Below are 55,221 nucleotides of genomic sequence, written 5' to 3' on the forward strand. Positions count from 1 at the left end.
GACGGTGGCATCACAGGACAGTGTTTTCGCCAGGGTCTGCGAGATCGGGCCCAGCCACTGCAACGCCGCGGCATCCGGGGTGTCGGCCGGGACGGTCAGATTGAGGTGCGTTTTCGGGGCCGCCACCAGATCCGCGACACCCGAACTGGCGGCGTGGGCGGCCGCGTCCAGGATCATCTCCAACGCATCCGCGCGGCGCTGCCCGGCGCTGCGGGCATCCTCCGACCCGTCGGGTTCAGGGCGTTTCTGCGACAGGGATTCGATCGCCGACACCAGTTTCTCCCCGATCACGATGTCCAGGTTCGCCGAGACCTCCAACCGGCCGTCGTCGGTGGGCTTGGTAGTCCACTCGTTGATGGTGCGGTCCTCACCGGCCGGCACACCACCCTGCTCGTCGGCGATCTGGTTGCCGATGCTGCGGGCGGTGTCGAGCACCTGGCGTGGGGTGGCCCCGGCAAACGCCTGGGCGATCAGGGCGAGTTGGTGTTCGATGCGTGACACCTCGCTCAGCGGTTCCGGGGCCCGTTTCTCGATGTGCCCCATGCCGCGGACCAGGGCGTCGACGTGTTCCCCGGAGAACACCCCGTCCCCGCTGTAGGCGGCGACCCGTTCCAGGGTCGACAGCGCGGCGGCGATCCGCAGCCACCGATCCGCCACCGTGGGTGCGGCACCCATCTCGATCAGCAGGGCCCGGGTCTTGCCACCGGTCTGTCGGGCCACCCCCAACCGGTCCAGGGCGCCGGCGTGTACGGCGAGTTGGTGGTCGACCACGTTCCGCAGGCCCATCAGGAGCTTGGTGGTGTCGAACACCTCGCGGCCGGTGGCGTCGGAGGTGATGGTCAGGTCACGGACGGTGGGGAGCAGGGTGTCGATCGGCATGCCCCCATAGTAGTCGAACACCTGTTCGAACACAAGCTGGATTTCAATTTAACCTTCTGCGCCACAACATCTTTCAGCATTCGTGCATGAACGCAACCACTCATCCTATCGTGGGTGTACGACAGACCCACTGGGGCTCAATTACGTTGTGCTGCTGCACTTCCGACCCTTCGTGACGCTCGCAAGCTCGCTCCTCAGGGAACGGGCGACGCTCACACGCCCGCTCCACAGCGAACGGGCGACGCCCGCTCCACAGGGAACGGGCGACTTTCGCAAGCTCGCTCCTCAGGGATCGGGCGGCTCACACGCCCACCCGATCCCTGACCAGTCAGGTCGCCGTCGACGGCAGCGGGTGACGCCGACGGAGCATCAGGACACCGATGCCGATGATCGCGACACCCCGGGGCGCCTCGTAGATGAATCCGGAAAGTCCCTCGACCGCCGCAAGGGGCAGCATGAACCCGCCCATGCCGACGACGGTGAGCACTCCGATCCACCGCGGGACCGCCCGACTGCGGATCAGGCCCGCCCCGAGGAGCCCCATGCCCACGAGCATGACCAGTCCGCCGCCGGTGTTGAGCATGCGGAACGCGGTGGTGCCGAGCATCGAATCGTCGCCGGCGATGATCCATGCCTTGGCGGGATCGTGCGCGAACGGGTAGGCCACGAACAACTCGACGGTGAGATGTCCGGTCGCGGTCACCAGGTTGCCGACAAAATAGGTGACGGCACCGAGGAATCCGACGATCCCGATGCGCGGCGCCAGCCACGCGTGCATCCCGGGTAGTCCCAGCAGCAGCAACGTGGTGCCGACGGCGAGCAGGATCTGCGCCCAGGGGGCGCCGGCACCGTGAAGTGCCTGCACCGAGTGCGCCTTGCCCGCGACGATGGGATGCAGTGTCCCACCGGCGATACAGGCGGCGCCTCCGGCGACGAGTGCTCCGCCGCTGAGCTTGCGGAGGGTCGGCCAACTCGGTGATCGGAACGGGCCCGGTGTGTCGGACGCCATGTCGGACGCTTCGAGTTCTGTGGTCGTGTGGGGACGAGTTGTGTGTGTCATGTCGTCGAGACTCGGCGATACGGCTGGTGTTAGCCTTGTGCGACGCTGGTGCGGGTCACGACACCGGCAAAGGACCAGGTCAGGTGCAGGTGGGAGTACCCGATCCGCTCATCGGTGTCAGGGTTCTCGGCCCGTTGTCGGTGACCGCGGCCGACGGTTCCGCGATCGCGATGACCGCGCGCAAACACGCCGAACTGCTGACGATCCTGACCGTCGAGCGCAGCGCCTGCTCCCCCGATCGGATCGCCGACCTGCTGTGGCGCCATCACCCGCCGCCGTCGGCGGGCGGAACGCTGCAGGGATACGTCTCGCGGCTGCGCAAGCAGCTGGCACCGACCTCCTCGGTGCGTATCGACACCATGCCCGCGGGCTATGTTCTGCGTTGCGACGGTGCCGGAACCGATCTCGACCAACTCGACCGGCTCGGCCAGGAGGGTCTGCAGCTCATCCGGACCGACCCCGCCGCCGGCGCGGAACTCCTGTGCTCGGCGCTCGCCCTGTGGCGTGGCGATCCGCTGACCGAGATCGCCGACATCGACCACTACGCACCGGAACTCGCGAGACTCGACGAGATGCGGTCCGAACTCACCGAGGCCGCCGCGGAGGCGCTCCGGATCGTCGGGGAACCACGCCGCGCGTTGGCGATGCTGAACCCGCTGTGCCACCGTCATCCCTACCGAGAGGGGGCGGTACGGTCGCTGGCCCGGGCGCTGCGCGACGACGGGCGGGTGGCCGACGCACTGGACGTGATCCGTCGGCTGCGACGCACGTTGAGCGAGGATCTCGGGCTCGACCCGAGCACCGAGACGACCGCCCTCGAGGGCGAACTGCTCGATCCGGCCGCCACCGCGCCGCCTGCCCCGATCCCGGCACCGGTCGGGAGGTCGCTGCGGCTCGTCGGGCGGTCGGCGGAGCGGGCGGCACTCGACAGGGTGTGGACCGGCGGTGCCTCGGGGCCCGCCGGTGCCCTGCTCGTGGGCCCGTCCGGGATCGGGAAGACCGCTCTCACCGAGGATCTCGTCGCGCGACGGTCGGCGGTTGCGCGCCGGTTCGTCGGACGGCCGGGTGGCGGTGGCCCGCCGTTCGCCGGCGTCGAGGAACTCTTCGGCGACGTCCCCGGACCGAACGCAGCCGCGATCTCTCAGGCGGTGACCGCGATGCTGTGGACCGATGTCGCGGCGCACGGCCGCGCCGTGGTTCTCCTCGACGACCTGCAGTGGCTCGACATCGACTCCGCGCGGGTGCTCGCCCGGGTGCTGTCGAGGATGCCGCACACCCCGGTCACCGTGCTCGCCACCTGCCGCACCCCCGACGACGAGTCGGTGGACATCGTGCGCGGCGCGCTCGACCGGCATGGCACGCTGGTCGCGATCACCGTGCGCGAACTCTCCGACCGCGAGATCGGCGAGCTCATCCGACGTCGACTCACCGACCTCCGCGTCGACACCGCGGTCGACGCGGCCGACCTCGCTCGCCGCTGCCTCGGCAACCCGGTGATCGCGACCCAGCTGTGCGACGCGGTCGCGTGGGGGTCGGACCCGCGTCTCCGCGAACCCGCCCACGGTGTGATCGGCGACCGGCTCGACGAACTCCCCGACGTGGCACGCGAGTTCATGACGCTCCTCGCGGTGGCGGGCGGCCGCCTCCCCGCCGAGGTCGCCGCCGAACTCGGCGGATCCGAACATCAGCGGGTCATCGAGGCCGTGCTGCAGACCCGGCTGGTCCGCATCGCCGACGACGGCGCCCTCGTCGTGGTCCACGACTCCATCCGCGAGGCGGTCCTCGGCCGGACCTCGCGCCCACAGCGAGCCGCTGCGCACCGCGCACTTGCCGACATGTTCGTCGAGGTTCGTCCGCATGACCTGGAGGCCGTCGCCGTGCATCGCGCGGAGTCCGCCGACGACGCCGATCGCGCTCGGGCCGCCGCGTCCTGTCTGGCCGCCGCCCGGGCCGCGCTGGCCTCCGACGCCACAAACACGGCACTCGACCTCGCCCGGCGCGGCATCGCGCTGCACCCCGACGACGAACCCGCCGTGGCCCTGCATCGCATCGCCGGGACCGCCGCGACCCGCATCGGTGAGTTCGATCTCGCCGCAGAGTCTTTCGACGTCGCGGCCACGATCAGCCGCCGCCGCCGGGACTGGCCGGCGCTGGCCGAGACCGCGCTGCTGGCCGCGCCCCGCGGCGTCGCCGGCTACTGGTCCGGGTTCGGTGTCGTCGAGTCGGTCGATCCGGCGCTGGTGCGGGAATCGTTGGCGCACAGCACCGAACTCGATCCGGAGTCCGTGGCGCGCTTACACGCCGGTGAGGCGGCGCGACTGACCCTGCTGGGCCTGCCCGGCGCCGACGACCATCTCGGCGCGGCGCGACTCGCCGCCGGGAATGCGCCGGCGGTCGACTACGAGGTGGCACTCGCCAAGTTCCTCGTCCGCTGGGAACCGGGCCGGCTGTCGGACCGCAGCAAGATCGCCGACACCCTCGTGGAAATGTCGGAGGGCGATCCGGATCGTCGCGCCACCGCACTGCATCTGCAGCGGGTGTGTGCGCTCGAGGCGGGCGATCTGCGGCTGACACGGCGCCTGTCGACGGAATTCGTACGGCTCATCGGACGGCGCGCGGACGCCGACCTGACCACGATGCAGTTGTGGTGGCAGGTGATGCTCGCATTGCTGCGGGGCGACTACCCGGCGAGCCGGGCGCTGACCGAGCAGTTCGCGGACAGCGTCGGGGGTCTGTCGCAACGCGCCCGGCTCCTCGCCGAGGCGTCGGTCGCGACGAGCCGCTCGATCGAGGCATGGCATCACGGCGATCTCGTCTCGATGCTCCCGGCGTTCGACGAATTGATCGAACAGGTCGACGACGATTTCACCCTGGTCATCGCCCTCGGGTCCGCCGAGGCCGGTGAGCACGACCGCGCCCTCGGGCTCATCGCCGAACTCACCGCCGGCGCCGACCGATGGACGGGATCACGCATCGTCGCGCGGGTGCCGTTGCTGACCGAGGCGCTCTACGCGATCTCCCGCAACCCCGACCATCTCAGGTCGGCCCGCGAGATGTGCGCACGGCTCGGCCGATTCGTCACCGATTGGTCGACGGGACTCATCGTCCAGTGGCCGGGTCTGGTCTGTCTGGGACCAGCGGTGCTCTATCGAGGAACCGTCAAGGCGATTCTCGGCGACCCCGGCGCCCTCCACGATCTCGACACGGCGATCTCACTGGCCCGCGACACCGGGGCCCGGCCCTATCAGGAACGGGCGCGTCGACGTCGCGACGAAATCGCCGGGGCCGTGAGGTGAAGTTCAGGAATCCGTCCACACCGGTGCCCGCTTCTGCAAGAACGCAGTGATGCCCTCCTGCGCGTCGCAGGTCATCGCGTTGGTGGCCATGGTCTCGCCCATCAGCCGATATGCGTCGTCCTCGGTCTGCTCGATCTGCCGGTAGAAGGCCTCCTTGCCGATGGCCACCGTCGACGCGCTCGAGGAGGCGATCCGCAGAGCGAGCTCCCGCACCGCCGTGGTCAACTTGTCGTCGTCGACGACGTCGTTGACCAGGCCCCAGTCGGCGGCCGTGGCCGCATCGATGACGTCGCCGGTGAGCAGCATCTTCATCGCGCGCTTGCGGCCGATCGCGCGGGTGAGAGCGACCATCGGCGTGGAGCAGAACAGGCCGATCTTGACGCCCGGGGTGCTGAACCGTGCCGACGCCCCGGCCACGGCCAGATCGCAGGTCGCGACGAGCTGGCATCCCGCGGCGAACGCCATCCCGGCGACCTCGGCGATCACCGGCTGCCGCACGCTGTGGACCGCGGCCATCATCTCGGTGCACGCGGCGAACACGGCGCGCTCGTCGTCGAGGGTCCGGTCGACGAGTTCGGTCAGGTCATGACCGGCGGAGAACGCCGGGCCGAGTGCGCGGATGATCACCACCCGCACGTCGCGGTCGTCGGCCAGACGCCGCAACGCCGCGGTGATCGTGCGCATCGTCTCCGTGGACAGCGGGTTGCGGCGGTGCGGGGCGGTGAGCGTGATGACACCGAGCGGGGCGTCGACCTCGACCTCGACAGCGGTCGAGACGGTGGACGGAGCATCGGGACGGTCGGACATCGAGGTCTCCTCACAGGTGCGGATCTGCGTCGGCGGCGGCGGCCTCCCCCGCTGTCGTTCTTACACGGCACCTTCACTACTCTCATCACGGGATCGCCCGACCTCGAGGAGTGGCGCATGGACAAGACAGCGATCGTGACCGGCGGTGCCGGCGGGATGGGTCTCGCGACCGCCCGGATCCTCGGCGCTGATCACCACGTCGTGCTCACCGATGTCCGGCGCGACCGCCTCGACGCCGCGGTCGCCGAACTCGCATCCGCAGGGGTCAGCGCGCAGGCGGAACTCTGCGACATCACCGACCGGCCTGCCGTCGACACACTGTTCGCCACCGCGGTGGCCACCGGCCAGGTACGTGCCGTGGTGCACTCGGCCGGGGTGAGCCCGCAGATGGGCTCGGCGGAGACGATCGTCAAGATCAATGCGGTCGGCACCGTCAACGTGACCGAGGCGGCGCTCACCATGGCGCACGATGGTTCCGCGCTGGTGAACGTGGCGTCGATCGCCGGTCACATGCTGCCCGGGTTCCTGGTACCCAAACGCACCTACCGGCTCGCCTCGACCGACGTCGACAAGTTCACCCGCAAACTCGTGGCGACCGCCTCGCGGGGGCCGGAGAAGATGCGGCCAGGTTCGGCGTACTCACTGAGCAAGAACTTCGTCATCTGGTACTCCCAGGACCGGGCGGCCGCGTTCGGGGCCCGCGGCGCCCGCATCCTCTCGGTGTCGCCGGGCACCTTCGACACCGAGATGGGACGGCTCGAGGAGAAGAGCGGCTCCGCAAGACTCCTCGAGTACGCGGCCCTCAAACGCTTCGGCCGACCCGAGGAGATCGCGGAACTGCTCGCCTTCTGTGCGAGCGACAAACCGGGCTATCTCACCGGCACCGACATCCTCTGCGACGGTGGCACCAAGGCCGGCCTGGGCCTCAAGGACATGATCTCGATGGCCCGCCACTCCTAGCGGCCATTCCACCCATTTCGTCTGTGACCCACATCACAAAATTGGTGTGTTGTCCGTCACATATATGACGCCACCGTAAACGCCGCGCCGAGCCGCGACACGCCGGTGTGCGCAGGGGATTCACAGGAATCACACGGCTGTTATCACGGCGTGATCTGAACTGCGCAGGTCACCGACGTGGCGTGACCTTTTCGTTATCAGCTTGTACGGTCGCCTCCGAACCGAGATCAACCGCCCAGCTCCAATTCCGGGGCGGCGAATGGAGGAACACGACCATGAGCATCAAGAAGCTCGCTGTGCGCGCCGGACTGATCGGCGCACTGTCCCTGACCCCGCTGGCGGCCTTCGCCGGCACCGCGTCGGCCAACAACTGGGACGCAGTCGCCCAGTGCGAAAGCGGCGGCAACTGGGCGATCAACACCGGCAACGGCTACTACGGCGGCCTGCAGTTCTCGCAGAGCACCTGGGAGGCCAACGGTGGGTCCGGCAACCCGGCCTACGCTTCGCGTGAAGAGCAGATCCGCGTCGCCGAGAACGTCCTCGCGACCCAGGGTGCCGGCGCCTGGCCGCACTGCGGTGCCTACCTCTGATCGACCGCGGCACCTGCACGCGTGAGCCGGGCCGTATCTGTCATTCCGACAGGTCGGCTCGGCTCTGCCGTTTCGGAGGCCGGTCGGCACGCGTTCCGACGAACCGCGCCATCATCGGGAACACCAACACCGTCGTCGCTCCGGCGGCCACCAGGATCGACGCGAGTTCGTTCGACATCAGCTCGGCGCTGGTGGCGAACTGCGTGACCGCGACGATGATGGGCAGCCCGGTCGCCGCGTAGAGGGCCAGTTGGGCACGCTCGCGTGGCGAGGGCAGATTGGCCCCGTGCGGCACATACCGCTCGCTGAGCCACACCGGCAGTCCGCGGGCGATGGCGATCGAGACCACGAACAACAGCCAGACCCCGGGCTCCCCCACCACTGCTTCGACATCGATCCCCATTCCCGACGTGACGAAGAAGATGGGGATGAACACGCCGTAGCCGAGGACCTCGAGGGAGTGGCCCATCGTCGGATGATCCGGGCCGATCAGCCTGCGCAGGATCGCGCCGGCGGCGAACGCACCCAACACGACGTCGAGCCCGAACACCTCGGCGACCGTCATCAGCGTCAGCAGCAGCACCATGACCACACGCACCGGCAGCTGTGTGGTGCCACCGGCCATGTCGGCGAACACTCGACCGACGCCGGGCATCCCCGTCAGCATCCGCTGCGGCACGATCCAGATGATCACCGCGGCCACGCCGAACAGCGCCACCACGACCGCGGCGGCACCGACGTTTCGGCTGGTGAGCAGAAGTGACATGGCGAGGACCGGGCCGAGTTCGCCGACCGCCCCGTGCGCCATCACCGCCCGGCCGAGCGGTCTGTCGAGCAACCCGAGCTGTTTGATGATCGGCAGCAGCGTGCCCAACGCCGTGGAGGTCAGCGCGATCGCCACGGCGATCCGCGCGGTGAAATCGGCGGACGAGCGGGCCAACGAGATGGTCGCCAACGCCAGCCCCAGACTTGCCAGCCAGGTCAGACGCGCTACCCGGCCGGGACGCCCACTCAGCAGCTGCGGGTCCAACTCGTAGCCCGCGAGCAGGAACAGCATGCCCAGCCCGAGCTGGCTGATCGTCTCCAGATCGGCGGTGTCGGCCCAGTCCAGGGCGAACGGCCCGAGGATCATGCCGAGGACCAGGAGCACGACGACATCGGGGACGAAGCCGCGGAATGCGCGGGCGACGATCGGCGCCACCGCGACCGCGAGGACCGCCCAGAACAGCGACAGGATCTCCGAAGCGTCCGAGCCCGAGGATGCCTCGGCCAGCAACATCATGCGGTCATCGTGGCACACGGCTCTCTTCCGGCCCGCGATCGAGGGCCACGCGCACGACGATGGCGGGCCGTACGTCGGAAAAGTCACACACCCCGACCTGACCGACGGGTAGATGGGAGGCTGATCTCCACACCGCAACCGGCCCGGATTGGAGCGACACCATGGAGACCCCCGGCGACGTGACAGCCATCGATTCCACCCCCGGCGACGGGGCCGTCACGACCGACGACCCGTCCGATCGGATCAGCCTCTCGATGTCATTGCTGATGACCCCCGACATGGCCAACTTCACCGGCAATGTCCACGGCGGCACGCTGTTGAAGCTGCTCGACCAAGTCGCCTACGCGTGTGCGAGCCGCTATTCGCGCCGCTACGCGGTGACGCTCTCGGTGGACCGGGTGATTTTCCGCGAGCCCATCCGGGTCGGCGAGATCCTCACCCTGAGCGCCTCGGTCAACTACACCGGCCGCACCTCCATGGAGGTCGGCATCCGCGTCGACACCGAGAACGTCCGCACCGGCGAGCGCCGGCACACCAACAGCTGCTACTTCACGATGGTGGCCACCGACGACAACGGCCGCCCGCACCCGGTCCCCCAGCTCGTCCCGCGGACCGAGCTGCAGAAGCGGCGCCACCAGCGGGCACTGGATCGCCGGGCCGCGCTACGGTCGGCACAGTAGGTCCTGCTCATCGGACCTCACTCGTCGTCGGTGCGCTCTTCCTCGTCGAGCGCGCTCACCGCGATCCCGTAGGGCAGGAACCGCACCTTGCGCCGAGGGTCGGTATTGCGCTGGTTGGCCCGCAACGCCTCGATTTCGCTCGCATACACCTGCTCGACCCGCGCACCGCCATCATCGTCGACAACGAAAACCGCCCACACCCCGGCACCGGTTTCACCCGTTGTCTCGGGCTGCGGTCGCGAACGCGGTCCGCTCTCGGTGAACATCGACGACCATGCGCTGCGGCCGCCGGGGCTCGCCATGAACCGTCCAACCATGTCACGCAGTCCTTCGGTCGCCTCGCGCGCGAACCGGTCGAAATCCTCGGGGTCCATCCCCCACGGTCCGTTGTTGTCGGCCATGACTCCTCCAGGTGCGTCGTGACTCCGATTACCTCGTGACGGCCGTACGGCCGCGATGCATCCAGTCTCCACACGTTCGGCGCTCTGCGCCACACCCGTCGGCGAAGGTGGGCGAGATCAGGCCGAGGCCCACGCCAGCACGTCGTCGAGCGGCCAGGTGGTGACGATGCGATCGGCCTCGATCCCGAACTCCTCGGCCCGTCGTGCGCCGAGCCCCTTGAAGCCGAGTTGTCCGGGAGCGTGCGCATCCGAATCGATCGCGAACAGGCAGCCGAGGTCGCGGGCGAGTTCGATCAGGTCGTCGGGTGGATCGACCCGTTCGGGACGCGAGTTGATCTCGACCGCGGTGCCGTGCGCCGCGCAGGCCGCGAACACCTCGCGGGCATCGAACTCCGACGGGGGCCGACGGCGCCCGCCCAGCACCCGACGTCCGGTGCAGTGACCGAGCACGTTGACCCGTGGGTCGCTGACGGCGGCCACCATGCGGCGGGTCATCGACCCCGGATCCATGCGCAGTTTCGAATGCACCGACGCCGTGACGACGTCGAGCCGATCGAGCATCGCGTCGGTCTGGTCGAGAGTGCCGTCGTCGAGGATGTCCACCTCGATCCCGGCCAGGACCCGGAACCCGTCGTCGTCCGACCGGGCGTTGAGTGCCGCGATCTCGGTGATCTGACGGTCGAGGCGCTCGACGCTCAGTCCGTTGGCCACCGTCAACCGTGGCGAGTGGTCGGTGATCGCGAGCCATTCGTGGCCGAGCGCGGTTGCGGCGGCGGCCATCTCGTCGAGGGGCGCGCCGCCGTCGCTCCAGTCGGTGTGGGCGTGTAGGTCCCCCCGCAGCGCGGTGAACAGGCCGGAGTCGTCGGCGGGGACCGACGACGACTCCTCTTCCTGGAGATGGGCGAGGTAGCCGGGCAGGTCGCCGGCCACCGCCTCGGCGATCACTGCGGCGGTGCTCTTGCCGATCCGCTCGATTGCCGTCAGCGTCCCCATATCGGCGCAACGGCGCAGTTCGCCGGGATCGGTGTCGGCCACCGCCTGCGCCGCCCGTCGGAACGCCTCCACCCGGTATGTGCTCTGCCGGTCGTGTTCGAGCAGCCAGGCGATCCGTGTCAGTGCGTCAACGGGATCCACCGGCGCCACCAGCGGGACCAGCAGCCTCATGGCCGGTCGCCGGCGCCCTCGGTCCCGCGTGCCTGCGCATCCGCATACCGACGGTGCAGTTGTTCGCGCACGTCGTCGGCGCTGTAGGCGTTGCGCTGCCGCTGATCCCGGGCGACCAGCACCCCGCCCGCCGCCACGCCGACCACGCCGGCCAAACCCACCCATTTCCATACGCTGCGCATACGCCCGAGGATAGTTCCTGCTCTAGGCTGCTCTGGTGCGCTCAGGCAACGACACCGACGATTCCGCGGTCGCCCTCGACGCGGCGCTCGAGGCGACGCGGACCGGCGACATCTGGTTGTTCCGCGGCCGATCCGGACCGGATCGCGCGATCCGCACCCTGACCAACGCGCCCGTCAACCACGTCGCGATGACCGTGGCGATCGACGATCTGCCGCCGCTGTTGTGGCACGCGGAACTCGGCGACAAACTCACCGATGTATGGAGTGGCAGCAACCACCGTGGTGTCCAGTTGCACGACGCCCGGGAGGCGGTCGTGCAGTGGATGGACCGCTACGGGCAGGACTGCTGGTTGCGGCAACTGGATCCCGAAGTCAGCACGGCTTCCGAGGACCGGCTGCTGCAGGTGATCGCCCGGCTCGACGGCACGCCGTTCCCGGCGACCGCCCGGCTCGCGGGTCGCTGGTTCCGCGGGCGGCTTCCCACCACCCTCGACGTCGTGCGCGGTATCCCCTACGTCGACCGGTTCGTCCGGGAGCGGCGGGCGCGGCGACAAGAACAGGACGCGAGTCTTCAGGCCGCCTACTGCGCCGAGGTCGTGGCGATCACCTACACGCAGATGGGTCTGATCGACACCGGCAAGGGCTCGAACTGGTTCGATCCCGGCCGGTTCTGGAGCGGCGACGTGTTGCCGCTCGCACCCGGGTTCTCGCTGGGGCGCGAGATCGCGGTGAACCGCTGAACCGGTGATCCCCACGAACGGGCTCAGGGGGCACCGACGCTGAGCGCGTCTTCCACTGTGTCCTCCACCGCAGCCTCCACCGCAGCCTCCACCGCGGCCTCCACTGCGGCCCGGTCGAGGTCCGGGTCGGTGCCGAGGACGTAGGTGGGTTCGGTGTGCGCGACGGTGGTACCACCGGAGACCCGACGCTTCGCCGCCACCGACTCCGCCGGTTCCCCCATCGCCGCGTGCAGGCTGTTGAGCGTCGTCCACACCACGCTGCGCCGGGCACGACGTTCAATCGGGTTCGGTGGGTGATACATCACCAACTGCGCCGCCCATTCCGGCATCGTGTCCCGGATCGCCCAGTCCACCGCGGCCTGGGCCGGGTGGGTGAGGTTGGCACCGGTGGCCATGGCGTTGCCGTGGGTCAGAGCCAGTTTCGGCAGGTAGGCGGCGAGGCAGTCGAGGGTGTCCGCCTTCGTCGCCGGCAGGTCGGTGCCGCCGAGTGCATGACCCACGCGCACGAATTCGCCGTAGTACCTGTCGAGTTCGGCTCCCCGGAGCGGACGCGGGTGATAGATCTCGTGCGCGGTGGCCAGTCCCCAGACGACGGTGGCGAAATTCCAGCGCAGCCAGTCGGGATCGTCGGCGTCGTAGGACAGGCCGTCGGGCCGAACACCCTTGATGCTGTGGTGCATCGCGCGCACCGTCCGGGCGAGTCGTTCGGCGGTGTCGGTGGACCCGAATGCGGTGCCGAGGAAGAAGGCCACCGAATGCCCGAGGCGCACGGAGGCCCCCGTCGGGTCGATGCGCCCGGTCGGTGTCCCGTCCGCGGACTTCTCCACCAGACGCGAATGGTGCACACCCATCCAGAAGATGGAGGGGTCCAATCGCTCCAGATACGACGCGCACTGGAGGCCGAAGATCAGCGCGGGGGTGTGCGCATGGACATACCAGGTGGCGCTGCCGGGGCCAAACCATCCCGGATCGCCGACCGGGGCGTCGAACTGCATGCCGCGGAAGTACCTGGCGCGGATGTTCTCGTCGTACTTGCCGTTCAGCCACATTCCCGCCAGCTGATGCGGCAGCGGGAAGGGGAACGGAAGTGAACCCAGTGACAGCGACATCGTGGCACTCCTCCATGTTGGCTGAGACTTTTTGCTGATTTCGTCTCGATGTCCTCAGGCTACGTTCTCCCGCACCGTCGTGACCAGAGCTTCGCGACGCGAATCATCAGAAATCGCTGAGACACTTCGGGGTGAAATGTCAGGAAATCCCGATGTTCGTTCTTGAGTTCCTCTCATGACGGCCCGGCAAGGTGGTGTCGTGAACGAATCTCAGCCGACCGACCCCAGCACCGGTCCGGTCACCGACGCGGTGACCCATCAGCATGCCTATTTCCCACCGACACAACCGCAGTCGGTCTGGGAGCCCCACCCGGGAGCGGCCCCACCGGCCCTATCGGCGCCGGAGCGACCGCGCGGGCGCGGAGTGACCAAGCCCATCGTGGTAACCGCCCTGCTCGCCGGTCTGCTCGGCGGCGCGGTCGGCATGGGCGGCAGCATGCTCCTCAACCAGGACGCGTCGTCATCGGTGCCGGTGCTCAGCTCACAACCCGCGCCGGCCGCCACTGCCGCCGACGTGCAGCCCGGGTCGATCACCTACGCTGCGCAGGTCGCATCGAAGTCCACCGCCGACATCAAGGTCTCCATGAACCAGGGCACCGCGGTGGGCAGTGGTGTCGTGCTCTCCCCCGACGGCTATGTGCTGACCAACAACCACGTCGTCGCGGGCGCAGTGAACGGCGGGGACATCCAGGTCACCATCGCCGACGGCAAGACCTACCCCGCGACCGTCACGGGGACCTCGCCGTCCTACGACCTCGCGGTGATCAAGCTCAAGGGTGCGTCGGGTCTGACGCCCGCGACGTTGGGTGACTCCTCCGCGCTGCAGGTCGGCGAGCAGGTGGTCGCGGTCGGCAGCCCGGAGAACCTCTCCAACACCGTCACGTCGGGGATCATCAGCGCGCTGTCGCGCACGGTGACCGCCGCCGACGAGAGCGGGTCCGGCGTGACCGTCTACAACGGCCTACAGACCGACACCCCGATCAATCCGGGCAACTCCGGTGGGCCACTGGTGAATCTGCAGGGACAGGTCGTCGGCGTGAACTCGGCCGTCGACACCGGACAGGCCTCCAGCGGTGGTGTGCAATCCTTCGGTCTCGGTTTCGCCATCCCGATCGACACCGCCAAGCGGATCGCCAACGAGTTGCTCCAGGACGGCCAGGCGACGAAACCCGTTCTCGGCGTGTCCGGTTCACTCGCGTCGGCCGACCAGTCCGTCAGCGGTGCGCAGGTGTCGTCGGTGCAGCAGGGCGGTGCGGCCGCCGCGGCCGGCATCAAGGCCGGTGACGTCATCACCAAGGTGGGCGACGCCCCGGTCAGCAACTACGCCGACCTCATGGCCCAGATCCTGACCCACACACCCGGCGAGACCGTGCCCATCACCATCGGTTCCGGAGGCCAGGCCCGCACCGTGTCGGTGAAACTCGGCAGCGCGGTCGACAAGCAGCAGACGACGATTCCCGAGTCGTCCGGGGGCAACGGGTCGTCGGGCGGCAGCGGGTTCCCGTTCGGTGGCGGGTTCGGGTTGGTGCCCTGACCGTCGGGTAACCGAACACACAGAACTCCCATCGACACACGAGATCGCTTGTGTGGGTGGGAGTTCTCTGCACCCGGCTCCACGTGGACTGCACCCGCTCAGCTGATGCGGACCCCGTCGAGAACGACCCAGATTCCGTCTGAGCCCTCGCGGACGGGCTGACGCAGCTGCAGGACCACGATGCTGCCGTCCACACGGTTGGTGACCTCGACGGTGTGGGGATCCGCGGCCCGGGCGTCGACGTCGTTCCAGCCGAACCGGCCCGCGACGAACGCTTCCGCGACCAGCGTCGGCTCCAGCCGCCAGGGCTGACTACCCGCGTCGACGGCCCGCTGGAGCGCCTCGGCCTCATCGGCGGACAGATCCTCGCCGGGGAACGACGCCCCGGATTCGGTGGCGCCCTCCTCCGGCTCAGGGAGCTCCGGCACCGATGGCGGCGCGATGGACTCCGGTGTCGTGGTCTGCTCGGGGAGGGGTGCGGTGGCCGGGGTGCTCGTCGACGGCGGGTTCGTGGTCAGGCCCGGTGTCGTGTCGCCGTTGCCGCACCCCGTCGCGAGGGACAGCGAAAGCGCTCCCGCGGCAACAACTGTGATGATCCGCGTCCGCATGTGCTGCCCTCCGCTCCGGCCCGACGGTGCTCGTGCCCTGCACCGGCCGTTCGACTCACTGTCGCTTTGTGTGCGCATATCGGTCTGGGGTCCCGGGACCGATCCAACCGCGGCATACACCTCGTCGGCGGACGCCCCGCCGGGGCGCCATCGGGCCGGGTCGACAGTCAGCATCGGGCTCGCACTCATCACGCATCCTCCGCGACGCCGATGTCCTCATTCCACAGCAGCGGGTTCTCGGCGATGAAATCGGCCATCATCGCCACGCAGCGGTCGTCGTCGACGACGGTGATCGCGACCCCCGCCTCGCGCAGCCAGTCCTCGCCGCCGACGAAGTTGCGGTTCTCGCCGATGACGACGGAACCGATGCCGAACTGCCGGATCAGCCCGCTGCAGTACCAGCACGGCGACAGCGTGGTGACCATGATCGTCGACGAGTAGTCGCGCTGGCGTCCGGCCGCGCGGAACGCGTCGGTCTCGCCGTGCACCGACGGATCGTCATGCTGGACACGGCGATTTCGGCCCTCACCGAGCAGCACACCGTCGGCGGAGAACAGGGCGGCGCCGATCGGGATACCGCCCTCGTCGAGGCCGATGCGTGCCTGGCAATAGGCGGTGTCGAGAAGCACCGTCGGGTCAAGGCCGGCCGCGGTGCCGATGGGCATGGTCATGCTCCGAGTGTGCCGACCGGATGCACCGACGACAACCGACAGTTCGTCGCCTCGTCGCAGACAAGGAGCGGGCATACGTCGTCATCGGTGATTGATCGAGACGACTCCGTCGAAGCCGAAGGGTGTCATTCCGGGCTTGCAGCCCTGGAACGACGACGTCGGCATCGGACCCATGACACCGACCCGGTTCGACGACGAACCCTTGCGAACGGTGATCTGAACGGCGGCGGCGCCGCGCAGATCAGCGGGCAGCACGTCCGGCGTGGTCCCGGTGATCGGATAGATCAACGACGCCGTGTCACCGTTGGTGTACAGGCACGTGATCGGTCCCCGAACCTGGATCGGCGTCGGGTTCCTGCCGTCGAGCACCGTCGCGACGTAGCGCCCCGATGTGGTGCCGTTCGCCGTGCGCATACCCATCGCCTTGATGTTCAGCAGGTGCACACCCGGTGCGATCGCCATGTCCCCCGAAACATACAAGGATTGGGTGTTCGGTGGGGGCGTGGGCGACGCCGTCGCGGCGGGTGCCGCGGCGACCATCGCCCCGCCGGCCATCACCGCGGTCGCGGCGGCCACTGCTGTTCGAGCCTTCAGATGAGTCATCATGCCCTCCTTCAGGAGTTGTGAGACCCCGACGACGCCGAGGCTAGTCAGCGCCGACCACGTGGGCGATGGCCCGCACTCAGCACTCTTTCAGGTGTGCAGATCGCGGCGGCGACGCGCCGACGACACGGCTACCACCGGTAATCCAGGAATTTTCCGTCGAACGTCACGACCACCCGGTCACCCTCAGGGTCCGCGCGCCGAGAGAACTCGACCTTGAAATTGATGGCACTCATGATGCCGTCGCCGAACTCCTCGTGGATGAGTTCCTTGAGGGCGGGCCCGTAGACGGCGAGGGCCTCGTGGAATCGGTAGATGGTGGGGTCCGACGCCGCCGCCGCATCGGCGACGCGCGACGGCTGCCGCACCAGGCTCTCCAGAACACCGTCGCCAAGGTTGAGTAACTCGCAGACGGTCGTCGCCTTGTCGGCGGGCACCGGTTGCTGACCCAGCAGAGCCGACACCGTCCAGACGAGCGGAGCGTCGATCCGTTCGGCGATGTCGGACCACGACAGCCCCGAACGGATACGGGCGGCGATGATCAGTTCAGCGGCATCGGACTTCGGCATGATCGGAGCGTGCATCGGATCTCCTTGAGGGTGAGGGTGGACGGTCGGCGGGCACGACCCCTCCACCTTGACCACACTCAGCCGGGGTGTCCACCGGAACCGCTGCGCCGCAGCAATGTCCGTGCATTGGCCACCGCGGCGCCGCCGGCGTCGTTGTTGAAATAGATATAGACGTCCTCGCCGGTGTCGAAGCTGTCCCCGATCCTGCCGAGCCAGGCGTCCAGTGCCCGAATGCCGTAACTCGTTGCCGGCGTGCCGCGACCCTCGTGCAGGCGGACATATCCGAAACCGGCGGTCTTCCACAGTGGCGTCAGGACCCGGCTACGCCGGTCCGCCCAGCACAGCGCGGCGCCGCGTCTGCTCATCACGTCCCGCACCTCGTCGCACCACCACGAGTCGTGCCGCGGTTCGACGACAACCCGCGTCGCCGCCGGGAACTCGCGCAGCGTCGCATCGAGGGCGTCCGGCCGCGCCGGCAGGTTCGGCGGCAGCTGCAGCAGCACCGGGCCGAGGTGATCACCGAGCGCGGTGGCGCGATCCAGGAAACGGGCGACCGGTTCGGACGGATCGGACAACCGCCGGATATGGGTGAGGTAGCGGCTCATCTTCACCGCCATGGTGAACCCGGTGGGCACCACGTCCGCCCATCCGGCGAAGGTGGAACGCTGCGGCAGCCGATAGAAGGTGCTGTTGACCTCGACGGTGGTGAACGTCTCGGCATAGTGACCGAGCCATCGCCGCTGCGGGAGCGTCTCCGGATAGAACCGGCCCCGCCAATCCGCGTATTGCCAACCGGACGTCCCGACGTGCAGCATCACCTGCGATTCTACGGAGTCGATGCAGGACTTTGACCCGCGTTCGACGTAGCCTGTGGGTCGTGACGGCGACGACGACCTCGCGGCCCGAAGTCGGCATGGGAAGGCGGCTCAGCGCGGTGATCGCGCTCGCCGGTACCGGGGTGCTCGCCGTGGGGGTTGTGCTGTTCCTGTTCCACAGCGGAGTGCACGTGATCTCCGGTCTGGTGGGGATGAGCGTCGCCGTCGCGGGTGCGTGGTGGGCCATCACCGAGAGGGCGTTGCGGCGTGCGCTCGGGGCACTCGCGCTCGTCGCCGGACTCGTCATCCTCGCGCTCGCGTTCGCCGCCGCCGTCTCCGGTGTCGCGGGGATCTTCGTGCGCATCGTCGTGGCCGTCGCGATCCTCGCCGTGGTCACCGGTTGCGCACGGTACGCAATGGCGCGCGACCTCCACGCCCTCGATCGGGATCGCGAACCCCGGGTGCCGTCGAGGCCGGTGCTCATCTGCAATCCGAAATCCGGCGGCGGCAAGGTGGAACGCTTCGGGATCATCGACGCCGCACGTGACCTCGGCGTCGAAACGGTGATTCTCCGACCCGGAGACGACCTGGAACAAGTCGCCCACGACGCCGTGGCCCGGGGCGCCGACTGCCTGGGGATGGCCGGCGGTGACGGTTCGCAGGCCCTCGTCGCGTCGGTCGCCGTCGAACACGATCTTCCGTTCGTCTGTGTGAGCGCCGGGACGCGCAACCACTTCGCGCTCGACCTCGGGCTCGACCGCGTGAATCCGCGACGGACGCTGGACGCCTTCCGCGACGCGGTCGAGCGCCGCGTCGACTACGCCACCGTCAACGATCGACTCTTCGTCAACAACGTGTCCCTCGGCGTGTACGCGACGATCGTGCAGGAGGAGTCCTATCGGGCGGAGAAGGCACGGACCGCCGCCGAACTGCTGCCCGAACTTCTGGGCCCGACCTCCGAGAAATTCGACCTGCAGTTCACCGCTCCCGACGGACGCGAGGTGGACGGGCCGTTCGTGATCCTCGTGTCGAACAATCCGTACGCGGTCACCGCCTCGCTGGACGCGGCGACCCGCCACCGCATGGACACCGGCACTCTCGGCGTCATCGCCGTGTCGACGTCGACGGGCGCTGAGGCAGCGCGCCTGATGGCTCTCTCGGCCGTCGGGCTTCGGCGCTCGAGCCCGTTCTGGCACGAGTTCACCACCGCGGAGTTCGAGATCCGGTCCCGTAGCGGGCATGCGCTCGCCGGTGTCGACGGTGAGGCGCTCGACCTGCCGACACCGCTGCGTTTCCGGAGCCACCCGGGAGCTCTGCGTCTGCTCGTCCCGGCCGACAACGAGGCCGAGGCGACACGACGACAGGCCCGCGACGTGCACATCAGGGCGCTCGTCGACGTGGCGATGGGTCACGCCCCGCATATGTGAAGGCTCATCCGGCCTTCCCCCGAACGAAGGGATGCTTCGGCAAAAGTGACTCGCGCCTAGTCGGGAGGTCCTAGCATCGGCGCCGGGGACGGATTCCGACCCAGCCAGAGGCACACAGCGGGAGGCTTGCAATGAAGCGATATCTCACCAGGACGACCGGCGCCACGATCGCGGCCGCCGGCATCATCGTCGGATCGATGGCCGGAGCCGGGCAGGCGGCGGCCGCGAATGCGGGCCTCAAGCTCGATGGCGTGAACAACGCGAACTGCACGGCGACGATCAAGCTGACCAATTACACGAACAACAAGAACTTCGTCCCAGACTGGTGGTTCGACCAGGAGAATGACCCGGCGATGGTCACCGCGACGAGCATCCCGCCGAACCTGAAGGCGCCGTGGCGGGAGATCACTGGAGTGCCGTGGCCGATCGCACGATTCGTCGGGGACCCGGCACTGCGGTCGGGCGTGGCCGACGGAGTGTCGACAAGTGGGTACAAGAACGACGCTCAGCCCGACGGATTCGTCACCGAGAAGACCATCGAACTGAAGACGGCGTCCGACGCACCGAAACCGTCCCAGGACGGGACCTACACCATCCACTTCCGCGTGCGGCTCGGTCCGGAGAACGATGATTACGTGGCGCCGAAGTCCCTGGTCGTGACCGGTTGTAAGTCAGGCACCGGCTCACTCGACTTCGGGTCTCTCGACATGCTTCTGCCCAAGTGAGCGGCCGACCGGGCTCACCGCGCGACCACCCGCAATCGTTGCATCATCTCGTTGTCCTCGTGATCGGTCAGGTGGCAGTGCCATACGTAGCCCTGTAGCCGTTCGCCGTTGTGGCCGGCGAACACCGCGTCGGGGTCGAAACCGAGCTCTCGCGCCGTCGGCCACCGGACCAGGATGCGGGTGACCTGGTCCGGTGGGCAGCGGACGGTGTCCTTCCATCCCGTTTCGTAAGGCGACGGTGCGAACAGCGCACTCGTCAGGTAGTCGCGCGGTGACGGCGTCCACCTGGTTCCGAAGGGTGGCGGCGGATTATCGGCGAGGTAGCGCACCTTGTCGAAATCCCAGCGCCCGACCACGCGGAACTGGACGAGGTGCAGGTGGATGGCATGCGGCTGCATCGTCACGTCGGCGTTGACCAGATCCCAGCACTCGAGGCTGCCCTGCACCGGATGTTCGAAATCGTCGGTATGGAACGGCAGGTTGTTGAGGTTCATCGCCAGCACGCCCAGCCACGAGGGGTTACCGGGATTCGCCGTCAGATTGAGGGTTGCGGTCCGGACTCGGTCGACACGTTCACCGCCGATGCGGGCCAACACCTGCGGCTGATGAGCAGAACCACGCAGACGGTCCGGGATCCGACGGTGTCGGCCCCGACGACTGCCCACGTCGAATCGCATCACCCACCGGACGGTCGTGGCACCGATGGCCTGTCCCACCCAGGAGATCTGCATTGTGTTGATCAGCTGGATCCGGTCGCCCGGTCGCCGATCACCGAAGTCGATGAGGATGTCGTACCGTTCGGCCGGAGATATCGTGAGAGCGCGCACCTGTACCGGTGCGTCGAGTAATCCGCCGTCGCTGCCGATCACCCAGAACGGCGAGCCATCCGAGAGCGACAGTCGATAGTCGTTGAGTTGGCTGGCACTGAGCACCCGAAACCGGTACGCGCCGCGATCCACCGACATCCGCGGCCACACCACGCCGTTCACCACCATGGTGTCCCCGGCCATCCCTCCCGTCACGTGACCGGCCGCGACGGCGGGGGTGTTGTCATAGCGGAGGCGCCCATCAGGATAGAAGAGCTTGTCGCACATGACGAGTGGCGTCTCATACTCCCCGGCCGGCAGGCCGAGCGGATTGTCGTGTCGCCCCGTGTCCCACTCGTCACGCACGAGGTAGTGCCCGCTCAATCCCGCGTAGATGCTCAGGCGAGTGGTTCCCATCGAATGATCGTGATACCAGAGCTGTGCGGCTTCGCCAGGATTGCGGAACCGATAGGTCACCGCCCTGCCCAGCCGGAAGGGTGACGTCGGAAACCCGTCGTCGGCGGGGCGATTCGGTGCGCCGTGCAGATGGACGACCAGCGGTGGGTGGGTCCGGTCCAGATCGGACGCACCGTGCAGGGTGGTGTCGACGTCGGTCCCCATCGGATGTCGTTGCAGCCGGTTGACGACGGTGATCACCGGCTCCGCACCTGCTTGCGTCTCGATCGTCGGCCCATGATGGGTGAGTCCGCCGAAGCCGAAACTGGGTGCGGGGTCCAGGTCCCGATGGAACCGGTGCATGGCGTCGGCGGCCACGAGACGCTCCGGCGCGGAGATCACGGGCAATCGAGGCAGGTCGTCGACGAAGGGCACCAACGGCGGCGAACGATAGGTCAAGAAAGGAATGCCGGGCACAGTGGGCTGCTCATGGTTCATCGGTGGTGTGTACGGCCCGGGCGCGGCATCGGCGCGAATCGGCAGTGCCGTCCCGACAGCAGCGATCCCGGCCGCCCGGAGGAAGGTCCGGCGGCCGATGCGGGGCCGCCGACCAGCGGAATCCGCACGTGCGCCCATGCCAAGCCCTCCTGCGTCGCCGCTCCGAAGTGCCTCATCGCTGGCTGCCCAGTCTAGGCCCCGACGACCATCGCGGGACTACTCTCGGCTCGTGCACACCGCGTGGAACTCGCACTCCCCGGCCGGACCCTACCCGGCACCGGGACCGGGGGATCGATTGCGCGCCATGCCGGGACAAATGCAGCCCACCCGCCATGGATGACTCCACCCGGCCATCCGAGGCGCTCCCAGAGCGCCGAGTCGTCGATGGCAGAAACGGAAGATCCGCGGAGCCTGTGGCAGAAGACGGACCTCATGGTCTGACGAGTGCCGACGCGGATCGGCGGCGCGCCGAGGCCGGTCCCAACCAGCTGCCGACCCCCAGACGTCAGCCCGCATGGCGACGGCTTCTGGCGGAGATGTCGCACTTCTTCGCGCTGATGCTCTGGTGTGCAGGCGGACTGGCGTTCGTCGCCGGTATGCCGGCCCTGGGTGTGGCCATCTTCGTCGTCATCGTGGTCAACGGGGTCTTCGCCTTCGTGCAGGAGGAACGTGCCGAACATGCCGCGGCGCGCCTGCGTGATCTCCTTCCGAGCGGCGTCCGGGTCCGGCGCGACGGGATGGTCGTCGACCTGCCGGCCTCCGAGCTCGTCCCGGACGATGTCGTGCTGCTGTCGGCGGGTGATCGGGTACCTGCCGATGTGCACCTCATGCAGGCACAGGGTGTGCGCGTCGACGAGTCGATGCTCACCGGTGAGAGCGTGCCCGTCCCGATGACGACCGGCGAGGATGCGAATGCGGGCACCTTCGTCGTCGACGGTGACGCCGAAGCTCTCGTCGTCCGCATCGGCGGCGCCACCCGACTGGCCGAGATCGCCGGCCTGACGGCAGGTGTGCGGCGTCGTCGGAGCCCGCTGGCGCGCGAGATCGGCCGCGTGGTGCGCACGGTGGCGATCGTCGCCGTGATCGCGGGTATCGGGTTCTTCGGGATGGCGCTCCTCACCGGCACTCCCGCCGAGGACGGTTTCCTGTTCGCGATCGGCGTCACGGTCGCATTGGTACCCGAGGGCCTGTTACCGACGGTCACCCTGTCGCTGGCCATTGGGGCACAGCGGATGGCCGCGCGCGACGGGTTGGTCAGACACCTGGAGGCCGTGGAGACGCTCGGATCGACGACCTACATCTGCACCGACAAGACTGGCACCCTCACGCTCAACCAGATGAGCGTCGTACAGGTGTGGACGCCTGCGGGAGCCGTGTGTATCTCCGGCGACGGCTACGAACCGCAGGGTGAGGTCGATGCCGCTTCGCAGGCCCGAGACGCCGCACGGATGGCCGTCGATGCGGCCCGCCGTTGTTCGCAGGGCAGAATCGTCGAGCGAGACGGGACCTGGGACCCGGTGGGTGACCCGATGGAGGCCGCCATCGACACCGCATATCGCCGACTCGGTGACCACTTTGGTGAGCCCGTCGAGGCGACGACCTCCGGTCACCGACCTTTCGATCCGGAACGCCGCAGGGAATCGGTCGTATCGGACGGGTGGTTGGTGGTGAAGGGTGCGCCCGAGAGTGTGCTCCCCCGCTGCGCGGACCAGGCCGATGAGGTGCATGCGGTCACCGACAATCTTGCCGCACAGGGCCTTCGGGTCCTGGCCGTGGCGCGCCGGGCGGCGGACGCGCTCGACCCGAGCATGAGCGACGACGAGGTGGAGCGCGATCTCACCCTGCTCGGACTGTTGGCCATGCAGGACCCACCCCGCCCCGGAGTATCCGAGTCCATCGCGCAGTGCCGGGAGGCCGGAATCCGGCTCGCCATGCTCACCGGCGATCATCCACGAACCGCTCTCGCGATCGCGCAGCAGATCGGTCTGATCGGGCCGGGCGGGACCGTGCTCAGCGGCGACGACCTTCCCGACGACGACGCCGCCCTGCGCCAACTCCTCGACCGCGACGGTGTCGTACTGAGCCGGGTTACTCCTGAGCAGAAGCTGTCGGTGGCGCGCACATTGCAGGGCGCAGGCCACGTCGTCGCGATGACCGGCGACGGGGTGAACGACGCCCCAGCGTTGCGCCAGGCCGACATCGGCGTGGCGATGGGACTCTCGGGCACCGATGTCGCCCGGGAGGCCGCCGACCTGGTCCTGCTCGACGACCACTTCTCGACGATTGTCGACGCCGTCGAGCAGGGCCGGGCCACCTACGCCAACATCAGGCGATTCCTCACCTACCACCTCACCGACAACGTCGCGGAGCTCACCCCCTTCGTGGTGTGGGCCGCGTCGGGCGGTCACATCCCGCTCGCGATCGGCGTGTTGCAGATCCTCTGCCTCGACATCGTGACGGACCTTCTCCCCGCACTGGCGCTCGGCGGCGAGGCCGCAAACCCGAAGACCCTGCATCGCCCGCCGGAACGGCGCCACATCATCGACCCGGTTCTGCTGCGGCGCGTCTTCGGGGTCCTCGGTCCCACCGAAGCGGTGACGGAGATGACGGCCTTCCTACTCGTCTTCGTGGCAGCCGGTTGGCGGCCGGGCGATGAATTCCCCGGTGGCCACGTCCTCGCCGCGGCCTCGGGCGCGGCATTCGCGACGGTGATCGTCGGACAGGCAGCAAACGCCTTCGCCTGCCGTAGCGCCACCAAGTGGCCCGGCGCCCTCGGCTGGACCACCAATCGGCTGCTGGTGATCGCGGTGGCGACCTCGGCAGCATTGATGGTGGTGTTCCTGTCCGTGCCCGGGCTCGCGGGACTCCTGGGGCAGGCGATCCCGCCATTGATCGTCTGGCCCGTGATCCTTGCGGCGGCGCCGGCGGTGTTGCTGGCCGATGGCCTGCACAAGACCTGGCGTGCGCATCGCCGGGATCGGCTCTCCAAGTGAGAATCCCGCAGACACAACCCCTTCGATTCGGCGGGGTTGCCGATTGACGCGCGCGGCGCCGCAATGCGCAACCCCGTACGCATCACTCCTGTGCGACGACGCCCCTGCACGCTAGAATCCGACCATGGCCACATCTGATCGGCCGAACAAGACGCAACTGGTTCGCGATGAGGAAGTCGAGATCGCCGCCGGACCGGTCCGCGTGGCCGGCCACCTGACGATCCCACCGAACCCCCGAGGAATCGTCGTCTTCGCCCACGGCAGCGGGAGCAGCAGGTTCAGCCCGCGAAACATCTTCGTCGCCGACGTTCTCGTCGAAAGTGGCTTCGGCACACTGCTGTTCGACCTCCTGACTCCGGCCGAAGAGGCCAACCGCGCCAACGTCTTCGACATCGAGCTACTGGCGAGCCGGCTGGTTCACGTCACCGAGTGGCTGGCCGGGCAACCCGACATCGCGTCGCTGCCGATCGGGTTCTTCGGCGCCAGCACCGGCGCCGGCGCGGCCTTGCGCGCGGCCGCCGATCCACGGGTCGACGTCGCCGCAGTGGTCTCGCGCGGCGGCCGGCCCGATCTCGCCGGCGCAGCGCTCGCCGCGGTGACCGCACCGACCCTACTCATCGTCGGCGGTCACGACGATGTGGTCATCGGACTGAATCAGCAAGCACAGCAAGCGATGTCGGCAGAGTGCCGACTCGAGATCGTTCCCGGCGCCACGCACCTCTTCGAGGAACCCGGCACCCTCGCGAAAGCTGCCACATTGGCGCGCGACTGGTTCCTGGCGCATCTCGCATAGGACACGATCCACCCCACGCCACCCGTGGATCGCAAACGACGACATAGAGGAGCTTGACCTCGTACGAGGCTCACACAGTTCACGAGAGGAAATCATGACCGATGTCGCCGGCCCCGAGACCCGCCCACCCAACCCCGAGGATCTGCGTCGCCGCTGCGAGGATGTCGTGCTCGCCTGGCGCGACCGGCTCGTCGCCGCAAGTCACGACCTGCACGCCCACCCGGAACTCGCCTTCGAGGAGCATCGGTCGGCAGCCGTGGTCGCGGCCCTGCTGCGCGACGCCGATTTCGACGTCACTGTCGGGGTCTGGGGTCTGGACACCGCCATCGAGGCGGTCTACGGCGACGGCGACATGACGGTGACCCTGTGCGCCGAGTACGACGCCCTGCCCGGTATCGGGCACGGGTGCGGACACAACATCATCGCGACCGCGGGTGCGGGTGCGGCGATCGCGCTGTCCCGGGTCGCCGACGAGCTGGGGATTCGGGTGAAGCTACTGGGCACGCCGGCCGAGGAGAAAGGCGCAGGCAAAGCGCACCTGCTCGAGGCAGGCGCCTGGGAGGATGCGACGGTGTCGCTGATGGTGCACCCAGGGCCGGGAATCGTGGCGCCCACCGCGGGCATTTCGACTCAGTCCCGGGATCGTTTCCGGGTCGAGTTCACCGGGCGCGCAGCACATGCCGCCGCGGCCCCGACCGCGGGCATCAATGCCGGTGATGCGGCAACCATCATGCAGGTGGCGATCGGGCTGCTGCGCCAGCACCTGCCGGACACCGTACGCGTCAGCGCGGTCACACTGTCGGGTGGCGATGTCTCCAATATCATCCCGGCGACGGCCGTGGTGGAGGCCGAGGTGCGGTCGTTCGACATGACCGAGACCGCCGATATCAAGAAGCGAGTGCTCGCGTGTGTCGACGGCGCGGCAACGGCCACCGGGTGTGGCTACTCCATCACCCCGGTGGACCCGGTCTATGAACCACTGATCCAGTACCCGTTCCTGGCAGATCGTTTCGATGCCGCACTGGAACACCGTGGTCGGGTGATCACGCCGATCGACCGTGCGCTCGGCGGCGGTTCCACCGATATGGGGAATGTGTCGCAGGTCGTGCCCTCGATCCATCCGATGATCGGCGTGATGGGGTCGACATCGGCGCCGCACACCGCGGACTTCGCGCGGGACGCGGTCACGCCGGCCGCCGACGACGCGATCGTGGATGGTGCGTACGCACTGGCGGCGGCCGTCGTCGACCTTGCCACCGATCCCGACGCGCGGGCGGCGGTGACGGAGCTCAAGCGCAACCGGGCGCCCGGCGCCACCCGCAAGCCCGCCTACGGGGAGGCGCCTGCCCCGGGCTGACCGGCAGCGACGCCGTCACCTCGGCGTCCACGCGATGCATCGTCGCCTCGTAGGTCTGCATCCGGCGGGTGAACCCCACGGTCTGATCGGATGGCCACCACGACCAGCAGGGATCGGCGTCATCGTGTTGGGCCAGTTGACCGCCCAGATCGTCGGTCGCCCGTGCACGAAGGGCGAGCATGTCCCCGATCGACTCGGGTCGGGAAGGCGTGGATTCGATGCTGACCGACAACGGCCGCGCAGTCGAGGTCATCGGGAGGCATGTCTGCATCGGCCCATCGCGTCCGACGTGTGTGCGTACACAATTGGGTCGTGGCGATAACACACGGTCCCTCGAGGCCATACACGAAGGTCTGGCTCACGCGGTCAAGCGATTTCGGCCCGGGTCGGAACGGACGAGCGGCCGAGGTGCGGTGACGGCCGGCAAGGTCACCCACGTGGCCGAGGACGTCTTCGCGGTCAGGCTGGGCCGCGGGCCATTGGCCTCGAACGTGTACCTCGTCGGTTCCGGGGAGGATTGGGTGCTGGTGGACACCGGGTGGGCCGGCAACCACATGGCCATCCGGGAGGCCGCGGCGTCCGTGTTCGGGCCGACGAAGCCACCAGCGGCAATCCTGCTGACGCACATCCATCCCGACCACTCCGGTTCCGCCGGCGAGCTGGCGCGTGATTGGCAGGTGCCGGTGTTCGCCCACGCCGACGAGGTACCGATGGCGGCCGGCAAATATCTGCCGGAGTACTCGATGCCGCTGGACCGGTGGATCGTGGACCCGATACTGCGCCTCCTACCCGCCGGGACGCGGGCCCGGATCGAGGCCGGGAACGACATCACCGACGTGGTACAGGCGCTGCCGGCGAACGGCGAGGTGCCGGGCCTGCCGGACTGGCACGTCGTCCCCGCGCCGGGGCACACGCCCGGCCACGTCGCCTACCTGCGGCGACGCGATCGGGTCGTGATCTGCGGCGACGCGGTGCTGACCGTCGACGTGAACTCGGTGATCGGGGTGTTGGCCGGGCGTGAGCGACTGTGCGGGCCACCGTGGTACACGACCTGGGACCGGCAGACCGCGCGGGAATCGATCGCGGCACTCGCCGCATTGCACCCGCGCATCCTCGCACCCGGGCACGGCCCTGCGCGTGGCGTCGAGAACGCTGCGCTGCAAGCGCTGGCCCGGGACGGGTAGCCCTCAGTCCGATCCGAAGACGGGTCCCACGGCAGGCGGAGACGCGACGATCGCCGGCAACACGAAGGTGGCGACATAACGCCGGACCGTATCCGGATCATCGGCTCCCGGGATGACGTCGAGGAGAAGCGCCAGCGCCACACCGAGAATGAAGCGGCCGACGTCCCCCGGCACCAGGCCACCCCGCAACCGATCGCTGAACAGCGCGAACACCTGCTCGTAGAGACCGGTGACCATGTCACTGAGCAGAGGCGAATTGGCCAACAGACTGGCCACCCCGTGCTCCGAACCCGAGGAAAGCAACACCAGTATCGGATCGCGTCTCACGACGGTGGCCACGTAGACCAGCGATCCGGAGATCAGGTCGGCCACGTCGTCGGTGGGAGTGATGTCGCTGATCACCTGTGCCACGTGGCGATCCATCACCTGCGCCGCCACCCCGATGACGAGATCGTCACGGCCGTCAAAGTGCCGGTAGAGCACCGCGCGCGTCACGCCCGCACGCCGCGCGACGTCCGCCATGGTGATGTCGAGTCCGCGCTCGGCGAAGCAGGACTCCGCCGCGTCCACCAGTTGTCGGCGAGCCTGCTCCGGGGTGTTCCCGCCTCCGGACGGACGTCCGCGCCGGCGGGACGATCGCGGCGAGTTAATTGACATATAGGCCTCAATGTATATTATTTGCGTATGGGGACACACGTCACCGATACAACCTACGGGCAGTGGCGGACCGGACTCCGTGCGCTGGCCCACGTCTTCGGGCTCCGGTTCAACCATGACAAGGTCTTCGAAGCAGTGCTGGCATTCGGCTTCCCGACGTTTCAGCGGGAGTATCGGAAACTGCGGGAGTCACCCGAGGGCCGCCGGCTCCTCGAGGACAAACCCGACCTGATGGCGCTCCTCGGTGACGGCGACTACCTCGCCACCCTGCCCCCGGGATCGCTGGGCGCCGCGTATCGCGACTTCCTGAGGATGCACCGGCTGGATGCCGGGGTGTTCGACGCCGCCGATGTGATCCAACCGATCGTCGAGCGCAACGGCTGGGACCCGGATTTCGGATACATGATCCACCGGGGCACCGTCCTCCACGACGTGTTTCATGTTCTGGGCGGGTACGGGCCGGACCTCGGTGGCGAGATCGGCAACCTCGGCTTCACCCACGGCCAGCTGGGCAACTGCCGAACCACCGCGGTCTTCGGAGTGATCGCCTGCGCGATCGTGGGCGGCGGATCATGGCAGCGCAAGCGGCAGTATTGGAACGAGGCGGTGGACCGCGGGAGGGCGGCGAGAATCCTGATGGCCGCGCCCTACGAGGAACTATTGGGGCGGCCGCTGTCCGAGGTGCGCGAGCTGCTGCAGGTGGCACCGGCGTCGACGGCGCATCCGGACGGTCATTTCTACTCGCCGTGGCAGCTTCCGGTAGGAGGCGACGCCGATCCCTTTGAACCGTGGGACTACGAGGCCACGCTGATGCGCGCCGACGGGGTGGACGACCGGATACCGGCTTCCGGACCGACGACCGGCTGAGTCCTCGAGGGCGGACACCGCCTCCGCGAGCGCAGTTGAGGCTCGGTCACCTCGCGTTCGGGCTCTCGGGCTCTCGGCCGCGTCGGCGGTTCGGCCTCCTGGAGTCGGCGTACAGTCTCTTCAGATGGGCAACGGAGCCGCTGTCACCTTCGGCGGGGCACTCAAGACCGAGTTGTCCCGGATGCGACGGCACCCGGCCGACACCCTCGTGGTCGTCGCGCTGAACGGCGTGTTGATGACGATTGTCTGGTTCGCCCTGCCACGCAGTTGGTTCTTCGTTTTCACCGGGCCGTCGGGATATGCGCTGGCGCTCGCCACCTGGATGTACGCCGACGTGACCGCAACCAATGTCCTCGCCGCCGACCGGGAGCGCGCACTGGAACTGCTGGACGACCCGGAGTCGATGCGTACCGTTCTGCGTGCCAAACAGACAGCGTTGTGGCTGATCGTCGCGCCGTTGTGCTCCGTGGTGGCCATCGCATGTGGATTCTTCGAACAGGACTGGCCCTATACGGTGCTCGTCGTACTCGCGGTCGCCATCATCCCGGTCGGCGCGCTGGCGGTGTCCGGACTGGTCGGTGTCCTCTTCCCGTACCACGCGCGCTCGTTGAGGTGGCGGTGGCGCGAACGGCATCGATTCCGTCCGGTGATCCTGCGCTGGTCGGTGCTGTCCGTGATGCCCTTCGTGGTGTATCCGCTGACGGCGATCCTCATCTTGGCCATTCCACTCGGGATCTGGTGGCTCCTCACGGAGTTCGATGGCGGTCGCCGGGTGCCGACATCCGTCTTCGCCCTGTGCCTTCTGGGCGCGACGCTGATCGCCTTCGCATGTTGGATGACGGCGCATCGGTTCGCAGTCCACTGGATCGGACAACACTCCGCTACGTTGCGCGATTACCTGTCGGACCCTGACAGGGGCTGAGTCCTGCCTCGGGGTATCCGACCGACGACACCGCCACGGCGTAGGGTCGCCAAGGAGCGACCAGATGCCGATACAACGCAGGAGGGATCCGTGCCCACATCCCGCGAACCGTCGCCATCGGCTGCGATCGCAGCCGAATCGACCTACACGCCACCACGACTCGACGGGCGCACCATCGCCATCACCGGCTGCACCAGCGGCACGGGTCGGGTGATGGCAATGACCTGTGGAACATCCGGCGCACGGATCCTGATGCTGAATCGTCCGTCGGCACGCGCCGATGCTGTGCTCGCCGAACTTCGTGATGCCGGCGTCGACTCGACGGCCGTCCCCTGTGACCTGCAGAGCTTCGACAGCGTCCGCGAGGCTGCCGAGTTACTCGCCCAGCACTGCCCATCCGGCCTGGACGTGCTGTGCAACAACGCCGGTGTCATGGGACTGCCGGATACGGCGACGGTCGACGGCTGCGACGTCCAGATGCAGACCAATCACCTCTCCCATTTTCTGTTGACGTCGCTCGCGTGGCCGGTGTTGGTCGCCGCCGCCGAGGAGCGCGGCGAGGCGCGGGTGGTGAACCAGACGAGCGGGGCCCGGCACGGAAAGCCGCTCGACGCCGCATATCTGGGCGCGAACGGCGGCGACCTCGGTGGCGACGGTTTTCCCGGCTTCGGCAAATGGCGTCGTTACCAACAGTCGAAGCTCGCCAACCTGATGTTCACCTACGCCCTGCACGACAGGATCCCGAGCACCGGCGCGGCGGCGAAGGTCAAGAGCCTGTGCGCGCACCCCGGCCCCACCGACTCCGGACTCCAGGCCAAGACGACCGCGGCCGGCGGCACCCAGCTGATCGACCGACTCATCCTGCGGCGGACGCTGCGGGTCGCCCACCCGTCGAGGTCGGCGCGGAGGGCATCCTGCGGGCTTCGTGCGACGACGGCGCCGGCAGCGGCGAGTTCTACGGACCGCCGGGACGCGGCAAGCCTGGGCCGGCCGAATTGCTTCCCGCCGAACGCAATCCCGACTCGGAGCGCTTGTTGTGGGAGACCAGCCTCGCCACGACGGGGATCACGGATTTCTTCCGGGCGTAGGTGCGCCGCGCCCCGGTGATCAGAGCCGGCCCCGCGCGACGAACCTGACCCGATCCCCGCGGTAGTACGAGCGGGTCCACTCCACGATCCGCCCGTCCGAGTCACGCGAGACCCGGTCGATCAGAAGCAGCGGCGCACTGGTCGGCACCTGCAGGTGAGTCGCATGCTCCGGCGACGCCAACGCGGTCTGTACACAGTCCTCCACGTCGGTGATGGTGATCCCGAAATCCTCGCGCAGTGTCGCGTACAGGGAGCCGCTCTCGTCGACCCGCGCCGCGAGACCCGGCAGATCACCGGGCAGGTGCGCGGTCTCCAGTGCAAGCGGTTCACCACCGACGATGCGCAGGCGGGTGAGGACATGCACCGACGCGCCCACGTCGATGCCGAGATGGGCGGCGGTCTCGGCATCCGCGGCCGCCTGCTCGGCCGACAGCAGGGTCGTTTCGACCGTCATGCCCATGGCCTGCAGGTCGTCGCTGAACGAGGTGAGCTGCCGCATGAGCACCGGCTTCGACGGCGCGACATAGTTGCCGCTCCCCTGCGTGCTGCTGAGCACGCCTTCCGCCGTCAGCTCGGCCAGCGCCTTGCGCAATGTGGTCCGGGACGTACCGAGCTCCGCCGCCAGCCGGCGTTCCGGCGGCAGCGACGCACCGGGTCCGAGACCGGCGATTCGCTCCTGCACGGCCATCTTGACCTGGAAATACCGCGGACCCGAGGAGGTGCGCGAGGGCTGCGGGGCGGGCGAAGGCGCGGATGTGGTGGACACGGATTCGACCCTACCCATTGACGCAGGCAATTGGTATATGCCAATGTAGTCTCCATCACACAGATTGGTATATACCAATTAGTACGAGGATAGGAGTACCAATGACGACTATGAGTGTGATGAGTCGCAGATCGACCTCCGGCGCACTCGTCGGGGTTGCCGCGGCCAGTGTCGGAGTCATCTACGGCTACGACAGCAGCAACATCGGCGCTGCACTCAACTTCATCGCCCAGGACTTCGGTCTGGGCGACGGCGGCAAGCAGGCCCTGGCCACTGTCGTGGTGATCGGCGAGATCCTGGGCGCGATCGCGGCCGGCTGGGTCGCCAACCGGATCGGCCGCAAATGGTCGATGGTCGCGGTGGCCGCCACCTACTGCCTGTTCGCCCTGCTCAGTGCGCTGGCACCGTCCAACGCCGCTCTGCTGGGGGCTCGTCTGCTACTCGGGGTCACCATCGGACTGTCGGTCGTGATCGTGCCGGTCTTCGTCGCCGAGTCGGCGGCACCGCACCGAAGAGGCGCCATGCTTGTCGCGTATCAAGTGGCGACCATCGTCGGCATCATCGCCGGCTACGTCGTCGGGTACTTCCTCGCCGGTGCATCGGCCTGGCGGTGGATGCTGGGTCTTGCCGCCCTCCCCGCGCTGTTCGTGACGTTGCTGGTGCTGCGGATGCCCGACACCCCACGCTGGTATGTGACCCGCGGCCGGTTCGACGAGGCACGAAATGCGCTGGCGGGCATCGACCCCCAGGCCGACGTGGACCTCGAGATCGCCGAGATGCGTGCCGCCCTGGGCGAAGCGTCCGGCGGCCGACTGTCCGAGATGCTCCGCAGGCCCTGGTTGCGCGCCACCGTCTTCGTCGTCGGTCTGGGCTTCCTGATCCAGATCACCGGCATCAACGCCGTCGTCTACTACAGCCCGAAACTGTTCGAGGACATGGGTTTCAGCGGCGACTTCGGCACCCTGATGATGCCGGCCTTCGTCCAGATCGCGGGCCTCGCGGCGGTCATCATCTCGCTGTTCACCGTCGACCGGATGGGACGACGACCCATCCTCCTGGGTGGCATCGCAGCGATGGTCGTGGCAACCATCATGCTGATCATGACCTACGGGCCGCTGCACGGAAATGGTACGGCCGCACACCTTCTCGGTTTCGGTGGGCTCGTCCTTTTCACCATGGGCTTCTCCTTCGGTTTCGGCGCGCTCGTCTGGGTATACGCCGGCGAAGCGTTCCCGGCCCGACTGCGCTCCTACGGTTCGTCGATGATGCTGACCTCCGACCTGGTGGCCAACGCGATCATCGCCGCCTTCACCCTGTCGCTGATCAACCTCATCGGTGGAGCGGGCACATTCGCGATCTTCGGGGCGTTCGCCCTCGTCGGATTCGTCTTCGTCTACCTGCTCGCCCCGGAGACCCGCGGCCGAAAGCTCGAGGATATCCAGCACTTCTGGCAGAACGGCGGACAGTGGCCCGCGGACGACCCGATCATCACGTCGGTCGGTGATCCCCGATGACCACGCCCGAGACGACGGGATCGCACATCATGGCCTTCGACATCGGCGGCTCCAAGACCCACGCGGTCCGCACCGTCGACGGAGAGGTCGTCGCGGAGGCCGTCGTCGGCAGCGCGAACGTGTCGTCGGTCGGCGACGACGAGGCCGGACACCAGCTCGATCTCGCCATCGAACGTCTCGGCGGACCCGGCGAGGTGCGCGCGGCCTGCGCGGGCGCCGCCGGCGTCGACACGCCTGACACCGTCCGACGGCTCCATGACCTGATCGCCGATCGCCTACCCTGTGCCCGCGTCCGCATCGTGCACGACAGCCAGCTGATCCTGGCCGCCGCCGGCCTTGAGAACGGCATCGCGCTGATCTCGGGCACCGGATCGGTCGCCTGGGGACGCAACGGATCTCGTAGCGTACGCGCCGGCGGGTGGGGCTACCTCCTCGGCGACGAGGGCAGCGGCTACTGGGTCGCCCGAGAAGCTGTCCGGCGCACCCTCGCGCTTGCCGACGACGGGCAACCCTACGGCGAATTGGGACAACTGCTGGCCGCCGACTGCGGACTCCCCGACGCCACCGAACTGCTGAATCACTTCTATACCCAGACGAATCGACGCTATTGGGCCGGGCGAGCACGGGTGGTCTTCGAACTCGCCAACGCCGGAGATCCCGCCAGCCGCAGCATCGTCGACGACGCCGCCCGCGCGCTCGCCGCACTGACCGGTCTCGTCGCGCGACGACTCGACATCAGCGGCCCCGTCGTGCTGGCGGGCGGGCTCGCCGTGCACCAACCACTGCTCGCCGACGCGGTCGGTACCGAATTGGCCCACCTCGGTCTCGGGGAGATGCGTGTTCTCGCCGTCGACCCGGTGCGGGGCGCCGTCGCACTCGCCACGCAACTCCTGGCCGAATGCGGCCACCCGACGACCACGGCCGCCGCCCATGACCAGTAGCGACCAGACCACCCACGACAAGCAAGGAACCACACTCATGACCACCAAGGATGCACCGGGCCGCCTGATGGCGGCGGAGATCGCCGAACAGCCGACCCGCTGGCACCGGCTACTCGACGACGGACGTCCGACCATCGCCGACATCGCCGCGCAGATCGCCGCGCACCGACCACGATTCGTCCAGTTCGTCGCCCGCGGGACGAGTGACCACGCCGCCTTGTACGCCAAGTACCTCGTGGAGATCGTCCTGCAGATCCCCGCCGGCCTCGTCTCCCCCTCGACGGTGACCGTCTACGGCGCGCGCCCCGACCTGCGCGACGTGCTCTACATCGCGGTCAGTCAGTCCGGCGGATCACCTGACCTCGTCCAGTCCGTCGAGGTTGCGAGAGCCCAGGGCGCGCTGACCGTCGCGATCACCAACAACGACACCTCGCCGCTCGCCGACGCCGCCGAGTTGCACATCGATGTCCTTGCCGGACCGGAGAAGTCGGTGGCGGCGACGAAGTCCTACACTTCCGAGTTGCTGGCGCTGTACCTGCTCATGACCCACATCGCCGGCGCCGACGACTCGGCCGCGACCCTGCTCCCAGAACTCGGCGAACAGGTCCTCAAGGCCGACGACCAGGTCCGCACGGTAGCCCAGCGCTACCGTTTCGCTCAACGCCTGATCACCACCGGACGCGGGTACTCATACCCGACCGCGCGGGAAGCAGCGCTGAAACTCATGGAGACGTCGTATCTTTCGGCGCAGGCGTTCTCGGGCGCCGACCTGCTGCACGGCCCCTTGGCGACCGTCGATCCGCAGGTTCCGGTGCTGGCGGTGGTCCCGGCCGGCGCCGGCGGCGAGGCAATGCGGCCGGTCCTCGAGCGGCTCGCGGACCGTGACGCCGACGTATTCGGCGTGGGTTCTCCCGAACGGATCGCCAACCTGACCGGCGGCATCGCACTCCCCGACGGCGTCCCCGACGCATTGTCGCCGCTGCTGGAGATCATCCCGCTCCAACAACTCGCCCTGCATCTGGCGATCGCCAGGGGCGGAGACCCGGACACCCCGCGTGGACTTCGCAAGGTCACGGAGACGCTGTGACGAGATCAGCGGACCTCGACGGCGAGCAGCTCGTCGCGGCGTCGGCGGTCGTGAGCGGCGGGCACGTGCTGCGGCCGGGATGGTTCACCAGCCGCGACGGCCGCATCACCTCCGTGAGTGAAGGGCTGCCAGCGCGGTCGCCGGATCTCGACTTTCCCACGCAGACAATCGTTCCCGGGTTCGTCGACATGCACGTACACGGGGGCGGCGGCGCCACCTACACCGCCGGCGACCCCGACAGTGTTCGGCAGGCCGCCGCATTTCACCAGGTGCACGGGACCACCACCACAGTGGCGAGTCTGGTGAGTGCCGGACCGTCAGCTCTCCTGGCGCAGGTCCGCGACCTCGGTGAACTCGTTGCCGACGGGGTGATCGCGGGGATTCATCTCGAGGGCCCGTGGCTGAGCCACTCCCGATGCGGTGCACACGATCCCACTGTTCTGCGCCCGCCCGACCCGGAAGAGATCGATCGGGTGCTGCGTGCCGGCGCCGGCACGATCTCGATGGTCACCATCGCACCCGAACTCGACGGCGCACTCGATGCGATCGCGCGATTCGCCGACGCCGGTGTCGTCGTTGCGGTCGGTCACACCGAGGCGACCTACGAGCAGACGCGGGCGGCGATCGGCGCCGGTGCACGCGTCGGCACACACCTGTTCAACGCGATGCGCCCGCTACACCATCGCGAGCCGGGCCCGGTGCTGGCGTTGCTGGAGGACGACCGCGTCACCGTGGAGATGGTCGGCGACGGCGTCCACGTCCATCAGCGACTGCTCACCCATGTCGTCGGCGATGTGGGCGCCGGGCGGGTCGCCCTGGTCACCGATGCGATGGCCGCCGCGGGTATGAGCGATGGCTCGTATCGGCTGGGTGTGCTCGAGGTGGACGTGACCGATGCCGTTGCGCGAGTGCGGGCGACCGGTGCCATCGCCGGCAGTACCGCGACGATGGGGCTGCTCTTCGAACGTGCGCTCGCCTCGCTGCCCGGGCCGGCCGACGCCGCACTCACTGCCTCCTCGGCCATGGCGTCGACGACCCCGGCCCGCGCGATCGGCGTGCACGATGCCGGCGACCTGAGCCCAGGCATGCGAGCCGACTGGGTTGTCGTCGACGACGGCCGGGTGCAGGAGGTCTATCGCAGGGGCGCGCTGGTGGCGGATCCGGGGGTCATCGCCGGGTTCGAGTCCCCCCGGCCGCGCGGTCTGCGAGCGTAAGCTGGGTCCGACGAGGAGCCGACGATGACTTCCGACCCCCACCCGTCCGGCGAGACGCTGATCGCCTCCGTCCAGCGCGCCCTGCGGCTGGTCGACATCGTCGTGAACTCGTCCCGGCCGGTGACGCCGAAGGCTCTTGCGACAGCGTCGGGCCTGACGCTCGGTACGACCTACAACCTGGTGCGGACGCTGATCCGCGAGGGGTACCTGGCGGCGGAGCCCGACGGGCTCGTGCTGGCGTCGCACTTCCTCGGGCTGCACGAGGAGGACGCGTCGGGCGTGTTCCTCGCCAGGGTGCGCGAGGCGCTGAACGACGTGGCCGAAGGCCTCGGCGCGACGGCGTATCTGTCGCGGTACACCGACGGCGAGGTGCACCTGGTCGACATCGTCGACGCGAAGTCGAGTCCGCGCGTAGACCTGTGGGTCGGCATGCAGTCGAGCGCGCATGCGACGGCGCTCGGCAAGCAGATCCTCGCCGAGCTGCCCGCCGAGGAGCGCAGCGACTATCTGTCGCGCCACTCGCTCGACGAGCTGACGCCGTACACGATCAGCGATCGCCGCGTGCTGCTGCAGCAGCTGGAACTACCGGCCCCGGCCGTGGTCGATCGTCAGGAGTACGCCATCGGCTTCACCTGCCTCGCGGTGCCCGTGCGCGCGCCCAGCGTGACGGCATCCCTCGCCGTCTCCCTCCCCGCACACACCGACGACGACACCGACTCGGCGGCGTTCACGGCGCTCGCGGCGCGGCTGCGCGGCATCGCGAATCGCTTGTCACTGCGCCTGGGCGGCGACCGTTTCGGGCAGTCCGCGCAGTAGCGGCGGCATCCTGTTCACCATCTGAAATCACGTCTCTGTCGCCGGCTCGGCCGCCCTGCTTATCGTGAGCCCACCGGCGGGCCGAGCGGCCCGTCGCCATCTGACAACGTCGTCAGAACGGAGGTCTGAAAGATGACGTCATCCGCACGCCTCGACGACGCGACGCGTCGCGAGCTGCTCAACACCATGCTTCTCATCCGCACGTACGAGGAAGCCATCCTGCGTGAATACCACGCCGACAAATTGCCGGGATTCGACATCGGCGCGGGGCTAGTGCCCGGAGAGATGCACCTGGCCGCGGGACATGAACCGGTCGCCGCAGGCGTCTGCGCGCACCTGACCCGCGACGACGCGCTCACCGGCACGCACCGGCCCCATCACATCGCGATCGCACACGGAGTCGACCTGCGCGCCATGACCGCCGAGATCTTCGGACGGGAGACCGGACTCGGCCGCGGCCGCGGCGGGCATATGCACCTGTTTGACCCCGCGACGCACTTCTCGTGCTCCGGGATCATCGCCGAGGGCCTGCCGCCGGCGCTGGGTCAGGCCTTCGCGTTCCGGCAGCGGGGATCGGACCGCATCGCGGTCGCGGTCACCGGCGAAGGCGCGGCGAACCAGGGCGCCTTCCACGAGTCACTCAACCTCGCGGCGCTGTGGAAGCTGCCGGTGGTGTTCGTCGTCGAAGACAACGAGTGGGCCATCTCGGTACCGCGCGCCGCGTCCACCTCGATCCCGTCCAACGCCGACCGCGCCGCCGCCTACGGCATGCCGGGCATCCGCGTCGAAGGCAACGACGTCGAGGGGGTGTACCGGGCCGCCGAGGAGGCGGTCGCCAGGGCCCGCGCGGGCGGCGGACCCTCGCTCATCGAGGTGCACACGCTGCGCCTGTGGGGCCACTTCGAGGGCGACGCGCAGGGCTATCGCTCCGACCTCGAGGGCGTGCCCGGTCGCGATCCGATCCCCACCTATCAGGTGCGGCTCATCGCCGACGGCGTCGTGAGCGACGGTGATGTCGACGTGATGCGAGCGAGCGCCGCCGAACGCGTCGAGGACGCCATCGAGTACGCGAAGTCCTCGCCCACCCCCGACCCCCACCACGCCCTCGACTACGTGTTCGCGGAAGGAGCACACGCATGAGCACGACAGATCATGCCGCACCCGCGGCTCTCGCGGTCGAGCCCGACGCCGGCCGCCGCAAGCTCTCGACCGCCAAGGCGATCCAGGAGGCCATCGCCCAGCAGATGCGCGCCGATTCATCGGTGTTCGTCATGGGCGAGGACGTCGGCCCCTACGGCGGCATCTTCTCCTCGACCACGGGCCTCATCGACGAATTCGGATCCGGGCGGGTCCTCGACACCCCGATCTCGGAGACCGCGTTCATCGGGCTGGGCATCGGAGCGGCCGTGGAGGGCATGCGGCCGATCGTCGAGCTCATGTTCGTGGACTTCTTCGGCGTCTGCATGGACCAGATCTACAACCACATGGCGAAGATCCACTACGAGTCCGGCGGCAACGTGCGCGTGCCCATGGTGCTGATGACGGCGACCGGCGGAGGCTACTCCGACGGTGCGCAGCACTCCGAGAACCTCTGGGGCACGTTCGCGCACCTGCCGGGCATGAAGGTCGTCGTGCCGTCGACCCCATACGACGCGAAGGGCCTGATGACCGCGGCGATCCGCAGCGATGACCCGGTCGTCTTCATGTTCCACAAGGGGATCATGGGGCTCGGGTGGATGAAGAAGAACCGGCGCTCCATCGGCGCCGTGCCCGAGGAGCCGTACGAGGTGCCGATCGGCAAGGCCCACGTCACCCGCGAGGGCACCGACGTCACGGTCGTGACGGTGTCCCTCTCGGTGCACCACGCGCTCGATGTGGCGGAAAAGCTCGAGGGCGAAGGGGTCAGCGTCGAGGTGATCGATCTGCGATCGCTCGTGCCGCTGGACCGCGAGGCGATCGTCACCTCGGTGTCGAAGACCGGGCGACTCGTCGTCGTCGACGAGGACTACCAGTCGTTCGGCATGACGGCCGAGGTCATCGCATCCGTCGCCGAGCGCAACCCGTCGCTCCTCAAGCACGTGTCGCGCGTGGCGGTGCCCGACGTACCGATCCCGTATGCGCGGGAGCTCGAGTACGCGGTGCTGCCCACGCCGGCCCGCATCGAGGCGGCGATCCGGGAGGCAGTGACCGGATGAGCGATGTGCTGTTCCCGTCGATGTCGGATGACGCCGACGCGACGGGTGTCGTCGTCACCTGGTTCGTCGACAACGGCGACGAGGTTGCCGAGGATGCGCTCATCGCCGAGGTGGCGATCGAGAAGGTCGACCAGGAGGTGCTGGCTCCGGCATCCGGCGTCATCTCGCTGCTGGTGGCCGAGGATCAGGAGGTCTCACAAGGGAGTGTCATCGCCACGATCGGGTGACGCGGGCCCCGCGTGTGAGAATGCTGCCCGTGGCCGTCGCCGACGCTTCACCCTTCAGCGGCCGGACCCTCGTCATCCGCGAGGACGACCGGCCGGATGCCGAGACCCACCTCGCCCGATCGGTGGACCTGTTGCGTGCCGTGGCGGCGGGCGCGATCGCCGAGCACCGTGTGGTGCGGCTGTCGACCCCCGTGCCCACCGTCGCGATGAGCCGTCGCGAGAGTCGGCTTCCCGGTTTCGAGGCGGCGCAACGCTTCTCGCGGCTCCGCGGGTTTGCGCCGGCCATTCGTCCCACGGGCGGGCGAGCCGTCGCGTACGACCCGACGTGCATCGTGTTCGACATCGTCGCGCGTGAGCGCGAGGGCGGGCTCGGTCAGGCGCGGTTCTTTCGCGACGTCGGTGACGCGCTCACCGCGTCGCTGCGCGGCCTCGGGGTCGACGCCCGGGTCGGCGACGTACCGGGTGAGTACTGCCCCGGCGAGTTCAGCATCAACGCCCGAGGCGTCGTGAAGCTGATCGGTACGTCGCAGCGCGCCGTGCGCGGAGCGCGGCTGCTGAGCGGAATGCTGCCGCTCGGCGATGTCGGGCACTTCGTGGATGTCCTCACCGAGGTCAACGCCGCGCTCGAACTCGACTGGGATCCCACGACGTTCGGCAGCCTCGGTGCCGAGGTGCACGGCATCGCGCGCACGGTGGTCGAAGATGTGATCGTGGCGGCGCTCGTCTCGCCAGTGGGATGATGACACCCATGCCCATGCCCGCACCGTTGCCCGTCAAAGACGGGGTCGGACCGACGCGGTTGCGGGTCCCGACGTCCGGGCCGTGGGCGACCGTCGCCGAGTACATGGTCGCGACGTTCGACCACCTGGACCCCGACGACCTGTACCGACGGTTCGACGCCGGCGAGATCGTCGGCATCGACGGCAGTCCGATCGATCGCGGCGCGGCGCTGGATGCGCACCGGTTCGTCTGGTACTACCGCGATCTGCCGGTGGAGGAACCGGTGCCGTTTCACGAGGAGATCCTGCACGTCGACGACGACCTCGTCGTGATCGACAAGCCACACTTCCTCCCGACCACCCCGGGCGGGCGATACCTCCGCGAGTCCGCGCTCGTCCGGTTACGGATCCGCCTCGACAACCCAGATCTGACACCCATCCACCGGCTCGACCGAGCGACCGCAGGCCTGGTGATGTTCGCCGCCCGTCCCGCGACACGGGGCGCATACCAGTCGCTGTTCGAGAAGCGGCGCGTCGCCAAGACCTATGAGGCAGTTTCGGCGCGCCCGACCGGCTGGGATCCGGACGCACCCACGCTGGCCGGGCACGCCGTTCCCGTCGTCTACCGCAACCACATCCAGGCACGCCGCGGAGAGTTGCGGGTCGTCGTCGACGACTCCCGCGCACCGAACGCCGAGACGCTGGTCGAGGTGGGGGGCTCCGGAGTCAGCGCCTCCGGACATGCCGTGCTGCACACGATCCTGCGGCCACACACCGGACGGATGCACCAACTGAGAGTGCACCTCGCGGCGCTCGGCATCGGCATCCTGGGCGACCGGTGGTATCCCGGTCTGCTGCCCGAGTCACCCGACGATCATTGCCTCCCACTTCAATTGCTCGCGCGCGAACTGGAGTTCACCGATCCGCTGACGGGGACGCCGCGGCGGTTCGTCTCCCGCCGGACGCTCAGCGAGGCGCCCGTCCCGACCGAATCCTGACCATCGCGGAAGTTGCCGTGTGCGGTGCTCAACGCAGCAAACGGCAACTTGGCTGCGGGCGGCCCACCCCTCGTCGGTAATCTGTCCGTCGTCCGCGCACACCGGAGCGCGCCGGACGACGACGCCCCGTGCCCCGATAGCGAGACGAGATGCCGACGACCTCCCCACACCTACCGTTTCTGCTGATCTCCATCCGCGCGGAGCAGGAGGCGGCGGACGACGAGTACCAGTCGGTCCTCCGCCTCGGTCGGCTCGAGCCGATCGAACTCCGTGGAGTCAACCTGACGCAGCAGCCCTTGGGATCGATCGATCTCGACGACTGGTCCGGTTTCATCCTCGGCGGCGGCCCGTACAACGTGAGCGATCCGGCGGAGTGCAAGACCGGTACCCAGCGACGTGTCGAGAGCGAGCTGCTCGACTTCGTCGGCCGCGTCGTCGACGCCGATGCGCCGTTCCTCGGCTGTTGCTACGGGGTGGGCACACTCGGCACGGCGATCGGTGCCACCGTCGACCGACGGTACGGCGAACCCGTGGGTGCCGTCAGCGTCACCCTGACCACCGATGGGCGCGACGATCCGCTGTTCGCCTACGTCCCGGAGACTTTCGACGCATACGGCGGCCACAAGGAAGCGGCCGCGACGCTACCCGCCACCGCGGCCCACCTCGCCACGTCGCCGACGTGCCCGGTCCAGGCGTTCCGCGTAGGGAAGAACGTGTACGCCACCCAGTTCCACCCGGAACTCGACGCCGACAGCCTGGCGACCCGCATCGACGTCTACCGCGACTTCGGCTACTTCGCGCCGGAAGAGGCGGACTCGCTGAAAGCATCGGCCCGCGAACGCGACGCGCGGTATCCGACCGAAATCCTGCGGCGGTTCGTCGAACTCTACCGACGCCCGGCCGCCTGAAGGTCGGCGCATCGGTGCGATCTGCTGTGGCAACCGGGTCGTAGCCCGGTCCCAGCCGCGGGCAGGGATTACCATTGCCGCCGAGGGGGTGGGTATGTCACAGATGCCGATGATCGAGATCCACGGGGCCGACGGTGAGTCGATCCTCTGCGACGGAATAACCGTGGCGAAGTTCCGACACCACGGCAAGGACGAGGCCGCCCGCAATCCGGTCTCGACCTACCGAGAACTGCAGGTCAAGGAGAAGACGTCACTGTTCGGAAAGCCGCGCAGCCCAAGGCAGTTCACCGCGCTGCTCGTCATGTCCTCGATCATGAGCCTCACCGTCGACGAGAACGGCAAGGCGGCCTTGGAAGCGATGGTGGACGGGTTCGGTCGCTGAGAAGCGGCCGCCTCACCGATTAGACGTCGTCGGTCCGCGATGTGGATGACGCACACCACGATGCGGTGCTACCGGCGGGCGACCGGCTGCCGCAGGATGGTGCGCAGCTTCGCGGGTGCGACCTTGCGGAAGTCGCTCAAGTAGATCTCGTGATGCTTACCGACCTTCCGCAGGTCGTGCCCGGGAATGAACTCGTCGTGCATCGCGGCCAGCACCGGCGCTTCGTCATCAAAGGAACCCATGTGCAACGTCTGCACGGAACGCCCCTCCGAGAGGTCCTCGAACCGCACGTCGTCGAGCCGGGCGGGCTGCTTCTTTGCCCGCACCTGTTCGGTTGCCGCGGTGACCATGTCGCCGTCGATCCAGTCCGGGACCATCAGCATCAGCGTCCAATCCCACCGCGACTTGTCACGCCGCTCGCCGAAGGCGTTCATGTCCTGCGCCCACCAGAGCCCTTCCAGTGGCGGAACCGTATAGTCGCGGCCGAGTTCCCGTTTGCTGGCGAACTTGATCGCGTACGCGATCGGATACAGCGTCTCGATCGCCTGGGCGAACGCCGACGACGTGTTGGGATCGCCGTGCCCGTCGATCATCAGGTATCGCAGGGTGGGTACGTCGAGGACGCGGAATTCTCCGTGTGCGGCCCGATAGGAATCGAGGGATTTCTTGAAGTCGATCTTGGCCTGCGCCATGCCATCAGGGTAGGCGAGCACGGTTATCGCGTCCCGGTGGCGACGCCGTCGAGGACGCGCCGGTAGTAGACCCTGAAGAATCTCGCGCCCGCGACGCGCATCACGGCCACCCCGATGTTCGCGGAGGTGTTCTTCGCCGTGATGTCCCAGATCCCGTGAACGTCGGAGCCTCCGTCGTGCCCGGCTGTGGCCACGATGGAGTGGATGCCCCCGCTCGCTGCGTAGTCGCTGTCGGTCACGGTCATCGTGACCGTCCCCGGCGTCGACCAGTCGTAATGCCAGATGGCGTAGAACTTCGGGAAGTCCTGTCCTTCCTGTACATCGGCGTCGGTGTCGCCGACGCGGTGCACCCGGTACAGCTTCGCCGACAGCGCGGGCCATCGCTTCGGTCGATTCGACGAGAAGTCCGTCAGAACCTCGACGACCTGCTCCGGCGTCGCGGTCGTGTGGAGATCGAATTCGAATCGCGTGCGCATCGCCGCCGTCACCCCCAATTCGTGTATCCCGGACATCATCGACACCACCATGATGAACCGGAGTCTCACCGACCGGAACCCGCACGCACACCTCGACCGAAGATCGGTCAGTCCCATCGGAACAGCCGGACCGCCACGATGGCCAGCACGACGCCCCAGGCGAGCATCACGGCAAGGTCGAGCCAGGAGGGCCAGCCGCCCTGTGCGGCGTCGGTGAGTGCGGCGACCGCCGCCCCGGTCGGCGTCGCGTCGGAGATCGCCAGCATCCAGCCGGGCATGGTGTCCCGCGGCCACCACAATCCCGCGAAGAACATCAGGACGAAGAACAGCACGGTCCCCGCCGCCGTCGCCACCTTGTTGGTGCGGCACACCGAAGCGATCATCATCCCGATCGCCATCAACGCCACCGCGGAGAACACGAAGGCGATGACGAACCCGATCGGATTCTTCGGCAACGGCGCCCCGGGGATCAGCGGCAACACCACCAATGCCACCAGCATCGCCACCTCGATCGCGAAGATGAGGATGACCTCGGCGAACAGCAGCGCGGCCGGTGACGCCGGCGTGGTCCGCAGGCGCCGGAGAATCCCGCGCTCCCGGTACCGGGTGAGCACATCCGGAAGGATCTGCACGCTGAGCATGAGCGACGAGAACATCACCAGGATCGGCTGGTAAATCCCGAACCAACTCTGCCCCGCGAGGTAGTCCGCCGGTTCCCGGGTGGCGGGAATCGACGCCAGAACCATCGTCGCGACGAGCGGGAGAATCCCCACCCAGATGATCAGCGCCGGATTCCGTCGCATCAACCGGGCCTCGCTGATCAGCAGCGGATGCAAGCCGCGAAAGACCCGGCGCAGGTCGGCACCAAACGCCGCGGCGATAGTCATCGTGTCGGCCTCCGCATGCCCCGCACCCGGCTCCTGCCTTCGGCGACCCGCGCGAGTTGTTCGTCGGGAGCGCCATCCACGTCCTGTTCGTCGACCACCCTGACGAACGCGTCCTCGAGACTGGACTGCTCCACCCTCAGCCCGGTGGCACGCGCGCCCTGACGGTCCAGCGCCAGCACCACATCGGTGATCAGCTCCTCGCCGCCGGAGACGATCAGCCCGGACCCGACGGACTCGACCGACCTCACCGACGAGAGCGCGCGGAGGGCGTCGAAGTCCACCGGACGATCCGGGACGAAGCGCACGGTCTGTGCCGTGGCGACCCGCGCGGCGAGCCCCTCGGGACTGTCGAGGGCGACAACGCGACCGTGATCGATGACCGCGACGCGGTCGCACAGGTGCTCGGCCTCGTCCATGAAGTGCGAGACCAGTAGCAGCGTCGTTCCTGCGTCGCGCAGTTCTCGGAGCATGCCCCACACCTCGCGACGCGCCCGCGGATCCAGTCCGGTGGTCAGCTCGTCGAGTATGGCCACCTTGGGACGGCCGACCAGAGCCAGTGCCACCGACAGCCGCTGCTTCTGCCCGCCGGACAATGCCTGGAAGTAGGAGCGGCGCTGATGGGCCAGCCCCAATCGCTCCATCAGATCCTCCGGGTCAGCCGGGTCCCGGTAGAACGCGGCATAGAGTTCGAGCGCCTCCGCCACGCGCAGTTTGTCCGGCAGCAGACTGTCCTGGGGTTGGATACCGAGCACGTCGCGGAGCTCCACATCCCCGTCGGCCGGATCCAAGCCGAGGACGTCGACAGAGCCGGCGTCGCGTCGGCGCAGCCCGCCGACACACTCGACGGCGGTCGTCTTTCCGGAGCCGTTGGGACCCAGCAGGCCGAAGATCTCACCGTGTTCCACGGTGAATGAGATATCGAGCGCCCCAACATTTCCCGGGTACACCTTGCGCAGACCGCGCACCGTGATCGCCGAGTTCGACATGCGGCCAGTATCGCACCGGTTCTGGACCGGCGGGGCGTCCTGGTTCCGAACCCGGACCTCGACCGCGCCTGTGCCGACCGACCACGGTATCCCGCGGCACGGATCACGACATCCTTCGGGGCAGCACGACGCGCCGGACCCGGTGAGCCGCGGTCGCGCCGACCTCCACCGGAGTGCGCCGCCGTGGTGGTGGCCAGCCATTGGACGGATGGGCCTTCTCGATCTCGGCGTTCAGTTCTGCCCCGAACAACAGCACGATCGCCATCAGCCACACCCACACCAGAATCGCCAGCGGCGCCGCGAGGGGGGCGTAGACGCCACCTCCACCGAACGCGGTGCCGGTATACAGTCGCAGGCCGGCACTGATCACGAGACCGCTCGCGGTGGCCAGCAGGGCACCGGGCAGGTCCCGGTGAAAGGGTGTGCGACGCGGCGTGGCCCAGTGGAACAGCGCCGCGACCACGAGGGTCAGACCCACCACGGCCACCGGCCAGTACGCCACTGTCCAGATCTCCCCCAGCGGCAATGCCTCCAGGCCCCACCGTCGTTCCAGGATGTAACCCAGCTGCGGGCCACCGACGACGACCGGCACCACGACGACGCCGATCACCAACCCGACGACGGCGAAAATCAGTCCGAGCACGCGGGCCATCCACGTCGGGCGTTCCTCGTCGAGGTCATAGGCGATAGTCACGGCCAGAACCACAACCCGCAGAATCCGGCTCACGGTGAACACCGCGATGGCGAATGCAATCGAGAACACCGGCGGCGATCCCTCGATCAGCAGACTATTGAGCATCCCAGCGATCACGTTGTCGACGGTCTCCGGCCGGAAGACCTGCCCGGCGATCTCCTCGATCCGTTCGATCAGCTGCAACCGCGCATCGGCTCCCATCAGCGGATCGAGTAACCCGGCCAACGAGACGATGGCAAGCGCCACCGCGGGCAAGCTCAGCACCACCCAGAACGCGATCTCGCTGGCCAACCCGGTGATGCGATCCTCGCCGGAATCCTTGACGGTCGCCACCGCGAGATCGGCCACCGCCCGAATACGTGGCGGCAGACGAACCCGGAGGCGGCCCCACAACGCATGCATCGGCGTCGACAGTACCCAATCCTCGGCCGGCCCGCGGCGAGCGTCCCCGACAGAGCACGCCCGGCCGATTGCGCGACCGCGACTATTGTTTCCTCGCAGACGCTTTCGAATCCACATCCGCCCGCGCATGACCGTCGTCCGGTGGTCTGCCGTCCCGTCCATCCGCTCGTCGGGCAGCCTGAGGGGAGGCGCACGCGCGGATCCGTCGATCCCACATGGCGAAGCGTTAAGGATCGGTGACCGTTCGGCTCGGCGGTTCCCGTGACCGCCGGATCGTTGCTAACGTTCCGATTCATGACTTCGCCGCCGCAACCGCCGCCGTCAGACCAGCCGGACCCGGGCAATCAGCAACCCGGACAGCAGCCGCCACCGGCGGGATACGGTCAGCAGCCACCGCCCCCGCCACCCGGCTACGGTCAGGCACCCCCGCCACCCGGCTACGGTCAGGCACCCCCGCCGCCCGGCTACGGTCAGGCACCACCGCCACCCGGCTACGGTCAGGCACCCCCGCCACCCGGCTACGGTCAGGCACCACCGCCACCCGGCTACGGTCAGGCACCACCGCCACCCGGCTACGGTCAGGCACCACCCCCACCCGGCTACGGTCAGGCACCACCACCCGGCATGCCGCCGGCCGACCCCAACAAGGTCGATGTCGGAGAGGCGTTCTCGTGGGCGTGGGGCAAGTTCAAGAGCAATGTCGGCGCGATGATCCTGCCGGGTCTCGCGGTGTTCGTTCTCCTGCTGGTCGCACTGCTGCTCAGCATCTTCAACAGCGCGATCTTCGGCACCTCGGAGACGACCACCTACGGCTCAGGCACCGGCTTCACCTATGAGATCACCAGCACGTCGATGAGCGCCGGCGGCTGGATCATCTTCGGCCTGATCCAGCTGGTCGTCTACATCGGCATCCTCTACTTGATGGCCAGCATCATCTCGGGTGCGATCCGTGTCGCCAATGGGGAGGCCGTGTCCGCGAGCTCGTTCCTGGTACCGATGCGATTCGGGCCGGTGATCCTCACCTCGATCCTGGTCGGCATCGTCTCCGCGATCGGCTATGCGCTCTGCATCATCCCGGGCTTGATCGCGGTGTTCTTCCTGCAGTTCTCGGTGGTCGCGACGATCGACAGGTCGCTGTCACCGATCGATGCGATGAAGGCATCCTTCGAATTGACCAAGAGCAAGCCGGGTGACTCGTTCCTCGCGGTGATCGTCGCCTGGGCGATCAACGTCGTCGGCGCCATCCTTTGCTACATCGGCCTGATCGTCAGCGCACCGATCGCGGCTCTGTACTACGTCCACTGCTGGCGCAAGCTCACCGGCGGCCCGATCGCCGCGCCGGACGCCGCATAACCGAAGCACGATCAAACCTTTCGGGCGCACGGTCGACGGAATGTTCGTCGACCGTGCGCCCGTTCTCGTCGTCCGTGCACCCGTTCTCGTCGACTGTGCGCCCGTTCTCGTCGACTGTGTTCTGCGCTCGCTGTCATGAGAAGTCGCGAGTAACGTCACAGCGCGTTGTGAAGCGATCGGCACACTTTGGGCTGCCTGTTGGGCGGCGTCGTTCCCCATCCGGGAATGGCTGATGCACACGCCAGTCGCATCTGATCGAGGCCGTCGACGCGGGTCATGAAGCGTTCACGCACCGACTTCCGTGTGGTGGCAAGCATCTTCTCGACATAGACCGCGTGTGTCGGGTACAGCCTCGACAACTCCGTCGGCGCAAATGGCACGGTGATACCGAAAAGCGAGCACAGCGACCCGTGATAGCTCGCGACCGGCGCAGCGATCTGGGGCAGACGGACACCACCGATCGCGTTCCCGTACGAGTCACGTTCCAGCGCGAACGGGGTGGCCAGCAGGCGGGTGGCGTCGAACCCGCCGCCGGCGAGTATCGGCACCGTGATGCTGAAAGGGATGTCTTCGACGGCCTGCTTGAACCCGGTGTAGCGGAACGGCTTTGCGACCGGAGCGGGCGTCCCCGTGCTCACCCATTCCTGCATCGCCGCCACCGCCGCATCGACCGCATAGCGTCGCTGGAATTGCGAGCTGCCCGCGCAGGTGAGCCCGAGGCCGGGCCCCTGCTGACCGTAGTTCTCCGACGCGGCGACCGATTGGTCGTACTGCGCGCGGGTGATGCGAGGATGCGCGGTGATGTTGTTGAGGATCAATTCGATCGTCTGGCGCACGTTGTAGCCGTCGACGTGTGCGGCGCCGGCGATCGACCAGATGCGGTGGTTGGCTCCGGAGGTGGGTACCCCGATCTGGCCGGATTCCTCGCTCCAGAGGTGGATGGTCGGGACACGGTAGCGCTGCGGGAGTTCGCCTTGCACCTCGCTGTCGACGATGAAGCCGTCGTACACCTTGGCCGCGTCATCGGCACCCCGGATGATGTACTTGTCGAGCATCATCGCCGACTGCGAGAGACCGATCGCGACCAGTTTCTTGGGCACGAGTCCGCCGAGTGGACGAACTCCGGTCGTGTTCCGCAGTGTCGAACCGGCCTGGCTGAAGATGTCGAAGGCGTAGTCGTCGTCGGGCACCCACAGCGATCCGTACCGCACGGGGTCCCACCCCTTGAGGGAGATGGGAGTACATGGCGGCACCTTGTACGGCCCGACGGGAATCATCGGTTGTCCGTTGAGAAGTAGCCCGCACGCACCGGTTTGCTGCGCGCTGACCACCACGTACGCGTCACCGTTCGCGAACGCCTGTCGATTGAGCCAGTTGAACTCGAAGGGATGGTCGATCTGGCCGGTGACGTTGGTCCATTCGACGGTGACGTTTCCGCTGAAGCGCGTGGGATCCGTGGGCCGATACACGAGCATGCGGGTCACGAACGGGACATCCGGCCGCGATGTCCCGTAGGCGTGCGCCGTCCCCGACACCAGGTATTCGCGCTCGGCATAACCGAAGTCGCCGGGATCGAACGATGTTGCCGCCCAGGGCCGGTCGTGAACTCCACCGGTCAACGGACCGGACACACGGGGCGCCCGTGGCGTCGCATCTGCCTGCGCGCTGACCACGCACATCGCGGTCATCGCGATCACACACGCGACGATGGCCACGACCTTGCCGACTGCACTCACCAGCGACCCCCGATGCCGACCGATTTGTTGGCGTGATGCTAACCCCGCCGGCCGCGAGCACGCGTCCATTCGGCAAATCCGGCAGATCCGATCGACCGCGAGATTCCCTGCTGCGGTCGGGACGCCGGCCCAGGTCGAGAGCACCGTCGGCGCTGCATGTGCTGGATGACACCAGAGATCAAACCCGGACTCGACTGCGTCGCCGTTCATTCCGGCCGACTGACGCCGTTTCCGCTGTTACCAGCACACTGATCGCCTCGTGGGTAGGCCGAGCGCGGGCGTCGCGCGTGATATCGCTGTCATGCCGGCTCGCGCATCACGCCGAAATGCCGCACCGAACCAGAAAGTCCCGGAAGCTGTTTCACCGGCGACCAGGTGCGCAGCCCATCGCTGCTGTCGGAGTACAGGTACTTTCTTCTCTTGTAGGCGTCGAGGTAGATCCGCCAGGTGCCGTTCGGCAACTGGACCACGGCCGGGCCCTCCACCATCGAGCCCCAATTTCCGGGCGGAACGAATCTGTAGGGCCCCGCGAGCGACGCGGCGACCGCATGCTCGATGACCTTCTTCGTCTCGTTCTTGGTGAACGCGTGGTAGGTCGCTCCCACCTTGACCACGGTGGTGTCGATGTGGTCGGCGCCGATACCGGCGAGCGGAACCGGCGGGCTCCAGAGCCGCAGCGACGGATCGAGCGCGGTCAACAGATACGGCACGAAGCCGCCACCGGTCGACATCGACAAAATGACGTTGACCCGGCCACCGTCGATGAACCAGTCGGGCGCCCAGGCTTTGGTGGTGAACGGCGAGAGGGACGGACCGTCGGAGGATCCGGCCGAGCCCGACGAACCCAGGGAACCCGAAGATCCGAAGAGCCCTTTGCCATCCCCCGTGCCCGGCAGGAAGGCGCAGCATAACGGGACCGGCCAGTTCCCCATGAACGTCCAGTTGACGCGGTCGCGGCTGCGCGCGAAACCGATGTTCGCGCCGTCGATCGTCGTGTAGGTGAGGTAGTACCAGCCGTCGGTGTTGCGAAAGATGCTCGGGTCCCGCACGAGTCCCGATGGCGGCCGGTACGCCGCTTTTCGGACCAATTGGTACCGCGTCGCATCGCTCGACTGGTAGACATCCATGACGCGGTCGCTGGCGTTGCTGAACGCCGTGATCGTGTAGCGCCAGCCGGACCGCGGTGCAGCGCCACTGCTCCCCGCGGGCGCGATCACCAATCCTGCGCAGGCCAGCACCACCACCGTTGCGGCGGAGACGGCGGCTCGTTTGGAAAGCATCACCGGTGCATTATCGGTGACACCAGAAACACCATGCAGAACTTTGGCCACAAAGCGCGCGAGGATTCACTCGTCACTCAGCGTCGACGCGCCCGATGCGCTCAGGCGATATCTGGGCCAGAGAAGTCGCGATCTCGTCGTCGGCGAGAAGTCGTGCAAGCCGGGCATCCATGGAATGCAGGTGATCGATCCAGACTGACGTGTCGACCAGAATCATCCGTCCGAGGCTCGGCGCCTCGGCGCGGCGGTAACCTGCGGATCCGTGCCACCCAGTGCAGCGAGACGGCGCGCACTCTCGACGCGAATCAAGGTTTGTAGCCCGATCCGAATCAGCGCAGCCCTCTCATGCACACCTGTCAGGGCTTCCGCCTTCTCCAGCAGAGCGTCGTCGACTGTCACGGTAGTCCTCATCCGGCACCTCCATGCGCATCAAGTGATGCCACATATGACGCCTGGACAGAGGCTATCTCGCGATGTCGCGACATGACCTCCCGCCATGCGTCGCTTCGACCGTCCTGACCTTTCATTCCGGTCCCGCGGATGCCGCGATGACTGCGACCCGCACGCCGAGTGCCTCGTACGTGGGTCGAGCACGCGCATCGCGCGTGACGAGCACGGCGTCGTGTTCGCGAGCTGCCAAAGCCACCAGGCCGTCGTATGTCGCCCCGCCGGCCACACCGCGGCGAGCGAGTTCCCGATGAGCCGAAACGGCTCCATGGGACGAAAGGGCCAAGTGGTCCTCGAAGTTGTCGTCGATCAGCAGAACTGCGTCTGCGGGGCTCACACGTGCATCACCCGGAAGACGAGTCAACACGGAGTAGGTTTCGGCGAGCGCATGTCCGCTGAGACTGAGTACACGATTGCCCACCCATGATCTGACCGATCGGTGGGCTTGATGCGCTGCGACGAGGAGTGGCACAGCCACGCTCGTGTCGACGGCAAACCGCGACTCGTTCGTCAACGTCGACCCGAATCGATCAATCCGAACATGATCTCGTCGGTGACGACGGTCTCGGACTCAGCGACCAGCCTGCCACTCGCGTCTCGTTCCAGGCGCGCAGTGCGGCCCCCCGGAGTGATCTGCAGACCGCTGCCGTAAAGCGAGACGTCCACAGTAGAACCGGGTGCGAGCCCCAGCAGGTCGCGGAGTCGCTTCGGCAGCAGTAGCCGTCCACCCGAGTCGATCGTGGCTTCCATGGGATTATCCTACCAACGCAATCCCATCATGAACTGCGTCACGATGCGCCTATGCGCGTCATGCGGAGTCCAGCGGCGTGATCACATCAAGCTGTTCGCGCAACGCTCGCCGCTCGACCGCAACTCGTAGTGCGACTGCAGATTCATCCAGAACTCGGCGGACGTGCCGAAGTACTTGCTCAGCCGCTCGGCTGTGTCAGCCGTGATCCCCCGCTTGCCGTGCACGATCTCATTGATGCGGCGTGGCCGCACACCAATCGCAACGGCGAGTTTGTGCTGCGTGATCCCGAAGCCCTCGATGAAGTCCTCCATGAGTACCTCACCTGGGTGGATCGGCTCGATCAGGTCGCCCTCAGTGGTAGTCGACGAGTTCGACATCATCTGCACCTCCGTCTCTCCATGTGAAGCAGATCCGCCACTGGCTGCTGACGCGAATACTGTGCTGACCCCTGCGGTCACCCACCAGACGCTCAAGCCGGTTGCCTGGAGGAATCCGCGGGTCGTCACCGATAGACCTCACGACGATGTCGTACGTCGATTACCCGGACAACGACGATGTCCTCGTGAATCTCGTAGACCACCCGAAACTCGCCGCGCCGCGCCGACCAGCGGCCGGCCAACTCACCACGCAGACGCTTGCCGACCCGCTGAGGGTTCTCGGCGAGTGGACCGCGGATGAACTCCCAACAAGCCATGGCGACAACCTCGGGCAGCTCCTCGGACAGACTTCGCCGAGCGCGTCGAGTCAGTTCGACCCGGTAAGTCACGAAGTGATGACGCCCTTCGCGCGGAGTTCGGCCTCCACCTCCTCCAGCGGGTAGACCCGACCAGCGGCGATATCGGCATCAGCCTCGCGGATGGCCTCCATCGCTTCTCGATCACTCAGGATTTCGAGCGTCTCCATGAGAGAGTCGTAGTCGTCGGCGCTGATCAGCACGGCGGCGCGACGCCCGTTCTTGGTGACCTCCACCCGCTGATGAGTGCGCACCGCCTCGTCCACCAACTTGGAGAGGTTGGCCCGTACATCTGCGATCGGCAACGTAGTCATGTACAGAATTCTAGCGCGATAACTGAACGAGTCGTGGCATCAGCATCGAAAGAGCGCAGATGGGCCGACCCCAGTCGACGCTACGCACTGCTACCGGCAGCCTCCTCGGCGGGCTTGCGGCTCTGGCGGAAAACGATGACTGCGGCGACGATCGTGAGCACGGAATCCACATCCACCACTTCCCACCGATCGGCTGTCGCGCGAACAGCTCGCGCAGCCACCCGATCGATGCGCCGAACACCATCAGCACAACCGAGCCGCCAAGATACAGCGCCATGGAGGCGATCACCATACCAAAGCGCCTACGCTGACGTTGGATCGGAACCCGACCACACGTTGAACCGAAACTCCACAACGTCACGACACCAGAAGCGTCACCCGAACCAGCAGCGACACCGCCTCCACAAGCAACTCCCGATTCGCTTGTGCCCCAACACCGAAGGAAGTCATGGCGAAGGTGCGACGTACTCGCACTGCAGGTCGGACACCCTCGCAATGTGCGTCAGCCAAGGCACTCGGGGTAAACCCCGGCTCTCACCCGTGCGGTCTACGGCATCAATCAGGGTGGTTTTCAGCCTTCCACCCGATGTGGCCGACGTACTCGACGCGACACGATCTAGTCCATGATCACAGTTGAGAACCTGACCAAGCGATATGGCGACCATGTCGCGGTCAACGACGTTTCGTTCGTGTGCAAGCCGGGCCTGGTCACCGGCTTCCTCGGCCCCAACGGCGCCGGCAAGTCCACCACGATGCGCATCATGGTCGGCCTCACCCCGCCGACGTCGGGATCGGTTCGCATCGGCGATCGCCCGTATCGTGAAATCCCCAACCCGGCAACTCAAGTCGGGGTTCTGCTCGACGCGTCGGCGCAGCATGCCGGACGGACCGGCGCGGAGATCCTGCGCCTGACCGCGATGACACTGGGGGTGCCGAGCAGTCGGGTCGACGAGATGTTCGATCTCGTCAGCCTGACCCCGGACGAGGCGAACCGCCGCGTCCGCAACTACTCACTCGGCATGCGCCAACGACTCGGCATC

General features: G+C 67.8%; 58 protein-coding genes and 3 pseudogenes (1 of these 61 only partly in view). 29 read left to right on the forward strand and 32 right to left on the reverse strand.

What is annotated here, in order from left to right:
- Together GORHZ_RS17605 and GORHZ_RS17610 are read right to left on the reverse strand one after the other, a co-directional pair.
- Positions 1-879, reverse strand: an 879-nt coding sequence (locus tag GORHZ_RS17605) for a DUF222 domain-containing protein (RefSeq protein WP_051998983.1), incomplete at its 3' end; no start/stop codon positions are given.
- Between the two features lie 328 nt (positions 880-1,207).
- Positions 1,208-1,939: a hypothetical protein gene (locus GORHZ_RS17610; RefSeq protein ID WP_040532379.1), complete on the reverse strand. Its 732-nt coding sequence runs from the start codon at positions 1,937-1,939 to the stop codon at positions 1,208-1,210.
- 83 nt (positions 1,940-2,022) lie between these two features.
- On the opposite strand from GORHZ_RS17610, the gene GORHZ_RS17615 reads away from it, so the two are divergent.
- Positions 2,023-5,235 (forward strand): ATP-binding protein, encoded by a 3,213-nt coding sequence (locus GORHZ_RS17615; protein WP_006335317.1) that lies wholly within the window; start codon positions 2,023-2,025, stop codon positions 5,233-5,235.
- Between the two features lie 3 nt (positions 5,236-5,238).
- On the opposite strand, the gene GORHZ_RS17620 is transcribed toward GORHZ_RS17615, so the two are convergent.
- Entirely contained in the window at positions 5,239-6,042 is an 804-nt protein-coding gene (locus tag GORHZ_RS17620) for an enoyl-CoA hydratase (RefSeq protein WP_006335319.1), read from the reverse strand.
- Between the two features lie 117 nt (positions 6,043-6,159).
- Here GORHZ_RS17620 and GORHZ_RS17625 point away from each other — a divergent pair, with 117 nt between their 5' ends.
- Positions 6,160-7,002: an SDR family NAD(P)-dependent oxidoreductase gene (locus GORHZ_RS17625; RefSeq protein WP_006335321.1), complete on the forward strand. Its 843-nt coding sequence runs from the start codon at positions 6,160-6,162 to the stop codon at positions 7,000-7,002.
- Positions 7,003-7,277: 275 nt separating this feature from the next.
- Positions 7,278-7,592: a transglycosylase family protein gene (locus GORHZ_RS17630; protein WP_006335323.1), complete on the forward strand. Its 315-nt coding sequence runs from the start codon at positions 7,278-7,280 to the stop codon at positions 7,590-7,592.
- Positions 7,593-7,632: 40 nt separating this feature from the next.
- On the opposite strand, the gene GORHZ_RS17635 is transcribed toward GORHZ_RS17630, so the two are convergent.
- A complete protein-coding gene (locus GORHZ_RS17635; protein WP_051998984.1) occupies positions 7,633-8,871 on the reverse strand; it encodes a cation:proton antiporter in 1,239 nt (412 codons plus the stop codon).
- Between the two features lie 164 nt (positions 8,872-9,035).
- Here GORHZ_RS17635 and GORHZ_RS17640 point away from each other — a divergent pair, with 164 nt between their 5' ends.
- Positions 9,036-9,554, forward strand: coding sequence for an acyl-CoA thioesterase (locus GORHZ_RS17640; RefSeq protein ID WP_006335327.1), 519 nt, complete (start codon positions 9,036-9,038; stop codon positions 9,552-9,554).
- 17 nt (positions 9,555-9,571) lie between these two features.
- Here the strand turns inward: GORHZ_RS17640 and GORHZ_RS17645 are convergent, their stop codons facing one another.
- The 3 genes from GORHZ_RS17645 to GORHZ_RS17655 form a co-directional block, all read right to left on the reverse strand.
- On the reverse strand, positions 9,572-9,955 hold the full coding sequence (locus GORHZ_RS17645; protein WP_006335329.1) for an Rv0313 family protein: 384 nt from the start codon (positions 9,953-9,955) through the stop codon (positions 9,572-9,574).
- A gap of 117 nt (positions 9,956-10,072) precedes the next feature.
- Positions 10,073-11,119 (reverse strand): PHP domain-containing protein, encoded by a 1,047-nt coding sequence (locus GORHZ_RS17650; protein WP_006335331.1) that lies wholly within the window; start codon positions 11,117-11,119, stop codon positions 10,073-10,075.
- Positions 11,116-11,301 carry a hypothetical protein gene (locus GORHZ_RS17655; RefSeq protein ID WP_006335333.1) on the reverse strand — a complete coding sequence of 62 codons (186 nt, stop codon included), beginning with the start codon at positions 11,299-11,301 and terminating at the stop codon, positions 11,116-11,118. The genes GORHZ_RS17650 and GORHZ_RS17655 overlap by 4 nt, the downstream gene beginning before the upstream one ends.
- A 35-nt stretch (positions 11,302-11,336) precedes the next feature.
- Here GORHZ_RS17655 and GORHZ_RS17660 point away from each other — a divergent pair, with 35 nt between their 5' ends.
- On the forward strand, positions 11,337-12,041 hold the full coding sequence (locus GORHZ_RS17660) for a hypothetical protein (RefSeq protein WP_006335334.1): 705 nt from the start codon (positions 11,337-11,339) through the stop codon (positions 12,039-12,041).
- Between the two features lie 23 nt (positions 12,042-12,064).
- Here the strand turns inward: GORHZ_RS17660 and GORHZ_RS17665 are convergent, their stop codons facing one another.
- Positions 12,065-13,150, reverse strand: coding sequence for an oxygenase MpaB family protein (locus tag GORHZ_RS17665; RefSeq protein ID WP_006335335.1), 1,086 nt, complete (start codon positions 13,148-13,150; stop codon positions 12,065-12,067).
- Positions 13,151-13,325: 175 nt separating this feature from the next.
- Between GORHZ_RS17665 and GORHZ_RS17670 the strand changes: the two genes are divergently transcribed.
- Positions 13,326-14,684, forward strand: coding sequence for a S1C family serine protease (locus GORHZ_RS17670; RefSeq protein WP_083877343.1), 1,359 nt, complete (start codon positions 13,326-13,328; stop codon positions 14,682-14,684).
- A 98-nt stretch (positions 14,685-14,782) separates the two neighbouring features.
- Here GORHZ_RS17670 and GORHZ_RS17675 read toward each other — a convergent pair whose 3' ends face one another.
- From GORHZ_RS17675 to GORHZ_RS17695, 5 genes are all read right to left on the reverse strand, one after another.
- Positions 14,783-15,292, reverse strand: a complete 510-nt coding sequence (locus tag GORHZ_RS17675; protein ID WP_051998986.1) for an acyltransferase — start codon at positions 15,290-15,292, stop codon at positions 14,783-14,785.
- A gap of 188 nt (positions 15,293-15,480) precedes the next feature.
- A complete protein-coding gene (locus tag GORHZ_RS17680; RefSeq protein ID WP_006335348.1) occupies positions 15,481-15,957 on the reverse strand; it encodes a nucleoside deaminase in 477 nt (158 codons plus the stop codon).
- Between the two features lie 87 nt (positions 15,958-16,044).
- Positions 16,045-16,566, reverse strand: a complete 522-nt coding sequence (locus GORHZ_RS17685; RefSeq protein ID WP_006335350.1) for a hypothetical protein — start codon at positions 16,564-16,566, stop codon at positions 16,045-16,047.
- Between the two features lie 131 nt (positions 16,567-16,697).
- Complete coding sequence (cynS, locus tag GORHZ_RS17690; protein ID WP_006335355.1) at positions 16,698-17,150, reverse strand: cyanase; 453 nt, start codon at positions 17,148-17,150, stop codon at positions 16,698-16,700.
- A 62-nt stretch (positions 17,151-17,212) separates the two neighbouring features.
- On the reverse strand, positions 17,213-17,950 hold the full coding sequence (locus GORHZ_RS17695; RefSeq protein WP_006335357.1) for a DUF72 domain-containing protein: 738 nt from the start codon (positions 17,948-17,950) through the stop codon (positions 17,213-17,215).
- Between the two features lie 62 nt (positions 17,951-18,012).
- Between GORHZ_RS17695 and GORHZ_RS17700 the strand changes: the two genes are divergently transcribed.
- Both GORHZ_RS17700 and GORHZ_RS17705 read left to right on the forward strand, forming a co-directional pair.
- Positions 18,013-19,377, forward strand: coding sequence for a diacylglycerol/lipid kinase family protein (locus GORHZ_RS17700; RefSeq protein ID WP_245551450.1), 1,365 nt, complete (start codon positions 18,013-18,015; stop codon positions 19,375-19,377).
- Positions 19,378-19,508: 131 nt separating this feature from the next.
- A complete protein-coding gene (locus GORHZ_RS17705; protein ID WP_006335361.1) occupies positions 19,509-20,102 on the forward strand; it encodes a hypothetical protein in 594 nt (197 codons plus the stop codon).
- A 14-nt stretch (positions 20,103-20,116) separates the two neighbouring features.
- Here GORHZ_RS17705 and GORHZ_RS17710 read toward each other — a convergent pair whose 3' ends face one another.
- Positions 20,117-21,940: a multicopper oxidase family protein gene (locus GORHZ_RS17710; RefSeq protein ID WP_006335363.1), complete on the reverse strand. Its 1,824-nt coding sequence runs from the start codon at positions 21,938-21,940 to the stop codon at positions 20,117-20,119.
- 194 nt (positions 21,941-22,134) lie between these two features.
- Between GORHZ_RS17710 and GORHZ_RS17715 the strand changes: the two genes are divergently transcribed.
- The 3 genes and pseudogenes from GORHZ_RS17715 (at position 22,135) to GORHZ_RS17725 (ending at position 26,945) form a co-directional block, all read left to right on the forward strand.
- On the forward strand, positions 22,135-24,795 hold the full coding sequence (locus GORHZ_RS17715) for a cation-translocating P-type ATPase (RefSeq protein ID WP_083877344.1): 2,661 nt from the start codon (positions 22,135-22,137) through the stop codon (positions 24,793-24,795).
- A gap of 160 nt (positions 24,796-24,955) precedes the next feature.
- A pseudogene (locus GORHZ_RS17720) lies at positions 24,956-25,588 on the forward strand (dienelactone hydrolase family protein); the annotation flags it as partial.
- 94 nt (positions 25,589-25,682) lie between these two features.
- Entirely contained in the window at positions 25,683-26,945 is a 1,263-nt protein-coding gene (locus GORHZ_RS17725) for a M20 family metallopeptidase (protein WP_006335382.1), read from the forward strand.
- On the opposite strand, the gene GORHZ_RS31740 is transcribed toward GORHZ_RS17725, so the two are convergent.
- Positions 26,878-27,288 (reverse strand): maleylpyruvate isomerase N-terminal domain-containing protein, encoded by a 411-nt coding sequence (locus GORHZ_RS31740; protein ID WP_083877345.1) that lies wholly within the window; start codon positions 27,286-27,288, stop codon positions 26,878-26,880. The genes GORHZ_RS17725 and GORHZ_RS31740 overlap by 68 nt on opposite strands.
- 70 nt (positions 27,289-27,358) lie before the next feature.
- Here GORHZ_RS31740 and GORHZ_RS17730 point away from each other — a divergent pair, with 70 nt between their 5' ends.
- Positions 27,359-28,129 (forward strand): MBL fold metallo-hydrolase, encoded by a 771-nt coding sequence (locus tag GORHZ_RS17730; RefSeq protein ID WP_006335386.1) that lies wholly within the window; start codon positions 27,359-27,361, stop codon positions 28,127-28,129.
- Positions 28,130-28,132: 3 nt separating this feature from the next.
- Here GORHZ_RS17730 and GORHZ_RS17735 read toward each other — a convergent pair whose 3' ends face one another.
- Positions 28,133-28,786 (reverse strand): TetR/AcrR family transcriptional regulator, encoded by a 654-nt coding sequence (locus GORHZ_RS17735; RefSeq protein ID WP_040532382.1) that lies wholly within the window; start codon positions 28,784-28,786, stop codon positions 28,133-28,135.
- 27 nt (positions 28,787-28,813) lie between these two features.
- Between GORHZ_RS17735 and GORHZ_RS17740 the strand changes: the two genes are divergently transcribed.
- The 3 genes from GORHZ_RS17740 (at position 28,814) to GORHZ_RS17750 (ending at position 31,682) form a co-directional block, all read left to right on the forward strand.
- Positions 28,814-29,653, forward strand: a complete 840-nt coding sequence (locus GORHZ_RS17740) for a Coq4 family protein (protein WP_006335390.1) — start codon at positions 28,814-28,816, stop codon at positions 29,651-29,653.
- 124 nt (positions 29,654-29,777) lie between these two features.
- A complete protein-coding gene (locus GORHZ_RS17745) occupies positions 29,778-30,575 on the forward strand; it encodes a hypothetical protein (RefSeq protein WP_006335391.1) in 798 nt (265 codons plus the stop codon).
- 90 nt (positions 30,576-30,665) lie between these two features.
- On the forward strand, positions 30,666-31,682 hold the full coding sequence (locus GORHZ_RS17750) for an SDR family NAD(P)-dependent oxidoreductase (RefSeq protein WP_006335396.1): 1,017 nt from the start codon (positions 30,666-30,668) through the stop codon (positions 31,680-31,682).
- Here GORHZ_RS17750 and GORHZ_RS17755 read toward each other — a convergent pair whose 3' ends face one another.
- A complete protein-coding gene (locus GORHZ_RS17755; protein WP_006335397.1) occupies positions 31,683-32,351 on the reverse strand; it encodes a GntR family transcriptional regulator in 669 nt (222 codons plus the stop codon).
- A 197-nt stretch (positions 32,352-32,548) separates the two neighbouring features.
- Here GORHZ_RS17755 and GORHZ_RS17760 point away from each other — a divergent pair, with 197 nt between their 5' ends.
- From GORHZ_RS17760 to GORHZ_RS17815, 12 genes are all read left to right on the forward strand, one after another.
- Positions 32,549-33,943: a sugar porter family MFS transporter gene (locus GORHZ_RS17760; protein WP_245551451.1), complete on the forward strand. Its 1,395-nt coding sequence runs from the start codon at positions 32,549-32,551 to the stop codon at positions 33,941-33,943.
- Complete coding sequence (locus GORHZ_RS17765; RefSeq protein ID WP_006335401.1) at positions 33,940-34,884, forward strand: N-acetylglucosamine kinase; 945 nt, start codon at positions 33,940-33,942, stop codon at positions 34,882-34,884. The genes GORHZ_RS17760 and GORHZ_RS17765 overlap by 4 nt, the downstream gene beginning before the upstream one ends.
- A gap of 67 nt (positions 34,885-34,951) precedes the next feature.
- Complete coding sequence (locus GORHZ_RS17770) at positions 34,952-35,971, forward strand: SIS domain-containing protein (RefSeq protein WP_217998340.1); 1,020 nt, start codon at positions 34,952-34,954, stop codon at positions 35,969-35,971.
- The gene (locus tag GORHZ_RS17775; protein ID WP_006335405.1) at positions 35,968-37,185 is read left to right on the forward strand and encodes an N-acetylglucosamine-6-phosphate deacetylase; all 1,218 of its coding nucleotides are present in this window, start codon (positions 35,968-35,970) and stop codon (positions 37,183-37,185) included. The genes GORHZ_RS17770 and GORHZ_RS17775 overlap by 4 nt, the downstream gene beginning before the upstream one ends.
- A 24-nt stretch (positions 37,186-37,209) precedes the next feature.
- On the forward strand, positions 37,210-38,001 hold the full coding sequence (locus tag GORHZ_RS17780) for an IclR family transcriptional regulator (RefSeq protein WP_006335406.1): 792 nt from the start codon (positions 37,210-37,212) through the stop codon (positions 37,999-38,001).
- Positions 38,002-38,133: 132 nt separating this feature from the next.
- The gene (locus tag GORHZ_RS17785; RefSeq protein ID WP_006335408.1) at positions 38,134-39,141 is read left to right on the forward strand and encodes a thiamine pyrophosphate-dependent dehydrogenase E1 component subunit alpha; all 1,008 of its coding nucleotides are present in this window, start codon (positions 38,134-38,136) and stop codon (positions 39,139-39,141) included.
- Positions 39,138-40,196, forward strand: a complete 1,059-nt coding sequence (locus tag GORHZ_RS17790) for an alpha-ketoacid dehydrogenase subunit beta (RefSeq protein WP_006335410.1) — start codon at positions 39,138-39,140, stop codon at positions 40,194-40,196. Before GORHZ_RS17785 ends, GORHZ_RS17790 begins: the two co-directional genes overlap by 4 nt.
- Entirely contained in the window at positions 40,193-40,423 is a 231-nt protein-coding gene (locus tag GORHZ_RS17795; RefSeq protein ID WP_006335412.1) for a biotin/lipoyl-containing protein, read from the forward strand. The genes GORHZ_RS17790 and GORHZ_RS17795 overlap by 4 nt, the downstream gene beginning before the upstream one ends.
- A gap of 29 nt (positions 40,424-40,452) precedes the next feature.
- On the forward strand, positions 40,453-41,163 hold the full coding sequence (locus GORHZ_RS17800) for a lipoate--protein ligase family protein (RefSeq protein WP_157205246.1): 711 nt from the start codon (positions 40,453-40,455) through the stop codon (positions 41,161-41,163).
- A complete protein-coding gene (locus GORHZ_RS17805) occupies positions 41,160-42,140 on the forward strand; it encodes a pseudouridine synthase (protein ID WP_040532383.1) in 981 nt (326 codons plus the stop codon). The genes GORHZ_RS17800 and GORHZ_RS17805 overlap by 4 nt, the downstream gene beginning before the upstream one ends.
- Positions 42,141-42,289: 149 nt before the next feature.
- Positions 42,290-43,048, forward strand: coding sequence for a glutamine amidotransferase (locus GORHZ_RS17810; RefSeq protein ID WP_006335418.1), 759 nt, complete (start codon positions 42,290-42,292; stop codon positions 43,046-43,048).
- 94 nt (positions 43,049-43,142) lie between these two features.
- Complete coding sequence (locus GORHZ_RS17815) at positions 43,143-43,430, forward strand: hypothetical protein (protein WP_006335420.1); 288 nt, start codon at positions 43,143-43,145, stop codon at positions 43,428-43,430.
- A 68-nt stretch (positions 43,431-43,498) separates the two neighbouring features.
- Here the strand turns inward: GORHZ_RS17815 and GORHZ_RS17820 are convergent, their stop codons facing one another.
- The 5 genes from GORHZ_RS17820 to GORHZ_RS17840 form a co-directional block, all read right to left on the reverse strand.
- Positions 43,499-44,122: a GyrI-like domain-containing protein gene (locus GORHZ_RS17820; RefSeq protein WP_040532404.1), complete on the reverse strand. Its 624-nt coding sequence runs from the start codon at positions 44,120-44,122 to the stop codon at positions 43,499-43,501.
- Between the two features lie 23 nt (positions 44,123-44,145).
- Positions 44,146-44,667, reverse strand: a complete 522-nt coding sequence (locus GORHZ_RS17825; RefSeq protein WP_245551453.1) for a hypothetical protein — start codon at positions 44,665-44,667, stop codon at positions 44,146-44,148.
- Between the two features lie 38 nt (positions 44,668-44,705).
- Entirely contained in the window at positions 44,706-45,485 is a 780-nt protein-coding gene (locus GORHZ_RS17830) for an ABC transporter permease (RefSeq protein WP_006335426.1), read from the reverse strand.
- Positions 45,482-46,471 (reverse strand): ABC transporter ATP-binding protein, encoded by a 990-nt coding sequence (locus GORHZ_RS17835; RefSeq protein ID WP_040532384.1) that lies wholly within the window; start codon positions 46,469-46,471, stop codon positions 45,482-45,484. The genes GORHZ_RS17830 and GORHZ_RS17835 overlap by 4 nt, the downstream gene beginning before the upstream one ends.
- A gap of 103 nt (positions 46,472-46,574) precedes the next feature.
- Positions 46,575-47,567, reverse strand: coding sequence for a YihY/virulence factor BrkB family protein (locus GORHZ_RS17840; RefSeq protein WP_006335429.1), 993 nt, complete (start codon positions 47,565-47,567; stop codon positions 46,575-46,577).
- 294 nt (positions 47,568-47,861) lie between these two features.
- Between GORHZ_RS17840 and GORHZ_RS17845 the strand changes: the two genes are divergently transcribed.
- Positions 47,862-48,920: a DUF2189 domain-containing protein gene (locus tag GORHZ_RS17845; RefSeq protein ID WP_040532407.1), complete on the forward strand. Its 1,059-nt coding sequence runs from the start codon at positions 47,862-47,864 to the stop codon at positions 48,918-48,920.
- A gap of 155 nt (positions 48,921-49,075) precedes the next feature.
- On the opposite strand, the gene GORHZ_RS17850 is transcribed toward GORHZ_RS17845, so the two are convergent.
- The 10 genes and pseudogenes from GORHZ_RS17850 to GORHZ_RS17885 form a co-directional block, all read right to left on the reverse strand.
- Positions 49,076-50,656, reverse strand: a complete 1,581-nt coding sequence (locus tag GORHZ_RS17850) for an alpha/beta hydrolase domain-containing protein (protein ID WP_006335433.1) — start codon at positions 50,654-50,656, stop codon at positions 49,076-49,078.
- A gap of 299 nt (positions 50,657-50,955) precedes the next feature.
- On the reverse strand, positions 50,956-51,936 hold the full coding sequence (locus tag GORHZ_RS17855) for a glycoside hydrolase family protein (protein WP_006335435.1): 981 nt from the start codon (positions 51,934-51,936) through the stop codon (positions 50,956-50,958).
- A 133-nt stretch (positions 51,937-52,069) separates the two neighbouring features.
- Positions 52,070-52,153 (reverse strand): annotated as a pseudogene (locus GORHZ_RS30935) (VapC toxin family PIN domain ribonuclease); the annotation flags it as partial.
- The gene (locus tag GORHZ_RS17860; protein ID WP_006335437.1) at positions 52,150-52,347 is read right to left on the reverse strand and encodes a type II toxin-antitoxin system VapB family antitoxin; all 198 of its coding nucleotides are present in this window, start codon (positions 52,345-52,347) and stop codon (positions 52,150-52,152) included. The pseudogene GORHZ_RS30935 and the gene GORHZ_RS17860, both read right to left, overlap by 4 nt.
- Before the next feature lie 112 nt (positions 52,348-52,459).
- A complete protein-coding gene (locus tag GORHZ_RS17865; protein ID WP_040532386.1) occupies positions 52,460-52,897 on the reverse strand; it encodes a type II toxin-antitoxin system VapC family toxin in 438 nt (145 codons plus the stop codon).
- On the reverse strand, positions 52,894-53,133 hold the full coding sequence (locus GORHZ_RS17870; protein ID WP_006335441.1) for an AbrB/MazE/SpoVT family DNA-binding domain-containing protein: 240 nt from the start codon (positions 53,131-53,133) through the stop codon (positions 52,894-52,896). Before GORHZ_RS17870 ends, GORHZ_RS17865 begins: the two co-directional genes overlap by 4 nt.
- Before the next feature lie 81 nt (positions 53,134-53,214).
- On the reverse strand, positions 53,215-53,514 hold the full coding sequence (locus tag GORHZ_RS17875) for a HigA family addiction module antitoxin (RefSeq protein ID WP_373279614.1): 300 nt from the start codon (positions 53,512-53,514) through the stop codon (positions 53,215-53,217).
- Positions 53,486-53,638: pseudogene (locus tag GORHZ_RS30155) on the reverse strand (type II toxin-antitoxin system RelE/ParE family toxin); the annotation flags it as partial. The pseudogene GORHZ_RS30155 and the gene GORHZ_RS17875, both read right to left, overlap by 29 nt.
- A complete protein-coding gene (locus tag GORHZ_RS17880; protein ID WP_083877352.1) occupies positions 53,637-53,828 on the reverse strand; it encodes a type II toxin-antitoxin system RelE family toxin in 192 nt (63 codons plus the stop codon). The pseudogene GORHZ_RS30155 and the gene GORHZ_RS17880, both read right to left, overlap by 2 nt.
- 68 nt (positions 53,829-53,896) lie before the next feature.
- Positions 53,897-54,181, reverse strand: coding sequence for a type II toxin-antitoxin system Phd/YefM family antitoxin (locus tag GORHZ_RS17885; RefSeq protein WP_006335445.1), 285 nt, complete (start codon positions 54,179-54,181; stop codon positions 53,897-53,899).
- A 623-nt stretch (positions 54,182-54,804) separates the two neighbouring features.
- Here GORHZ_RS17885 and GORHZ_RS17890 point away from each other — a divergent pair.
- Positions 54,805-55,221: the start of an ABC transporter ATP-binding protein gene (locus GORHZ_RS17890; RefSeq protein ID WP_006335447.1), read on the forward strand. The gene runs 519 nt beyond the window's last position; 417 of the gene's 936 nt are visible here — the first part of the coding sequence; it begins with the start codon at positions 54,805-54,807; its stop codon lies beyond the right edge, outside the window.

Source organism: Gordonia rhizosphera NBRC 16068 (genome assembly GCF_000298195.1).
Classification (GTDB): Bacteria; Actinomycetota; Actinomycetes; order Mycobacteriales; family Mycobacteriaceae; genus Gordonia; species Gordonia rhizosphera.

Excerpts from the sequence above, each read along its gene's own strand:
- GORHZ_RS17610 (WP_040532379.1), bottom strand. The coding sequence starts at position 1,939 with ATGACACACACAACTCGTCCCCACACGACCACAGAACTCGAAGCGTCC.
- GORHZ_RS17620 (WP_006335319.1), bottom strand. The coding sequence starts at position 6,042 with ATGTCCGACCGTCCCGATGCTCCGTCCACCGTCTCGACCGCTGTCGAG.
- GORHZ_RS17625 (WP_006335321.1), top strand. The coding sequence starts at position 6,160 with ATGGACAAGACAGCGATCGTGACCGGCGGTGCCGGCGGGATGGGTCTC.
- GORHZ_RS17630 (WP_006335323.1), top strand. The coding sequence starts at position 7,278 with ATGAGCATCAAGAAGCTCGCTGTGCGCGCCGGACTGATCGGCGCACTG.
- GORHZ_RS17635 (WP_051998984.1), bottom strand. The coding sequence starts at position 8,871 with ATGTTGCTGGCCGAGGCATCCTCGGGCTCGGACGCTTCGGAGATCCTG.
- GORHZ_RS17640 (WP_006335327.1), top strand. The coding sequence starts at position 9,036 with ATGGAGACCCCCGGCGACGTGACAGCCATCGATTCCACCCCCGGCGAC.
- GORHZ_RS17645 (WP_006335329.1), bottom strand. The coding sequence starts at position 9,955 with ATGGCCGACAACAACGGACCGTGGGGGATGGACCCCGAGGATTTCGAC.
- GORHZ_RS17650 (WP_006335331.1), bottom strand. The coding sequence starts at position 11,119 with ATGAGGCTGCTGGTCCCGCTGGTGGCGCCGGTGGATCCCGTTGACGCA.
- GORHZ_RS17655 (WP_006335333.1), bottom strand. The coding sequence starts at position 11,301 with ATGCGCAGCGTATGGAAATGGGTGGGTTTGGCCGGCGTGGTCGGCGTG.
- GORHZ_RS17665 (WP_006335335.1), bottom strand. The coding sequence starts at position 13,150 with ATGTCGCTGTCACTGGGTTCACTTCCGTTCCCCTTCCCGCTGCCGCAT.
- GORHZ_RS17670 (WP_083877343.1), top strand. The coding sequence starts at position 13,326 with ATGACGGCCCGGCAAGGTGGTGTCGTGAACGAATCTCAGCCGACCGAC.
- GORHZ_RS17675 (WP_051998986.1), bottom strand. The coding sequence starts at position 15,292 with ATGCGGACGCGGATCATCACAGTTGTTGCCGCGGGAGCGCTTTCGCTG.
- GORHZ_RS17680 (WP_006335348.1), bottom strand. The coding sequence starts at position 15,957 with ATGCCCATCGGCACCGCGGCCGGCCTTGACCCGACGGTGCTTCTCGAC.
- GORHZ_RS17685 (WP_006335350.1), bottom strand. The coding sequence starts at position 16,566 with ATGACTCATCTGAAGGCTCGAACAGCAGTGGCCGCCGCGACCGCGGTG.
- cynS (WP_006335355.1), bottom strand. The coding sequence starts at position 17,150 with ATGCACGCTCCGATCATGCCGAAGTCCGATGCCGCTGAACTGATCATC.
- GORHZ_RS17695 (WP_006335357.1), bottom strand. The coding sequence starts at position 17,950 with ATGCTGCACGTCGGGACGTCCGGTTGGCAATACGCGGATTGGCGGGGC.
- GORHZ_RS17705 (WP_006335361.1), top strand. The coding sequence starts at position 19,509 with ATGAAGCGATATCTCACCAGGACGACCGGCGCCACGATCGCGGCCGCC.
- GORHZ_RS17710 (WP_006335363.1), bottom strand. The coding sequence starts at position 21,940 with ATGGGCGCACGTGCGGATTCCGCTGGTCGGCGGCCCCGCATCGGCCGC.
- GORHZ_RS17715 (WP_083877344.1), top strand. The coding sequence starts at position 22,135 with ATGGATGACTCCACCCGGCCATCCGAGGCGCTCCCAGAGCGCCGAGTC.
- GORHZ_RS17725 (WP_006335382.1), top strand. The coding sequence starts at position 25,683 with ATGACCGATGTCGCCGGCCCCGAGACCCGCCCACCCAACCCCGAGGAT.
- GORHZ_RS31740 (WP_083877345.1), bottom strand. The coding sequence starts at position 27,288 with ATGGCCTCGAGGGACCGTGTGTTATCGCCACGACCCAATTGTGTACGC.
- GORHZ_RS17735 (WP_040532382.1), bottom strand. The coding sequence starts at position 28,786 with ATGTCAATTAACTCGCCGCGATCGTCCCGCCGGCGCGGACGTCCGTCC.
- GORHZ_RS17740 (WP_006335390.1), top strand. The coding sequence starts at position 28,814 with ATGGGGACACACGTCACCGATACAACCTACGGGCAGTGGCGGACCGGA.
- GORHZ_RS17745 (WP_006335391.1), top strand. The coding sequence starts at position 29,778 with ATGGGCAACGGAGCCGCTGTCACCTTCGGCGGGGCACTCAAGACCGAG.
- GORHZ_RS17755 (WP_006335397.1), bottom strand. The coding sequence starts at position 32,351 with ATGGCCGTGCAGGAGCGAATCGCCGGTCTCGGACCCGGTGCGTCGCTG.
- GORHZ_RS17760 (WP_245551451.1), top strand. The coding sequence starts at position 32,549 with ATGAGTCGCAGATCGACCTCCGGCGCACTCGTCGGGGTTGCCGCGGCC.
- GORHZ_RS17765 (WP_006335401.1), top strand. The coding sequence starts at position 33,940 with ATGACCACGCCCGAGACGACGGGATCGCACATCATGGCCTTCGACATC.
- GORHZ_RS17770 (WP_217998340.1), top strand. The coding sequence starts at position 34,952 with ATGGCGGCGGAGATCGCCGAACAGCCGACCCGCTGGCACCGGCTACTC.
- GORHZ_RS17780 (WP_006335406.1), top strand. The coding sequence starts at position 37,210 with ATGACTTCCGACCCCCACCCGTCCGGCGAGACGCTGATCGCCTCCGTC.
- GORHZ_RS17785 (WP_006335408.1), top strand. The coding sequence starts at position 38,134 with ATGACGTCATCCGCACGCCTCGACGACGCGACGCGTCGCGAGCTGCTC.
- GORHZ_RS17790 (WP_006335410.1), top strand. The coding sequence starts at position 39,138 with ATGAGCACGACAGATCATGCCGCACCCGCGGCTCTCGCGGTCGAGCCC.
- GORHZ_RS17795 (WP_006335412.1), top strand. The coding sequence starts at position 40,193 with ATGAGCGATGTGCTGTTCCCGTCGATGTCGGATGACGCCGACGCGACG.
- GORHZ_RS17805 (WP_040532383.1), top strand. The coding sequence starts at position 41,160 with ATGATGACACCCATGCCCATGCCCGCACCGTTGCCCGTCAAAGACGGG.
- GORHZ_RS17810 (WP_006335418.1), top strand. The coding sequence starts at position 42,290 with ATGCCGACGACCTCCCCACACCTACCGTTTCTGCTGATCTCCATCCGC.
- GORHZ_RS17815 (WP_006335420.1), top strand. The coding sequence starts at position 43,143 with ATGTCACAGATGCCGATGATCGAGATCCACGGGGCCGACGGTGAGTCG.
- GORHZ_RS17820 (WP_040532404.1), bottom strand. The coding sequence starts at position 44,122 with ATGGCGCAGGCCAAGATCGACTTCAAGAAATCCCTCGATTCCTATCGG.
- GORHZ_RS17830 (WP_006335426.1), bottom strand. The coding sequence starts at position 45,485 with ATGACTATCGCCGCGGCGTTTGGTGCCGACCTGCGCCGGGTCTTTCGC.
- GORHZ_RS17835 (WP_040532384.1), bottom strand. The coding sequence starts at position 46,471 with ATGTCGAACTCGGCGATCACGGTGCGCGGTCTGCGCAAGGTGTACCCG.
- GORHZ_RS17840 (WP_006335429.1), bottom strand. The coding sequence starts at position 47,567 with ATGCATGCGTTGTGGGGCCGCCTCCGGGTTCGTCTGCCGCCACGTATT.
- GORHZ_RS17845 (WP_040532407.1), top strand. The coding sequence starts at position 47,862 with ATGACTTCGCCGCCGCAACCGCCGCCGTCAGACCAGCCGGACCCGGGC.
- GORHZ_RS17855 (WP_006335435.1), bottom strand. The coding sequence starts at position 51,936 with ATGCTTTCCAAACGAGCCGCCGTCTCCGCCGCAACGGTGGTGGTGCTG.
- GORHZ_RS17860 (WP_006335437.1), bottom strand. The coding sequence starts at position 52,347 with ATGAGGACTACCGTGACAGTCGACGACGCTCTGCTGGAGAAGGCGGAA.
- GORHZ_RS17870 (WP_006335441.1), bottom strand. The coding sequence starts at position 53,133 with ATGGAAGCCACGATCGACTCGGGTGGACGGCTACTGCTGCCGAAGCGA.
- GORHZ_RS17875 (WP_373279614.1), bottom strand. The coding sequence starts at position 53,514 with ATGATGTCGAACTCGTCGACTACCACTGAGGGCGACCTGATCGAGCCG.
- GORHZ_RS17880 (WP_083877352.1), bottom strand. The coding sequence starts at position 53,828 with ATGGCTTGTTGGGAGTTCATCCGCGGTCCACTCGCCGAGAACCCTCAG.
- GORHZ_RS17885 (WP_006335445.1), bottom strand. The coding sequence starts at position 54,181 with ATGACTACGTTGCCGATCGCAGATGTACGGGCCAACCTCTCCAAGTTG.